Here is a 57,492-nt window from a genome sequence, read left to right on the forward strand (position 1 = left end):
AGATCCCGTTCTTCGCGATACTGTGCTCCCAGACACCGATCCGCGATGCATCGAGAGCGAGTTCGAGCCGGCGCAGAAGATCCTGAAACTCTTGTTCGGATCGTGTGGGTTTATTTTCTGGCAACGCGGTCTAGCCTTAGAAGCTTGCATAACTGCAATATGGTCTCAGGCCGGCATTAATGAAGCCTTGTCTTGATGATCGAACTCGTGACTAGGTGAACTGTTCGTTACGACTTTCCCCTTTTGGATCAAGGAACTTGCAGTCTACCGTATCTCGAGATCAATGGTTGTGCCGCGGCGGGTTTTTCGCGATCCGGCGGAATTCCGTCGCCCCCTCCAGCACCGCGCCGTCCGACAATTGCGTGACCGTTCGACGGTAGATCTGCTGCCACGGCGTCGCATCCGCCGGTACCGGCGGAATACCCTCACCCTTGCGCCGTTCGATCTCGGCGTCATCGACCAGCATGTCGCAGCGCCCCTCGTTGAAGTCGATGCGGATGATGTCGCCGCTACGAAGCCAGGCGAGGCCGCCGCCGGCCGCACTTTCCGGCGAGGCGTTGAGGATCGAGGGACTGTCCGCCGTGCCCGATTGGCGACCGTCGCCGATCGTCGGCAGGCTGCGGATACCACGCTTTAGGAGGTGATCCGGTGGCTGCATGTTGACGACCTCAGCCGAACCCGGCCAGCCGATCGGCCCGGCGCCGCGGATGACGAGGATGGTATTCTCGTCGATGCCGAGTTCGGGTTCATTGATGCGCTTGTGATAGTCCTCGGAACCGTCGAAGACCACCGCCCTGCCCTCAAAGACGCCTTCGTGCCCGGGTTCTTGAAGATAGCGCCGGCGGAAATCCTCTGAGACGACGCTCATCTTCATGATGGCGAAATCGAAGAGATTGCCCTTGAGAACGAGGAAGCCCGCCCGCTCCTTCAGCGGCTCGGCGAATGGCTTGATGACTTCGCGGTCGCGCGCTTGCCTGCCCTCCAGGTTCTCGGCCATCGTCCTGCCGGTCACCGTGCGACAGTTACCATCGAGTTTCCCCACTTGCAGCAGTTCCCACATGATCGCCGGCGTGCCGCCGGCGCGATGATAGCGCTCGCCAAGATAGACGCCGGCCGGCTGGACATTGGCCAGCAGCGGGATATCGAAGCCGTGCACCTGCCAGTCGTCCGGATGGAGTTCGACGCCGGCGTGCTTGGCCATCGCAGCCAGATGCGGCTGCGCGTTGGTCGAGCCGCCGATCGCCGAATTGGTGCGGATCGCATTGAGGAAAGCCTCGCGCGTCAGGATGTCCGATGGCTTCAGATCCTCGAACACGATCTCGACGGCGCGCCGCCCGGTGCGGTAGGCCATCTGGCCGCGCTCACGGTAGGCGGCCGGAATGGCGCCGCAGCCTGTCAGCGAAAGACCGAGCGCCTCGGCCAATGCATTCATCGTCGAAGCGGTGCCCATCGTATTGCAATGGCCGACGGAGGGAGCCGAATCGAGTGCGGCTTGCAGGAATTCTTCCCGGTCGATCTCGCCTGCCGCATATTTTCGCCGCATCCGCCAGATCACCGTGCCGGAGCCGGCCAGTTCCCCTTCATGCCAACCGTCGAGCATCGGGCCGCCGGAGAGCACGATCGCCGGAATATCGACCGTCGAAGCCGCCATGATCGCCGAAGGTGTGGTCTTGTCGCAGCCGGTGGTCAGCACAACGCCGTCGAGCGGATAGCCGTAGAGGATCTCGACGAGACCGAGATAGGCGAGGTTGCGGTCGAGTGCGGCCGTCGGGCGCTTGCAATTCTCGAAGATCGGATGCGTCGGAAACTCGATTGGAATGCCACCGGCATCGCGGATGCCGTCGCGCACGCGTTTGGCAAGTTCGACATGCACCCTGTTGCAAGGCGTGAGATCGCTGCCACTCTGGGCAATCCCGATGATCGGCTTGCCAGAGCGCAGCTCTTCCGGCGTGATGCCGTAATTCATGAAACGCTCGAGATAGAGCGCCGCCATGTCGATATGATCGGGATTGTCGAACCAATCCTGCGAGCGCAGGCGTCGCTGCGGCGAATGGCTGTCCGTCACTGCTTTCCTCCCGGCCAGCCATTCTTCTCTTCGAGATGGAGAAGCAGGCCGCTGTGATCCTTTTCGCCATTGCCGTTGGCGACGAATTCGCTGAATTCGGCATGCACCGCCGCCGTCAGCGGCAGCGTCAGCGACAGGGTCTTGGCCGTCTCCATGGCGGCGTTCAGGTCCTTCAGCTGGTTGCTGGACGAACCGCCTGGAGTAAACTGCCGCTCGACCATGCGCTTGCCATGGAGTTCCAGGATTCGGCTCTCGGCAAAGCCGCCGCGAATGGCGTCTCGGAAGGCCGCCGGCGAGCCGCCGCCCGCCTCGATCAGCAACATCGCTTCGGCGACGGCGCCGATCGTCACGGCAACGATCTGCTGGTTGGCGAGCTTGGCGAGCTGGCCCGCCCCGCTCGGACCGACGCGGGTTACCCGCCCCATCGGCGCAAAGACATCCGCAAGCCCATCGATCACATCCTTGTCGCCGCCCGCCATGATCGCGAGCGTACCGGCTTCCGCCCCGACGACACCGCCGGATACCGGCGCATCGACATGCTGGATGCCGCGTTCGGCAAGCCTCGCGGAATGATCGCGGGCGAAATGCGGGGCAATCGAACTCATGTCGATGACAGCGGTGCCCGGCGCCATCGCATCGGCCGCGCCCCGGTCGAACAACACGTCCTCCACCGCCCCGGCGTTGGTCAGCATGGTGATGACGACGCCGGCGCCGGAAACGGCTTCCGCCGGTGTTTTCACGCAAACCGCGCCGTCTTCCGCAAGCGCCTCGGCCTTGCTGGAATCGCGATTCCAGACGATGACGGCAAAGCCTCCGGCAAGCAGCCGGCGAGCCATGGGCGCCCCCATCAGGCCGGTGCCGAGAAAGGCGATCCGCCTGCCGTCATGACCTTTTCTCGAACTCGTCATTCAGTCCTCCCAAACCGTTGTCCACCTTTGATAGTCCCCTCGTTCCGCGATGCAAACCGTTTTGACGGACGTAGCGCATTTTTATCGAACGCCCCAAACGATACGGGCGAGAACCGAAGTTCCCGCCCGATTTACTCGACAAAGGAAGGTTGAATTCCGTTTATTCCGCCGCGAGCCGGATAACCTCCGCCTCTTCTTCCTTGTGTTCGTCCGGCTTGTGCTGGACGAGCGGACGGTTGCCCGTCAGCCGCCGCAGCAGCACGTAGAAAACCGGCGTCATGAAGATGCCGAAGAAGGTCACGCCGATCATACCCGAGAAGACCGCGACACCCATGGCGGCGCGCATTTCCGAGCCGGCGCCTGTGGAGACGACGAGCGGCACGACGCCCATGATGAAGGCGAGCGAGGTCATCAGGATCGGGCGAAGGCGAAGGCGGCTGGCCTCGATCGCGGCCTCCCGCGGTGTCCTTCCCTCGAACTCCAGTTCGCGGGCGAATTCCACGATGAGGATCGCGTTCTTCGCCGATAGGCCGACAAGGACGACAAGACCGATCTGAGTGAAGATGTTGTTGTCTCCACCCGTGAGCCAGACGCCCGTCAGTGCGGCCAGAACGCCCATCGGCACGATCATGATGATCGCAAGCGGCAGCGTCAGGCTTTCATACTGGGCGGCCAGCACGAGGAAAACGAGCAGCAGAGCCAGGGGGAAGACGACAATGCTCGAATTGCCGGCAAGGATCTGCTGATAGGTCAGATCCGTCCATTCGAAGTCGATGCCCGCCGGCAGGGTCTCGTGAAGGATCTTCTCGATTGCCGCCTGCGCCTGGCCGGACGAGAAGCCCGGTGCCGGACCGCCGTTGATATCGGCAGCGAGGAAGCCGTTGTAGCGGTTCGCACGCTCCGGACCAGTGCTTGGCTCCACCTTCAGCAGCGCCGAAAGCGGGATCATCTCGCCCGATGCCGAACGGACCTTCAACTGGCCGATGTCTTCCGGCTGGGCGCGGAATTTCGCATCGGCCTGCACACGGACGCTGTAAGTGCGGCCGAAGGCGTTGAAATCGTTCACATAAAGCGAACCGAGATAAATCTGCAGCGTCTGGAAGACGTCGGTGACGGAAACCCCGAGCTGCTCGGCCTTGGCGCGGTCGAGATCGGCATAGAGCTGCGGCACGTTGATCTGGAAGCTGGAGAACAGCCCCGCAAGCTCAGGCGTCTGGTAGGCCTTTGCAAGCACTGCCTTCGTGGCCTCGTCGAGCGCCTGGTTGCCGAGGCCGGCACGATCCTCGATCTGCAGCTTGAAGCCGCCTGTCGTGCCGAGACCATTGACCGGCGGCGGCGGGAACATGGCGATGAAGGCATCCTGGATGGCGCCGAATTTCTGGTTCAGCGCCATAGCGATTGCGCCGCCCGAGAGATCCGGCGTCTTGCGCTCTTCGAAGTCCTTCAGCGTCACGAAGACGATGCCGGCATTCGAGGAGTTGGTGAAGCCGTTGATCGACAGCCCCGGGAAGGCGATCGCATTGGCAACGCCCGGCTGCGCCAGCGCGATATCGGTCATGCGCTTGATGACGTCTTCCGTGCGGTCGAGGCTTGCAGCATCCGGCAACTGGGCGAAGCCGATCAGATACTGCTTGTCCTGAGACGGCACGAAGCCGCCGGGGACCGTGCTGAACATGCTGTAGGTCGCACCAACCAGCGCCAGATAGATCACCATGACGATGCTTTTGCGCGACAAGAGCCCACCCACGCCCTTGCCGTAGGCATTCGAACCCGCGCCGAAGACACGGTTGAAGCCGCGGAAGAACCAGCCGAAGATGGCGTCCATGAATCGCGTCAGCCAGTCCTTCGGCTGATCATGGCCCTTCAGGAGAAGAGCAGCCAGCGCCGGAGAGAGCGTCAGCGAGTTGAAGGCCGAGATGACGGTCGAGATTGCGATCGTCAGCGCGAACTGGCGATAGAACTGTCCCGACAGGCCGGAGATGAAGGCGAGCGGGACGAAGACGGCGACGAGGACCAGCGCGATCGCAACGATCGGACCGGAGACTTCCTTCATCGCCTTGTAGGTCGCAGCCCGTGGCGACAGGCCATGTTCGATATTGCGCTCGACGTTTTCCACCACCACGATCGCGTCGTCGACAACGATACCGATCGCAAGCACCAGCCCGAACAGACTGAGCGCGTTGATCGAGAAGCCGAAGACATACATGACCGCGAAGGTACCGATGATCGATACCGGAACCGCGATCAGCGGAATGATCGAGGCGCGCCACGTCTGCAGGAACAGGATGACGACGAGGACGACGAGCGCAATGGCTTCGAGCAGCGTGTCGATGACCTTCTCGATCGAGGCGCGTACGAACTTCGTCGTATCGTAGACAATCTCGTATTTGACGCCCTGGGGCATGGCGAGCTGCAGCTGGTCCATGGTGGCGCGCACATTGTCCGCGATCTCGATCGCGTTCGAACCAGGCGCCTGAAGGACGGCAACGGCAACGGCCGGCTTGCCGTCAAGCAGCGAACGCAACGTATAGTCCGCAGCACCGAGCTCGATGCGGGCGACATCGCGAAGGCGGGTGATCTCGCCATTGGCGCCCGTCTTGACGATGATGCTGCCGAACTCCTCGGGCGTGCGCAGACGGCCCTGGGCATTCACATTAAGCTGCAGGTCCACACCCGGCTGGCTCGGCGAAGCGCCGATGATGCCAGCGGCGGCCTGAACGTTCTGGGAGCTGATGGCGTTGCTGATGTCGCTGGCGGCGAGATCATGCTCGGCCGCCTTCTGCGGATCGATCCAGACACGCATGGAATAGTCGCCGGCGCCGAAGACCTGCACCTGACCGACGCCTGCGATGCGGGCGAGCCGATCCTTGATATTCAGCGTCGCGTAATTGCGAAGATAGGTAATGTCGTGATTGTCGCCGTCAGAGACGAGGTTGACGACCATGATGAAGTCGGGCGAGCTCTTGACCGTGGTGATGCCGAGGGCACGAACTTCCGACGGCAGCCGCGGTTCGGCTTGGCTGACGCGGTTCTGCACGAGCTGCTGCGCCTTGTCCGCGTCGGTGCCGAGCTTGAAGGTGACGGTCACGTTGAGCACACCGTCCGATGTCGCCTGGCTGGACATGTAGAGCATGCCCTCGACGCCGTTGATCTGCTCTTCGAGCGGCGTTGCCACTGTTTCCGCGATGACGGACGGATTGGCGCCGGGGTAGGTGGCGCGCACGACGATCGACGGCGGCACGACCTCCGGATATTCGGAAATCGGCAGCGCGCGCAGGCCGATCAGGCCGGCAACCAGGATGAGGACCGAAAGAACGCCGGCAAAGACCGGGCGGTCGACAAAGAATCTGGAGATGTTCATATCAAAGCCCTCTCCGGGGTGAACATGGATGCAACGTCCCTCTCCGGCGGTTTGGGAGCCGCCGGCGGGTCATATCATTTCGGGTGTTGGCCTTCCCCCGGAGGGGAAGGCAAAGTCTTTACTGCGCGGTCGCGACCTTCTCTTCCATCTGAGGCGCGACGACGGCGCCGGGACGGATGCGCTGCAGACCGTTGACGACGATCTTTTCGCCGACGTTCAGGCCGCTTTCGACGACCCGCTGGCCGTCAGCCAGCGTGCCGAGCTGGACCTGCCGATAGGCGACCTTGTTCTCGCCATCGACGACGAAGACGAACTTCTTGTCCTGGTCCGTGCCGACGGCACGGTCGCTGATGACGATCTTGTTCTCGGCCTTCGGCTGGCCCATGCGCACCCGCACGAACTGGCCGGGGATGAGGCGTCCGCCCGGATTGTCGAAGACGGCCCGCACGCCGATCGTGCCGCTTGATGCATCCACCTCGTTGTCGATCAGCTGCAGCTTGCCCTTGATCGGGGTACCGCTGTCGGTCAGCGTGCCGACCTCGACCGGGATCTCTTCGACGGCAGGCAGGGCGCTGTCCGTCTGCGGAAGCTGGGCAAGCGCGCGCGTCACCATCTCTTCGCTGGCATTGAAGCTCGCATAGATCGGATCGACGGAAACGAGCGTCGTCAACGCCGGCGAGGTCGAACCGGCCGCGACGAGGTTACCGGCGGTCACCTCGATCTTGCCGATGCGGCCGGAAACCGGAGCCCGCACCTCGGTGTAATCGAGATCGAGCTGGGCCGACTGCAGGGCGGCCTGCGCCGAACGCAGCCCCGCCTGGGCCTCGGCCAGTGAACTCTGGCGCTGATCGAGATCGCTCTGGGAGATGGTGCGATTGTCGGAAAGCCTGCGGCCGCGGTCGAGTTCGGTCTGTGCCAGGCTGACCTTGGCTTCGGCCGAAGCGACCTGACCTTGCGCCTGCGCCACGCTCGCCTGGTAGGGGGCCGGGTCGATGGTGAAGAGCAGGTCGCCCTGCTTGACCAGCGCCCCTTCACGGAAAGCCACCGACAGGATGGCTCCGGCAACACGGGAGCGCACCTGCACCCGGTCGACCGCTTCGAGACGGCCGGAGAAATTCTCCCAGGCCGTCACGTCGCGCGCCGCAACGACGGCAACCGTCACCGGCACAGCGGGAGCCTGCGCGGGGGCGGAAGCGGCCGTGGCGGTCGTGCTCATCGGCAGTTCGAAAAACAATGCGGCCCCGGAAACGGACGCAACAAGGCCTATGCCGGCGCCCAACAGGGCCCAGCGCTTACTTCTGGACGTCATGAGTACTCTCCTTGCGGCCCCAGGCCGCCGAAATATCAGGTCTTCTTCAATGCAATTGCGGTTGGACGCTTACGTCCCGAAGGAAGCTTCCGAAATGGCGGCTGACGTTTTCCTGCCAGTCGGGCGCTCCGTCGGATTTCCCACCATAAATCGAGGGCCAGCCCGTCCCGGCGGGAAGAACATGCTGGCGCACACCGACGCCGGCCTGTTTCAGGCGGGCACCGTAACCAATTGTTTCGTCGTGCAGAGGATCATCCTCCGCGGTGAATATCAGCGCCGGCGCGACGCCGGAAATACGCGAACAGAGGCACGGCGCCGCATAAGGATGGCAACCGCCGCCGCTCAGATAATGGCTCCAGCCTTCCGTCCAGCGCTGGCGCATGCCGATGGCCTCGGCCTTGCGGATCGACGACGTACCCATAAAGGGATCGAGCAGCGGCGAAATCAGCACCTGGCCGTCGAGCGCATCCGGCATCTGGTCGCGCGCCTTCAGCGCCACACCGGCAGCGACATTGCCGCCTGCCTCTTCGCCGGCAACGAAGAGCAGCGACTTGCGGTCGCCAAGACCGGCGCGTTTGTTGGCGAGATAAGTGAAAACCGAGAAAGAGACTTCCAGCGCCTGCGGAAACAGATTGCCGGACAGGCTGCTGTAGTCGGCGGCGACGACGATGGCGCCGGCCTTGGCCAGACTCATCGCCACCGGCCGGTCGACGTTCTTCTCGCTGTCGAGAAAGGCGCCGCCATGCAGGTAAAGCACGATCGGCGGCCCCTTGCCGTAATCGGCGCCCTGGTAGATGCGTGCGGAAACGGGGCCGATGGCCACCTTATCCAGCAACATATCTTTCCATTCCACCGTCATGCTTCCGGTCTCTTTGCGTCGGCCGCAGGCAGACAACAGCTGCCGCTTGCATTTTCCGTAAAAAAGATATTGTTATTCCAACCAAGGAATAAGAAGCTATATCGCGATAACACTGTTCCAGATCTCGAACAATGGTGCAACGCAAACTGCGGATTTGAAACCGATGGATCAACTCTCGGCAATGCGCGTCTTCATTCGCGTCGTGGAGACGGGCAATTTCACCCGCGCCGCCGACATGCTCGCCATGCCCAAGGCAACAGTGACCAATCTCATCCAGGGCCTTGAGGCGCATCTGCGCACCAAGCTTTTGAATCGTACGACGCGCCGGGTCATGGTAACCACGGACGGCGCGCTTTATTACGAACGCGCCGCCCAGATTATTTCGGAGTTGGAAGAACTCGACGGCAGCCTCTCCAATTCACAAAGCCTGCCGAGCGGGCGGCTGCGCGTCGAGATGGCTGGTGCTTTCGCCGATTGGATCGTCGTTCCCGCACTCTGCGATTTTTATCAGCGTTATCCCGATATCCGCATCGACCTCGGTGTCGGCGACCGCACGGTCGATTATCTCGCGGAAAATGTCGACTGCGCGCTGCGCGCCGGCACGCCGGCCGACCAGTCATTGATTGCGCGACGCGTCTCCGAAGTCGAGATGATCACCTGTGCTTCGCCGAGCTATATCCAGAAATTCGGCATGCCCGAGCGGCCGGAGGATCTGGAGTCTGACCACTACTCCGTCAACTATTTCCGCGCCCAAAACAACCGAACGCTGCCCTTCGAATTTCGCCGGCGCGAGGAGGTGATCGAGACCAGTCCGCGTTACATCGCCTCGGTCAACGATAGCCGCACCTATCTGACAGCTGCATTGACGGGTCTCGGCATCGCGCAGGTGCCGATCTTCATGGCGCGCGAGCCGATTGCGAAGGGCGAGCTCGTGCGCGTGCTGCCGGATTGGCGCCGCGATGCGCTGCCGCTCTACGTCGTCTATCCCCCGAACCGCCATCTCAGTAACAAGGTGCGCGTCTTCGTCGACTGGCTGGTGAAGCTTCTGGGAGAGGCGAGACTGAACGACGTCTAAGCGCCAATACAAATACGGCCCGGAAGGCAGGGGAAAACCTTCGACGGGCCGCAATTTACAACTTTGAACATCAAGCCTGTCGCACCGCAGATGGGCGCGGCAGGCTCCGGAGGTTCGGAAGAGAGCGGCAGGGAATTCCACTCTCTCGCGATAAAACAGATATACGCACTCTCCGCAGGATTGTAAGGAAAAATTCCGCAATCACGTTCACATAATTGCGATGACGGCGGTCTGGAAGCCGCCGCCGGTCTGTCGTCAGATCATCCCGCCATTGGCGCGCAGCGTCTGGCCGTTGATCCAGCCGCCGTCCGGGCCGGCGAGAAAGGCAACCGCAGATGCAATGTCTTCGGGTGTGCCGAGACGTTCCAGCGGGTTCATCTTCGCCATGCGGGCGATGAGTTCGTCCGACTTGCCGCTGAGGAAAAGATCCGTGGCCACAGGGCCGGGCGCGATGGCGTTGACGGTGATGTTGCGGCCGCGCATCTCCTTGGCCATGATCGCCGTCAGTGTTTCGACGGCGGCCTTGGTGGCGGCGTAGACACCGTAGGTTTCAAGCTTCAGACCGACGACCGAGGTCGAGAAGTTGATGACCCGGCCGCCGTTGCGCAGGCGCTTGGCCGCTTCCCTGAGCGTATTGAAGGTACCCTTGAGATTGACGGCGATCTGGCGGTCGAAATTGGCATCGTCAGCCTCGGCAAGCGACGCGAGCATCATGATGCCGGCATTGTTGACGAGCACGTCGACCCCGCCGAAGGCGGTTTCCGCAGCATCGAACATGCGGCGGACGGCCTGCGCCTCGCTGACATCGGCTTTCGCCGTCAGCGCTTTGCCGCCGGCCTGCTCGATCTCCCGGGCCAGTTCCTCGGCCGGAGCCGCATTGCCGGAATAATTGATGACGACGGTGAAACCGTCCCTGGCGAGGCGTTGAGCGACTGCTGCGCCGATGCCACGGGAAGCGCCGGTGACCAGTGCGACCTTGCCGTTTTCGTTGGAAGCCATTGTCCTTCTCCTTCGTCCTGCGCCGCAGCGCGTTTTCGATGAGGACAAGATGCGCCTTTTCCAACAGCGGATAATCGTACATTATTCGGCATCAATATCCGGGAATAACGAACAAAAAGATGGACAGATTCGATGCCATGCGCGTGTTTTGCCGTGTCGTGGAACGCCGCAGCTTCACGCTTGCCGCCGAAGATACTGGCTTGCCGCGCTCGACCGTCACCGATGCGGTAAAGCAGCTCGAAGCCCGCCTCGGCGTGCGCCTGCTCCAGCGCACGACACGTCATGTCAGTGCGACGCTCGATGGCGAAGCCTATTACCAGCGCTGCCTGTCGATTCTTGCCGATATCGAGGATGCCGAAGGCGCTTTTGCCGGCGCCAAACCGAAGGGCCTGCTGCGCGTCGATGTGCACGGCACGCTTGCCCGCCATTTCCTGCTGCCGAGCCTGCCGTCCTTTCTCGAGACTTATCCAGAGATCGAATTCTACATGAGCGAGGGCGACCGGCTGGTCGATCTGGTGCGCGAAGGCATCGATTGCGTGCTGCGCGTCGGCACGTTGGGCGATAGCGACATGGTCGCCCGGCGCGTCGCCATGCTGGATGAGATTACGCTCGCCTCTCCCCATTATATCGCCACCCATGGCCTGCCGCAGCATCCAGACCGGCTTGCCGGCCACCGCATGGTCGGCTTCCGGTCCAGCAGCGCCGGCAGCCTGTTGCCGCTCGAATTCATCGTCGACGGCACGGTGCGTGAGATCACCATTCCCGCCACCGTCGCCGTCAACGCCGCTGAAAGCTATATTTCAGCGGCGAGGATGGGCCTCGGCATGATCCAGATCCCGCGCTATCACGCCGAAACGGACCTTGCCGAGGGAGCGCTGATCCACGTGCTCAAGGATTTTCCACTGACCCCGACGCCGGTTTCCCTGCTCTACCCTCGCAACCGCCAGCTTTCACCGCGCGTGCGCGTCTTCATCGACTGGCTGGTGAAGGTCTTCGCTCGACAAAATTCCGAAAACGCGCTTCACTAAAATGCGCCCTGCTAATATGCGCGCCCTCGGAGAACGGCCATGGCACTCTACGATATCACCGTCTACCAGACGGAAGACGGTTTCGTCGTCGAATTCGGCGGCGAAGGCGAAGACAGCATTGCCGTGACGCTGCGGAGCACGCCTGAGCTGACCTCGGAAAACGCCGTCATGCGCGCCAAGACCCTGCTCGCAGCAGCCATCGAACCGGCCCATAGCGACGGCGCGCGCAGCAAGGATCCCGCCTTGCTCGAAGAAGAGCTGGAGGAGGGTCTGGAAGATTCCTTCCCGGCGAGCGACCCGGTCTCGGTTACATCGTCGTCGATCCCGATGCGCGATCCGAATGCCGGCCACTGATGCCTTTTGGGATGACGGCAGCCACACTGGATGTTATCTGCGTCTGATATGACGGATGGTGGAACGATATCAGGCGCGATCGGCGCCGGCACGCTCGCCGGCGAAAGCCTCAGGGCATTTTTCGAGCGCGATGCGATCGCCGTCTCCCGCGACCTGCTCGGCTGCCATCTGACCGTGAATGGCGTCGGCGGACGCATCACCGAGACCGAAGCCTATTTCCCCGATGACGAGGCCTCGCACAGCTTCCGCGGCCCGACCAAGCGCAACGGCGCCATGTACGGCAAGCCGGGCAATGTCTATATCTACCGCATCTACGGCATGTACTGGTGCCTGAACTTCGTCTGCCATCCGGGCTCGGCGGCCCTTATCCGCGCCCTGGAGCCGGAAACCGGAATCCCCGTGATGATGGAGCGACGCGGCACCGATGCGCTGACGTCGCTCTGCAGCGGCCCCGGCAAGCTCTGTCAGGCGCTCGGCATCGATATCGAGATCAATGACAGACTGCTCGACCGCCCGCCCTACGCACTCACGCCCTCCGCGCCGGTGCCTATAGTCTCGGGAAAACGCATCGGCATTACGAAGAATGCCGAAGTTCCGTGGCGCTTCGGCATTCAGGGATCGCGTTATCTCAGCAAGCCGTTTCGCTGACTATTCCATGACTGCGCTGTGGTCGACGGCGGGCGCCGCCTTCGGCTTGCGTAGCAAGAGCACCAGCGGGATGACCGCAAGCGACATCAGCATCAGTAGCTTGAAATCGTCCATATAGGCGATGATCGTCGACTGCAGCGTGATGATCTCGTTGAGCGAAGCACGCCCCGCCGCCGTTACCGGGCTGAGGCCCTGCGCCGCCACAGCGTTGAAGGCATGGTTGAACGGCGTCACATAGGCCGCGATCGATTCATGGTTGCTCTGCGTGTTCTCGACGATCAGGGCCGAGACGATCGAGATGCCGACCGCCGAACCAATGTTGCGCGACAGGTTGTAGAGGCCGGTGCCGTCGCCGCGCATATGGGCCGGCAGCGTCGCGAAAGCGATGGTCGTCAGCGGCACGAAGAGAAAGCCCAGGCCGGCGCCCTGGATGAAGCCGACCGAGACGATCGTCCATTGCGAAACATCGGGCGTCCAGCCGGTCATGTCGTACATCGCCCAGGCGGTTAGGCCGAGACCGAGCACCAGCAGCAAGCGCGTATCGACCTTGCCGATCAGCCGCCCGACAATGAACATGCACAGCATGGTGCCGAGCCCGCGCGGCCCCATGACGATGCCGGCGGTGATGACGGGATAACCCATCAGCGTCTGCAGATAGGGGGTCATCAGCGCCAGCGATGCGAGGTAGGTGACGCCAACCACGAAGATGAAGATCATGCTGACCGTGAAGTTCTGGTCGAGAAACAGCTTCGGATTGACGAAGGATTTTTCTGCCGTCAGCGTGTGCACCAGAAGCAGATAGAATGCGGCGGCGCAGACGATCGCTTCGAGCATGATCTCGCCCGAGGAGAACCAGTCGAGCTGCTCGCCGCGGTCGAGGAAGAGCTGCAGCGCGGCGATGAACAGGCTCATCATCCCGAAGCCGAACCAATCGAGTTTGGCGAGCGCATCCCTCTTCGTTTCCGAAACGAAGATGACGATACCGGCGAAAGCAAGCGCGCCGATCGGCACGTTGATGTAGAACACCCAGCGCCAGCTGATATTGTCGGTCAGCCAGCCGCCGATGACTGGGCCGAGGACCGGTCCGACCATGACCGAGACGCCGAAAAGCGCCATGGCCGAGCCGCGCTCCTCCACAGTATAGATATCGAGAAGGATGCCCTGGGAAAGCGGCACCAGCGATGCGCCGAACAGGCCCTGCAGCAGGCGGAAGGCAACGATCTGGTTCAGCGATTGCGCCAGGCCGCAGAGCACCGAAGCAACCACGAAGCCGGCGATGGCGACGAGCAGCACGCGCTTGCGGCCGAACTTGGCGGCGAGAAAGCCCGATGGCGGCGTCATGATCGCCGCCGCGACGATATAGGAGGTCAAGACCCAGTTGATCTGGTCGGCGGAGGCCGACACGCTGCCCTGGATATAGGGCAGTGCCACGTTGGCGATCGTCGTGTCCAGCGCCTGCATGATGACGGCGAGAATGACGCAGGCCGTGATCGCACCGCGATTGGCAACCGGCGTCGCCGCAGATGCAGAAGCGCTACTCATGATCCCCGCCCTGAGGCCGGCCCAGAAGCTTGTTGACGAAATCAGGCAGGCCGCGGACATGGCCGGTCTCGACATCGACCACCGTGCTCATGCCGACGCGGAGCGGCGGCTTGCCTTCGGTTTCCTGGATGCTGACGCGCATCGGAATGCGCTGCACGACCTTCACCCAGTTGCCCGTGGTATTCTGCGCCGGCAGCAGCGAAAAGCTGGAGCCGGAGGCCGGGCTGATGCTCTCGACCTTGCCCTTCCATCTCACGCCGGGATAGGTGTCGACGTAGATCTCGGCCGTCTGGCCGGGCTTGACGTAAGTGAGCTCGGTTTCCTTCGGGCTGGCGGCGATCCAAAGGTGATCGGTGGCAACAAGCGAGAAGGCCTGCTGCGACGCCTGCAGATAGGAACCGACCTGCAGCGCGTTGACATTGGTGACAATGCCGTCGAACGGCGCCTTGACGACGCTGTGGTCGAGTTCACGCTGGGCATTGTCGACATTCGACTTGGCTTGCAGGTAGAGCGGATTCTCCTCGACCGGCTGATCGGCGGAGCCGCCGAGCTGGGCGAGGGTCGTTGCGGCCTCCGCCTTGGCGACGGCAACCTTCTGCTCAGCGGCTTCCAGATTGTGCTTGGCTTCGTCATAGGCCGACTGGGTCGCGCTACCGTTGTTGACGAGGTTTTGCTGCCGATCGAACTGATCCCGATAGTAGGGCAGATCGGCTTGCGCCTGCGTGATCTCGGCAAGCGACTGCTGATAGCTGGCCTTGAGATTCATGATCTGGTTGCGCTGCGCGCCGAGCTGCGCCTTGGCGCCATCGAGCGCAATCTTGAAAGCATCCGACCGCAGGCTGAAGAGCACCTGCCCTGCCTTGACCGCCTCGTTCTCATGCACGTTTATCTGATCGACGATGCCCGAGACATCGGTGGTGAGTCCGACCATATCGGCCTGGATATAGGCGTTGTCGGTCGACATCACCTGGCCGCCATTGACATAATAATAGCCGCCGACGACGAGCGCCGCCGGCAGCAGGGCGAACAGGATCGGCCGCGTGAGACTGCGCCGGCGGCGGACCTTATTGCCGCCAGGCGCAGCCACGGCGGCAGCCGGCGCTGAATTGGATGAAGGCGCTTCGGCTACCGTTTCCTGCTGTTTCGCTTCCGTTTCTTCGACAGGAGTCTTGGCATTGGCGTCGGCAACGACGCGGAGGGGGGATTGATCAGCCATCGTTCGTCTCGTTCTCGTCAACCGGGCTCCGGCATGCCTGAACCAGGTTCGTCTTCATTACGGATAGGATGTGGAAAAGCTGCTCGCGCTGCTCGACTGAGACGCCTTCCAACGCTTCTGCGCGGGTGGTGTCGCCGAGCTCGCGCATTTCGGCGAGCAGCGGGTGCGCCTCGTCGCGCATGTAGAGCAGCCAGATGCGCCGGTCGGTCGGGTGCTGGCGGCGCTCGATCAGCCCGCGTTCGGCGAGCTTGTCGAGAATGCGCACCAGTGTGATCGGCTCGACTTCGAGGATTTCGGCAAGGCCACCTTGATGGATGCCTTCATTGTTCGAGAGATAGGCAAGCGTCTGCCATTGCGACCGGGTCAGCCCAAGGCACTTCGCGCGCTGCTCGAACCGCTTGCGCAGCAGCCGTGCGACGTCGTGGAGAAGGAAACCAAGGGTCGGAGTGGCGCTCATGAAAACCTGCGATCATTATTTATAAGCATACTTATGATATCGGTAGATATATTGAGCATGTACGCCACACAAGAGCTGGGATGCCAGATTCGGAAGCAGCGGCGAAAATGCCGCAGGCCGGCTCAGGCTTGTCCTGCAGTTCTTCCTTTCGCCGGTTGCAGACGCCAGACGGTAGCCGCGGCCCAGCTCCGCCCTAATTCTGCCTGTAGTCGTCGCCTCCGCCGGAGGCGCCGCATTGGGGAGCTCGATGGCGTTCTTCGAAAGCATGCTGACGCTGCTGCTGGTGGCGATCGTCTTTCTGCAATTCTCCAGGAAGTTCCGGATCCCTTATCCGACAATGCTGGCGATCGCCGGCGTCATCGTCGCCACCGTGCCTTGGGCGCCTGAGGTCGCAATCGATCCCGAGCTTGCATTGGCGCTGCTGGTCGCGCCCGTGCTTTTCGACGCCGCCTATGATCTGCCGCCGAGGACGTTGAGACACAACTGGCTGCCGCTCCTCTCGCTCGCCGCCATCGCCGTGATTTTGACGGCCGCCGCCGTCGCCACCGTCAGCGTGACGATCGCCGGCCTGCCGCTTGCCGCGGCCGTCGCACTCGGCGCCATCGTCGCGCCGCCGGATGCGGCGGCGGCGACCGCCATGCTCGACCGCTTCACCCTGCCGCGCCAGACCTATGTGATCCTGAAGGGCGAAAGCCTTCTGAACGACGCCGTCGCGCTCCTGATCTTCAGCGCCGCGGTGGCAGCCGCCGCGAGCCCCGCCTTCTTCGCCGATGCCCTGACGGAATTGGCGCTCGCCGTGCCGGGCGGCCTCATCCTCGGTTACCTCATGGGCCGTCTCTACATGGTCGTCGGCCTGAGGCTCGCCGGCACGCTCGGCGGCACCCTGCTTGAATTCGTCGCCACTTTTGGCACGTGGATCATCGCCGAGCGGCTACACTTTTCGGCAATACTGGCGATCGTCGTCTACGCGATGGTCATCGCCCGCTACATGCCCGAGCGGCAGACGGCCCGCCACCGCATCCATTCCTATTCGGTCTGGGAGGCCGCGGTCTTTCTGCTCAATGTGCTGGCCTTCCTGCTGATGGGCCTGCAGGCCCGTCAGATCGTCCTCGACCTCGATCCCGGCCGCCTGGATTTCGCGATCACCTTCGCCACCATGGTCTTCGTCACGGTCATTCTCGTCCGGCTGGCCTGGGTGCTGTTTTATAACCGTGTCATCAACTTTCTTGCCGCGCGCGGGCGCACGAAACAGGCCGTTCCCACCTTCGCGACGAGCCTGCTTGCCGGTTGGTGCGGCATGCGCGGCCTCGTCACACTGGCCACCGCGCTCGCCCTGCCGATCGACTTCCCCGATCGCGACATCATCCTGCTCAGCGCGCTCGCCGTCGTTCTCGGCACGCTCATCGTCCAGGGCCTGACGCTCGGGCCGCTGATCCGTTTCCTGAAATTCGAACCGGACACCTCCCTGGACAGCGACCTCGCCAGAGCCCGTGTCACGTTGATCGATGCAGCACTTGCCGAACTCGCCGGCGGCGAAGACAAATCCACCCGCATCCTGCGCGACGTGTACACCTCCGAGCGCGAGATCGCCGTGGACGGGAAACACCCGCGCGAGGTCAGCCGGCTCGACAAGCAGCGCCGCAATGTCATCGTTGCGAAGCGCCGCAGACTGGCGGCAATGCGGCGCGCCGGCGAGATCGACGACGATGTCTTTCACATGCTGGAACAGGAACTCGACTGGGCCGAACTCGGCGCCCTGCAGCCCGGCCGGGACGAGATTGTCGAGAGCTGACGCGCTCTGTGAAGTTTTGATGGATTCGAAAATCGTAACCAATTGGCATTTGCAATTTTTCGCCGCTGCCGTTTATAGTCCAATTCCATAGGGTTACGATTTTTCTGATCGACATTGCCTGCCGGCCTTCCTTTCCAAGGGATCGGACGCCGGAGAAATCCCGGGGGCAGAGGCCTTCGTTCAAAGCAGCAAGACCTGAACAGCATCACTTCATCTTGAGGTTGGCGGCTAGTTAATCGGCCGCCAAGATTGGAGGACTGGTATGACCTACGCGCTTCGACAGATGCTGGTGTTTGGCTCTATCGCCGCATTCATGCCTTTGGCCGCGCTGGCTCAGAGCGCGCCGCCGCCCCCGCCCGTCACCGTCGCCAAGCCTGTTGTGCGCGATGTCGTCGACAGCGACGAATTCATCGGCCGCTTCGAGCCGGTCGACGAAGTCTCGGTTCGCTCGCGTGTCGGTGGGTACCTGCAGGAAATTCATTTCCAGGACGGCGCCTTGGTCAAGCAGGGAGACCTGCTCTTCGTCATCGACCAGAGGCCGTTCGTCACCGCGCTCAATCAAGCAAAGGCCGCACTCGAATCGGCGCAATCCGCCTTAGTCTTTGCCGATGCGCAATATAAGCGCACGCAATCGCTTGCTTCGAGCGGCAGCCAGTCGGCGCAGACGCTGGATGATCGCCGCCGCGAATTCGATTCGGCCGAGGCCAATGTCCGCGGCGCGCAGGCCGCAGCCGATCGCGCTTCTCTCGACATGGAATATACCGAGATCAAGGCGCCGCTCAGCGGCCGCATCGATCGCCGGCTGATTTCGGCCGGCAATCTCGTGCAGACCGACCAGACCGTGCTGACAACAATCGTTTCGCTCGATCCGATCGATTTCTATTTCGACGTCGACGAGCGCCGCCTGCTGAATTTCGCCGACACGGCGCGCAAGCTCGGCAAGGATCTCCAACAGGGCGGCGGCGGTCTGGATGTCTCCGTCACGATCTCGGATCCCAATGCCAAACCATTCAAGGGAAAGCTCGATTTCGCCGAAAACCGGGTCGACAATGAGAGTGGCACCATTCGTCTGCGGGCCCGCTTCCCCAACCCCGATCTCGTCCTTCAGCCCGGCCTCTTCGGCCGCATACAGGTCGAAGCCTCCAACACCTACCAGGCCATTCTCGTTCCCGACGAGGCAATCGGCTCCGACCAGAATGAGCGCGTCGTCTATGTCGTCGCCGAGGACGGCACGGTTTCGACCAAGCCGGTGAGACCCGGACCCCGGCTCTATGGCTACCGCGTCATACGCGAAGGCCTTGACGGCACCGAGAGGATCATCGTCAACGGCCTGATCCGCGCCCGGCCGGGTACCAAGATCACGCCTCAGATGACCGAACTGCCCAAGGAGCGGCAGGACACTGCGCCCGAAACCGCCGGCGCGGAGAACGGACAATGAGATTTGCTCATTTTTTCGTGGACCGGCCGATCTTTGCGGCCGTCATCTCGATCGTTCTTCTGGTCGTCGGCGGCATTGCCTATACGCAATTGCCGGTATCCCAGTATCCGGAGATAGCGCCGCCGACCATCGTCGTGCGCACCTCCTATCCCGGCGCCGACCCGCAAACGATCGCCGATACCGTGTCGACCCCGCTCGAACAGCAGATCAACGGCGTCGAAGACATGCTTTACATGTCGTCCTATTCCAGCGCCGACGGCGCCATGTCGCTGACGATCACCTTTAAGCTCGGCACCGATCTCGACAAGGTGCAGGTGCTCGTTCAGAACCGCGTTTCCATCGCCCTGCCCCGTCTTCCCGAGGAAGTCCAGCGGCTTGGGGTGACCACTGACAAAAGCTCGCCTGATCTGATGATGGTGGTGCATCTGCTGTCGCCGTCGCACCGCTATGACCAGCTTTATGTCTCGAACTACGCCCGCAACCGCATCCGTGACGTTCTCGTTCGCCTTGATGGCGTCGGCGACGTGCAGCTCTTCGGCGAACGCCAGTATTCGATGCGAATCTGGCTGGATCCGGAAAAGCTTTCCGCTTACGGGATGACATCCGATGACGTCGTCGCCGCGCTGAGAGACCAGAACGTCCAGGTGTCCGGAGGCAAGATCGGTGCCCCGCCGGTAACCGGCAAGAATGCGTTCGAATATACGGTGCGAACGGATGGACGCTTCTCCGATGTGCGCGAGTTCCGATATGTCATCGTGAAATCGACGACATCGGGCCGGCTCGTGCAGTTGCAGGATGTCGCCCGTATCGAACTCGGCGCGCAGGATTACGTCACCAACAGCTATCTCAACAATGACCCGGCCGTTGCTCTCGGCATCTTCGCCCGGCCGGGAACCAATGCCCTGGACACCGCCCATCAGGTCCAGTCGATCATGAAGGACCTCTCGCAGAATTTCCCGCAGGGCCTGGAATATCGCATCGTCTACGACACGACAGAATTCATCTCGGATTCGATCACCGAGGTCTATAGAACTATCGCCGAGGCGGCCATCCTGGTGGCGATTGTCGTTCTCGTCTTCCTGCAATCCTGGCGAACGGCGATCATTCCGATCATTGCCATTCCTGTATCGCTGATCGGCACCTTCGCCGTCCTGCTGGCCTTCGGCTTCTCGCTCAACATGCTCACCCTGTTCGGCCTCGTGCTGGCGATCGGGATCGTCGTCGACGACGCGATCGTGGTGGTGGAAAATGTCGAGCGCAATCTCGCCCGCGGCATGACGCCGAAGCAGGCATCCCACGTCACGATGGACGAAGTCGGAACTGCCGTCGTCGCCATCTCGCTGGTGCTGATCGCCGTATTCGTGCCGACCGCCTTCATTCCCGGCATCTCAGGCCAGTTCTATCGGCAGTTCGCGGTGACGATCGCTGTCACCACGGCAATTTCCGCATTGAATTCATTGACCCTGTCGCCCGCCCTTGCAGGCATATTGCTGAAAACCCATGACCACGAAACCAGGCGCACGAACGTCGCCACGCGCCTGGGAAGAGGCCTTGCAAACGGCTTCAATCGTGGATTCGATCGGCTGAGTTCCGGCTATTCATGGACCGTTCGGCATCTTGTCAGCAGTTGGGTGGGATTGACAGCCGCGATGGCCGCCTTCGTCTGCCTGCTCGGGGCCACCTGGTACATGGGAACGAAAGTTCCCGCCGGCTTCATCCCGACCATGGACCAGGGTTACGCGATCATCGTCATCCAGCTTCCGGACGGCGCCTCGCTTGCGCGTACCGATGCCGTCGTCAGACAGGTGGGCGATATCGCTCGCACCGTCCCCGGCGTCGGCAACGCCGTGCAATTTGCCGGCTTCAGCGGGGCGACATTCACCAATGCTTCGAATGCCGGCGTCGTCTTCGTTCCGTTCAAATCCTTTGCCGAACGTGAAGAAGGCGGAGAGAACGCCAACAAGATCATCGGCGAGCTTTACGGCAAGCTGCAAAGCATCCAGGAAGCCTTCATCATTGCCATCCCGCCGCCATCCGTGCGTGGCGTCGGCAATTCCGGCGGCTTCAAGATGCAGATATCAGATCTCGAAAACGCCGACATGACGCGCGTGCTCGGCCTCGCCCGCCAGATGATGGGTGCGGCGGCGACGACCGAAGGGCTGACGGGCGTCTTTACGACATTCTCCGATGCAAGCCCGCAATACTTCCTGGCGCTCGACCGCGACAAGGCACGGTTCCTGAATGTGCCGATCCCCAATATCTTCAACGCGCTTTCCATCAATCTCGGCGTCGCCTACGTCAACGATTTCAATGCGTTCGGCCGCGTCTACCAGGTCCGCGCCCAGGCCGACCGGCAATATCGCATGGACAGGGAAGACATTCTCGCCCTGAAGGTTCGATCGGCGACCGGCGCGCTGGTTCCGCTTGGAACCTTGATGGACATTCAGGATGCCAGCGGCCCGGCGCTTGTCCAGCGCTACAACATGTACGTCTCGGTGCCGCTTCAGGGCAATCCGACGCCGGGCACGTCGACCGGCGATGCCATCGCCAAGATGGAAGCGCTGGCGGCGAAGATCCTGCCGCAGGGCACGACCTTCGAATGGACGGAACTCGCCTATCAGGAGACCCACACCGGCAACACCGCCATCTACATCTTCGCCCTCTCCGTCGTCTTCGTCTTCCTGGCGCTGGCGGCCCAATATGAAAGCTGGGTTCTGCCGCTCGCGATCATTCTCATCGTCCCGCTTGCGGTGCTCGCGGCGCTGATCGGGGTCTCGCTGCGGGGCATGGACAACAATGTCCTGACGCAGATCGGCCTGATCGTCCTGATCGGTCTTGCGGCCAAAAACGCCATTCTGATCGTCGAGTTCGCCAGGCAGGCGGAAGAGGAAGGCAAGTCGCCGGTGGAAGCGGCCATCGAGGCCAGCCATCTTCGCCTGCGCCCGATCCTGATGACGGCATTCGCCTTCATCTTCGGTGTTCTGCCGCTTGCCATCGCCACCGGCCCTGGCGCCGAAATGCGCCAGTCGCTCGGCACCGCCGTCTTCTCGGGCATGCTCGGTGTGACGATCTTCGGTCTGTTCCTGACGCCGGTCTTCTACGTCGTGCTGCGCGGCTGGCGCCGCAACCGGCCGGCTACGGTAGAACCGGCAAAGACGGAGCCGGTCGAGGAAGGGGTCGTCTGAGCGACCCACCCGGCTCTGAAGAAACACGCGCGCAAGTCAGGTCGAAAACAGATGCACCTGGCCCTGCCACAGGCGCGCGACGGTGAGTTTGCCGCTGCGATAGGCGCGCGTATCGATATTGAGCCGCCTCGGCCGTATATCGGGTTTGTCGTTCGGCGTATGGCCGTGAACGATGAGTTTCGGTAACGGCACCCGGCTTTCGAGAAATCGCTGGCGGATGAGGACCAGATCCTCGTCCGTCTGCCTGTCGAGCGGCAGTTTCGGATTGATGCCGGCGTGCACGAAAATCACGCTTGGGGTTTCCAGCAGGACAGGCATCGCCCGCATGAAATCGGTATGCGTACGCGGCAACGACTGGCGGATGAACGCATCGAGTTTTGCGCCGGTGGGGAAGACCAGGGGCAGGTGGTCCGGATCGAGCCCATAGGATTTGAGCAGCTCCGCCGACCCCATCTGCATCCAATCGTCATAGGAGATCCAGCCGTCGATATAGTCGAGCATGGCGATTTCGTGATTGCCGGCAAGGCAGATGCGGTCGAATCCATCAGGTGGTGGCTCCATGAGATGGCCGATAACCTGTGCCGATTCCGGGCCACGGTCGATATAGTCGCCGAGCGTGACGATCAGCTTGCGCCCGGGCAGCCGCGCGCCATCACGCAGGATCGCTTCCTCGGCTTTCACAAGCAGATCGTACCGGCCGTGAATGTCGCCGATCGCATAGGTTGGGATACCGGCAATATCCAGCGTCAGACGCGGTCTCGGCTGGCGCGCCATTTTCGAAACCTCGCTGTTGCGAGCACGAGAGTCGCTCATCATGTTTCTCAATCGAGGAAGCCCCACTTCACCGTAAGTAGCGTGGAGAACAGGGCAATCAAGCTGGTAAGAAAATTCAAACCATTCAGGTTTTGTAGAAAAACCGGTCTTATCATTCGAGGGCTAATCCCTCACTCCTGTATCCGTCGAGGAAAGAGTGACCGATGGGAACGGTATCGCAGTTTCATGAGAGCTTGAGGCCTCCCGCGCATCGCATCGAAAGCGAAGAGGAGGCGATATCCGCGGCCCGCGACCACGCTGCCGCATTCCGGCACCAGGCGAGCGAACGCGATATCAACCGCATCCTGCCCTTTGCCGAGCTCGATGCGCTGTCGGCATCGGGGCTGACGGCAATCGCCGTACCGCCTGACCATGAAGGGCTCGACGTGTCGAACGCCCTGCTCGCCGAAATCGTTGCGATCATCGCCGAGGGCGACGCCTCGATCGGCGAGGCGTTGGAAAATCATTTTTGCGCACTGGAAACGCTCCGTACCCAGGCCGGCGAGGATTTGAAGGCATCGCTGTTTGCCCGTGTGCTGCTCGGCGACCGCTTCGCCGGCGCCGCCTTTACTGACGAGGCCGAGCTTACGGCCGAAGGCCCGGGCTATCGCCTCAGCGGGCGCACGCGCCAAGTGCCCGGTATTCTGTTCGCCGACTGGATCGCCGCAGCCGCCACCGCTCCGCCCAGCCGCCCGGTGACGCTCTACCTCGCACGCGATGACGAAGGCGTGCAGGTGGTCGACGATTGGGACGGCTTCGGCCAACGCACCAATGGATCGGCGACGGCGATCGTCGGCACGCTTCATGTCAATGCCGATGCGGTTGCGCCTGCCCCCTCGTCCGGACATTCGACCGGCATCTCGCTCGGCCTGCTGCTCAAGGCCGGCGTCGGCCTCGGCATCGCGCGAGCCGCATGGAGCGACCTGATGACCGCGATCGGCGATCGCAGCACGACGGTTCTTCCCCGGATCGGCGAACGCGCCATCCGCATCGAAGCGACAGCGGCGGCCTTGGAACGGGCTGGCCGCAAGCTCGACATCGCCCAGGTCAATCCTGTCGAGGCAGCGATGGCGGACGCGCATTTCTCCGCCTCGGCGGCCGCGGTCCTTGCCGGGGAAACGGCGCTCGACACCGCAAACGCGCTGTTCGAACTTGCAGGGGGGACATCAGCAGGCATCGGGCTCAATCTCGACCGCCATTGGCGGAATGCCCGCATTCACGCGCTTTCGCTGCCGCGGGATAGATTGGTGCATACCGCAGGCGAATACATGTCGAAGGTCGGTGGCGCCTAATCAGCTGGCGGCGGAGATCGGGAACTGTTCCTTAGCGCCTTCGATGCGGCCGCCGTCGGCGACGAATTGCTCGAGGGTCATATTGTCGAGAATGGCGGCGATCGCGTCCCGAACATCGGTCATCGAGCGCCGCACCTGACAGGTCTCAGGATCGGCACAGTCGTCGCAGGCCTCGTACGCCGTCCGGCTGGCGCAGCGAATCGGTGCTAGGGGCCCGTCGAGCGTGCGGATGACATGGCCGATGCGGATTTCCGAGGCCGGCCGCGACAGCGAATAGCCGCCGCCCGGCCCCTTCTTCGAGCGCAGGATGCCGACATTGCGCAGTTCCAGCAGGATCGTATCGAGGAACTTCTTCGGGATATTGTTGCGGGCCGCGATATCGTTGATGAAGGCAGTCTCGCCCGGCGCCAGCCGCGCCAGATCGACCAGCGCCTTCAGCCCGTATTTTCCCTTTTTCGTCAGCATCGTCGTCGCCTTGTAGAATCGCAGTATTTATCCTGCCAATAGCAGGCAAATAGCGTCAAAAGCGTGAACATACAACAAAATAGCTATTATTTATAGCTTGTATCGGCAACGTCCACAGGCCGGCCCGGCAGTCGTGCGAAAGATCGACTTGCCGAGCCCTGCCGGTGACCGCCGTCAAATCGTCTTCAGCATGCCGCCATCGACGAAATAGGTCGAGCCGATGCAATAGCTCGCGCGCTCCGAACTCAGGAAGACGAAGACATTCGCCAGTTCCTCCGGCGTGCCGAAGCGTTTGGAGGCGGCGTGTTCGTTGGCGACGCTCTGCAGGTAGCCTTCCCAGTTGCCGCCGGTTTCGGCCGTCAACTGCTTGGCGGTCTTGATCCAGTCGGGCGTCAGGATAAGGCCGGCATTGACGCAGTTGACACGGATATTGTCCTTGATGAGCTCGGTCGACAGTGTCTTCGAAAACATCATCAGCGCCGACTTGCTGACATTGTAGATCGGTTCGTACCACAGCGGCTGAACGGCACAGATCGAGGCGTTGTGCAGGATCACACCACCGCCGCGTTCCTTCATCTGCGGCGCGATGCCGCGCGCCAGCCGCACGGCGGCCATCACATGCAGGTCCCAATAGGCTTGCCACTTCTCGTCCGGCGCCTCCATCACCGTCTCATTCGATCCGGTGCCGGCATTGTTGATGAGGATATCGGCCCCGCCTTTTTCGGCCGCCGCCGCAATGATCGCCTCGGTTCCCCCAGCCGTCGCCACGTCGGCGGCAACAGCGATGGCGTCGACACCGTACTTCTCGGCGATACGGGCGGCTTCCGCCTTGAGCCGATCGCCGCCGCGCGCCGCCAGCACGAGATTGGCGCCCTCAGCCGCCAGCCCCTCGGCGATCGCCAGTCCGATACCGACCGACGCGCCTGTTATGACGGCAGTCTTTCCCTTCAATCTGAGATCCATGTCTTCCTCCGCAACGGCCGGAGATCCCGGCCTGATATGCTGAGTGTTCCGCCAATGAACCCGGGCGTCAAGCGCCCGAACGCCTCTTGCGAGAGGCTGCGATCTGTCGCATGCCTACACCAACAGGATGGGAGGAGTTTTCATGCGACGTTATTCAGCCTGCATAGAGTGGCTGTTTGCCGAAGAGGGCGACCGCTTTCCCGACCGCATCCGCCGCGCCCATGCTGCCGGCCTGACGGCAATCGAATTCTGGCGCTGGAGCGACAAGGATCTGGACGCGATCGAGGCGACACTGAAGGAAACCGGCCTTGCCGTCACCAGCCTCGTCGCCGAACCGATGATCGCGTTGACCGACGCCGCCAACCGGCAGGCTTGGCTGAAAGGCCTTGCCGAATCCGTCACTGTCGCCAGGCGTCTCGGCGCGCCGGTGCTGATTGCCCAGGCGGGCGACGATCTCCCGGCCCTCAGCCGGCAAGAACAGCGCCGGGCGCTGACTGAAACACTGAAGGCCGGCGCCGATATTCTTGCAGGCAGCGGTGTGCGCCTCGGCGTCGAGCCGCTTAACATCCGCATCGACCATGTCGGCTATTTCCTCGATTCGACCCTCGAAGGCCTCGACATCATCGATGACGTCGCCCGCCCCGAGATCGGCATCGTCTACGACATCTACCACTCCGCCGTGATGGACGAGCGCACCGAGGATGTGCTCGAGGGCCGCCTCGATCGCATCATCCACGTCCATGTCGCCGATCATCCCGGCCGCAACGAACCGGGCTCTGGCGAAATCGACCTTGCCCATCGCCTCGACTGGATCTTCGCCAACGGCTACGACGGCGCCGTCGGTCTGGAATACCGGCCGACCAGACCCGGCGCGGACGCCGTCAGGGGCGCGATCGCCGCACTCGGTTAGGCGGAATTGGCGCCTTCGGCGAAAGCTTCAAGCTCGGGGTCGAAATCGACGTCAACGACATTGTTGAAGACGGCGGTCGCCAGCATGATGCCGGCGAAGGCGACGAGATCGACAAGCACCTTGATCTCGTAGCGCTGTTTCAGCTTCGCCCAGAGTTCGGCGGGTATGGCGTTGGAATCGGCAACGATCGCCTTGCCGAAAGCGTCGAGCAGCGCTTCCTCCACGGAAAGCTCCAGTGCGTCCGGATTGAAACCATTGTTGATCAGCGCCCGGCGAAAGAAGGTGATGGCGATTTTCGATTGCGCCGCCTTCGAGATTGCATGCGAGAAGATCCAGATCGCCCGGTCATTGACAGCAGGATCGAGTTCGGCCCGAAGCGTGAACCATTCGGCGTAGATGCGATGGGCGGCGGGCGAATGTAAGAGCGTCCGCTTCATATTGGTCATCCGTCCGCGCAGCCTGATTTCTTCGTCATGCGCCGCACGAATCTCTTCCGAAGCGGTATCGTAGTCGATCTGCGGGAGGTGGCTCATCGGGTCAGTTCTTTCCTATGTGCACAGAAGCTATCGGGGCGCCAAGATTTTGTGCGGGCAGATCCGCTTGGCTGCCGCCCGGCGCCGGCCTAGACTGACCAGATCGAAGCGGGAGGCAAGGTATGAGCGACGACCACGATCACCATCATGTCGACTGGCGCGAACATGGCGTCAAGGTCATCCCCGGCAATTCGCTCGATCCGAATACCGCGCAGACGCCGGGCATGAACCGCGCGACTGCGATCAACAATGCGCGTGCCGGCGCCGAAAAGATCTGGGCTGGCACGGTCACGATCCATGCCAACGCCAAGACCGGCGCCCATCACCACGGCGATCTCGAAAGCATCATCTACGTGGTCAAGGGCAAGGCCCGCATGCGCTGGGGCGAACATCTGGAATATACCGCCGAGGCCGGCCCCGGCGATTTCATCTATGTTCCGCCCTATGTGCCGCACCAGGAGATCAACGCCAGCCGCGACGAGACGCTGGAATGCGTGCTCGTCCGCTCAGGCCAGGATCCCGTCGTCGTCAATCTCGACATCGAGCCTGTCGAAAAACCGGAAGACGTCCCGTGGATCGGCCCGATCCATCGCTGATATCGGGCGCTCACACGGGACCGGAAACGCCTGCGGCGCGCTCAGGCGTGAACGACGCCGGCGCCGCTCATGGCAGTGTTCTCGATGATTCGGCCGGTATCGGCGGCATAGAGGTGGATCTGGTCGTAATCGATCGCGATGCCGATCGGATCTCCCGACTTCACCTTCACCGCCTCGGTCAGCGCCACGGCAAAGGGCAGCCCGTCGAAATCGGCGTGGACGACACGGCTTGCGCCAAGCTCTTCGATGAAATCGGCCGTTGCGGTGAGGGCACCCGGCGCATCCGGGGCCACCAGCCGGGCGGCTTCGGCGCGCATGCCGAGCACGACGCGTTTGCCTTTCAGCGGTGCGGCGCGCTCGCGCGGCAGCACGACCTTGCGGCTCTGGTCGTAGACGAAGACGCCCTCGTCATTGATCGTACCCTCGAGCAGGTTCATCGCCGGCGTGCCAACGAAACCGGCGACGAAGCGCGAGACCGGATGATGATAGACTTCTTCCGGCGTGCCGACCTGCTCCACCCTGCCGCCGTTCATCACCACCAGCCGGTCGGCCAGCGTCATCGCCTCCGTCTGGTCATGCGTGACGAAGATCGAGGTGGCCCCCAGGCGGCGGTGCAGGCGGCGGATTTCGGCGCGCATGGCGATGCGCAGCTTGGCGTCGAGATTCGATAGCGGCTCGTCGAAGAGAAACACCTTCGGCTCGCGGATCATCGCGCGGCCCATGGCGACGCGCTGCCGCTGGCCGCCGGAAAGGGCGGCCGGCCGACGGTCGAGGAAGGGTTCGAGGCTGAGCGCCTTGGCGACTTCGCCGATGCGCCGCGTACGCTCCGCCTTCGAAACGCCGGCCACCTTCAAGGCATAGCCGATATTCTCGGCGACGCTCATATGCGGGTAAAGCGCGTAGTTCTGGAACACCATGGCGCAGCCGCGCTCGCGCGGCTCCATCTGGTTGACGACACGGCCATCGATGGCGATTTCGCCGCCGCTGATTTCCTCGAGGCCGGCGATCATACGCAGCAGCGTGGACTTGCCGCAGCCGGACGGGCCGAGGATGACGATGAACTCACCCGACTGGATGTCGAGATCGACGCCGTGGACGACGGGGGTCTTGCCGTAGTTCTTCTTCACGCCACGAATGGAGATCGGTGCCAAGGGAGTACTCCTTCACTTCTCGGTGGAGATAAGGCCGCGCACGAACCAGCGCTGCATCAGGATAACGAGCACCAGCGGCGGCGACATGATGATCAGGGTTCCAGCCATGGCGACGTTCCAGTCGGGCAGGCCGAATTCGGACGGGATCAGGGTCTTCAACTGCGTCACCGCAATGCCGAAATTCGGATCGGTGGTGATCAGCAACGGCCAGAGATACTGGTTCCAGGCCCAGACGAACATGATGGTGAACAGCGCGATCATATTCGGCCGCGAAAGCGGCAGCAGAATATCCCAGAAGAACCGGACCGGGCCCGAACCGTCCATCTTCGAGGCTTCGGCCAGCTCGTCCGGAACCGTCAGGTAGAACTGCCGGTAAAGGAAGGTGCCGGTCGCCGTGGCGACCAGCGGCAGAACGAGACCGGGATAGGAATTCAGCAGACCCCATTCGAGCTTGATCTGAATGCCGGTGATCTGCGAGACGAGCCAGCTTATCCCGGTGACGTCGAGGATCGTCTGGAAAGGCTGCAGCGCGTTGGCCGCAATCGAATAGGTCGGCACGATGCGGACTTCCAGCGGCAGCATCAGCGTGATGAAGATGATCCAGAAAATCACATAGCGGCCACGGAAGCGGAAATAGACGATCGAGAAAGCCGCCATGGAAGAAAGCATGACTTTGCCGGCACCGACCGTCGTGGCGAAGATGATGCTGTGGAACAGCTTGTTGCCGAGGTCGGCGCGAACCCAGGCGGCCTCGGCGTTTTCCCAGAAATGCGAGCCCGGCGTGAGCGGCAGCGGCACGCGATTGACCGTTTCCAGATCCAGCGTCGACGCGATGATGACGATGGCGAAAGGCAGGAGCGCGATCACCATGCCGAGCGCAAGAAGCGTATAGCAGATGAAGTTGAATATCGGCGTGCGTTCGATCATGTCCGCGACCTCACTTGTAGTGCACGCGCCGCTCGATGAAGCGGAACTGGAAGATGGTGAGAAGGACGACGAGCACCATCAGGATGATCGACTGCGCCGCAGCGCCGGAATAATCGAGACCTCTGAAGCCGTCGAAATAGATCTTGTAGACCATGAGTTCGGTGGCGCGCGCCGGCCCGCCTTGGGTCATGACGTCGACGATACCGAAGGAATCCTGGAAGCTCTCTGTGATGTTGATGACGAGCAGGAAAAACAGCGTCGGCGTCAGCAAGGGCAGCTGGATATCCCAGATCCGGCGCATCGGCCCCGAACCGTCCATGGCCGCCGCCTCGATCAGCGAGCGCGGAATGCCTTGCAGCGCCGAGAGGAAGAAGATGAAGTTGTAGCCGATATATTTCCAGGAGAAGGCGACGATGACGGCGATCATCGCATCCTTGCCGTCGAGCGCCGGGTTCCAGAGACCGGGCCAGACGTGATTGATGACCGACAGCAGGCCAGCCTCCGGCGCCAGGATGAAGCGGAAGGCGAGCCCGAGAGCGGGAGCGGCAATTGCGTAAGGCCAGATGAACACCGACCGGTAGACCTTGTGGCCGCGCAGTTCACGATCGGTCAAAAGCGCCAGGATGAGCGCCAGTCCCATGGCAATCGCCGTCGAGCTGAAGCCGAAGATCATGCTACGGGTGATCGAGTCCCAATAGATCGGATCGGTGAGCAACTGTTTGAAATTGTCGAAACCGACCCAGGCATTGCCGCCGCCCCATGGCTGCTCAAGCGTGAACGCCCAATAGAGCGCCTGCGCGCTTGGCCAATAGAAGAAGACGAAGATCAGCAGCAGCATCGGAAATGCGAAGAGCAGTCCGATCGTCGTCGAGGAGAAAGTGACGCGCTTTTCCATGAGTGGTCGTTTTCGTCCTGGTTTGGTTTAAAGCATGTCGCGCAAAAGTGTGCAGCGGTTTTGCGGTAACGACATGCATCGACATAAAGATCTAAAGCGCGAGCGGCGCGCTTTAGACGCGGGCGGCGAGTACGCATCCGCGGCCGATAAGGGAACTTACAAAGACGCACCCGGCGCGCGACGCGGGCCGGGTGCGGCATATATCGGGCGATCAGGGGAGCTGAACGTTCTTATAGGTCTGCTGGAAGCGGCGCAGGAGCGTATTGCCGCGTTCGGCAGCGCCGTCGAGCGAAGCCTGGACATCGGCATTGTTGACGAAGATGGCCTGCAGACCATTGGCGATTTCGGTGCGGACCTGCAGCAGGCCACCGAGGCGGATGCCGTGCGGAGCCGCGTCACCGGCAGGCGATGCGGTCAGGCTCTGAATGGCGAGTTCGCGGCCGGCGTAAGGCGCCTTGTCGTAGAAGCCCTGCTTCTTGAGATATTCGAAGCCGGAGTTACGAACCGGGATGTAGCCGGTAACGGTCGACCAGGTTAGAGCTTCTTCCGGCTTTGCGATGAAGTTGAAGAAGGCAGCGGCAGCCTTGTATTCAGCGTCCGAATGGCCCTTCAGAACCCAAAGCGAAGCGCCGCCGACGTAAGAGCTGTGACGGGTTGCGTCGCCGTAGGTCGGGAGCATGGAAACGCCCCAGTTCATGCCTTGCTTGGCGGTGCGGCCAACATTGCCATGGTCGCCGACCGAGGTCAGGATGACCTGGCAATCGCCGGCGGCAAAGGCTTCGACGAAGGTCTGGCCGACGGCCTTGTTTTTGATCACGGCAAGCTTGTTGTCATACCAGGACTTGAGGTCCTTGATATAGCTGACCAGAAGCGGGTTCTTGTTGAACACCAGCTCGGCGTCGAGACCTTCAAAGCCGTTCTTCTTCGTGGCGATGGCTTCGCCGTTGACGGCTTCGAACTGCTCGATGTACTGCCAGACTTCGTTGTTGGAGATGTCGAAGCCGAGCGGACAAGCATAGCCTGCGTCCTTCAGAGCCTTGAGGTCTTCGCCTGCTTCCTTCCAGGTTGCCGGAGCATGATCCTTGCCGATCTTGGCGAAGGCGTCCTTGTTCCAGTAGAGCAGAGCGGTCGAGGAGTTGAAGGGGAAGGAGTACATCTCACCCTTCGAGGTCGCGTAATAGCCCGATATACCTGAGAAATAATCGTTCCAGTCGACGGTGTAACCCATGTCGGCCATCAGCTTGTTGGCCGGATAATAGGCGCCGGAGAGCATGATATCGAGCGTGCCGGCATCGGAGACCTGGGCGATGGTCGGCTGCTTGCCGGCGCGGAAGGCAGCGATGGTGTTCTGCAAGGACGCATCGTAGCTGCCCTGGCTGGTGCAGACGACTTCGTAATCGGCCTGCGACTGGTTGAAGCGATCGCACTGTTCCTGGACACGCTTGGCAATGTCACCGGAGTTGCCGAACCAGAAGTCGATCTTGGTCTTATCGGCGGCGGCAGCGGGACCAGCAAGAAACGCTGTAGCGAGAAGGGCGCCAACGGCGCCGAGAAGCTTGGCTTGCATGAGAACCTCGAACGTAAAAGGGATGCGCACTTTCAGCGCACGCCCTATTAGCGGGTTCAAATTGCCGCGACCAATGAATATTCTATGACATGAAATGATCGAAATCCAGTTGTCATAAAAAATTCACACAATTGTTATTCGCTGATATTGGAGAAATATTTATAGATATTTCGAAGAGTTCTTTATCATATTGCGAAGAAATTTCTATTATATTCAAAACAATGGAATTTTAGGGGGAGTTAAATATTTATTTATATTTCGGCCGGACGGATTTATTCGCCCGCACCCTCCTAACGAAACTTGCCAACAGCCGGCATTTTTTGCGTTGCACTGGTGTGCAACACTGGCTCCAGCCTCAGGATTGAAGGGAATCCTTCAGGATCGCGGCAAAACGTGGATCGAATGCACGGCTGATCGGCCCGGCGGCGGCACCCAGCGCCACCGACCAGGGATCGGCTATGCCCGGCTGCAGGCGCGGCAGTGTCCGGCCGCGTCGCTCGGCGATCGACGGCAGCAGCGGGCCGATCGCCGCAAACAGCCTGCTTACCAGCGCTTCCGGCGCACTGCCGCAGAGGATCACCGTCTGCGGATCGAACAGCGTCTCGAGGAGATGGATGCTCCAGCGCAGGTCCGCTGCGGCCGCCTCGATCCAGGCGTGGATGCTGTGATCGCCCCTTAAGGCAAGCTCGTTGATCCGCGCATAAAGGTCAGGATCGGCCGGATCGATCGACAGGTGCTGGTAGAGCGAGGCGAGCGAGGCGCGATGTTCGAGCGGCGTCGATTTGCCGTCGGCAAACAGCAATGCCATGCCGATCTCGCCGGCATTGCCGTTGGTGCCGCGGTAAAGCTCGCCGTTCAGAATGAGGCCGGCACCGATGCCATAGCCGACGAAGAGGCAGACGGCATGGTCGAGGCCATGGGCGGCTCCCACCATACGCTCGGCGGTCGCAGCCGCGGCCGCATCGTTCTGCAGGCCGACATCGAGCCCGGTGCCGGCGGCCAGCGTTTCTAGCAATGGAAACTTCTGCCAAGCCTCCATCATCCACGGATCGTCGCCGCTGCCGGCGACCCCGAAGGGTCCGGGCATGGCGGCGCCGAGGCCGACCAGCCGCTTTTCCGATTGCTGGACGATCCCGGCGAGCTTCGACCGCACGCTGGCGACGAGATCAAGGATGACCTTCGTCCCGTTAAACGGACCGCCTGGCGGCAGGCCGGCCTCGTCACGCACGAGAACGCTGCCGACCAGATCGACGGCGACCGCCCGCGTCACATGCCGGTCGATCTGCAGGCCGATCGCAAAGGCGCCCTCGGGCACCAGGCCGTACGGCGTCGAGGGCTGGCCCCTGCCCTTCCGCACCGCCTCCTGCGAACTGACGAGACCGTCGCGTTCGAGTTCCTCGATGATATTGGACACCGTCTGCTTGGTCAGCCGCGTCGCCCGCGCCAGATCGGCGCGTGAAAGCGCACCGTTGATCCTTAGGGCATCGATCATCACGCGCCGGTTATGGGCGCTGGTGCCTTCGTGATTGGTGCCGCTTTTGGCCCGGATCGGTCGACTGTCATTCATCTGCAATTGCCTCTTGACTCCATTAGAATGTTGAAGAAGTATTAAGTCAATACATTTGACTTAATGAGGGACCGGAGAGTCCCAGGGAACGCAGGAAGCCCAGCGAGGCCTCCGACGACGCTCCGAGATGATGGACTGGCACGTTTTCAACACGCGCCTTCTCGAACACCGAGGGCGGCGAAGTCCGCCCTCGGCAATGCGTAAATGTCAAAAACTGGAGGCTGCAATGCTGAAATCCCTTAACAAGACGCTTCTCGGTGCGGCCTTGATCGGCGCATCCTTTGCGCCGCACGCTTTCGCCGAAACGACGCTGAACGCGCTCTTCATGGCACAGGCCGCCTATAGCGAGGCCGATGTGCGCGCCATGACCGACGCCTTCGCCAAGGCGAACCCCGACATCAAGGTCAATCTTGAATTCGTTCCCTATGAAGGCCTGCACGACAAGACGGTGCTGGCGCAAGGGTCCGGCGGCGGTTACGACGTCGTCCTCTTCGACGTCATCTGGCCGGCCGAATACGCCACCAACAAGGTTCTGGTCGACGTCTCTTCTCGTGTCACCGACGAGATGAAGAAGGGCGTGCTGCCGGGCGCCTGGACCACCGTGCAGTACGACGGCAAATATTACGGCATGCCGTGGATCCTCGACACCAAATACCTGTTCTACAACAAGGAAATCCTTGAAAAGGCCGGCATCAAGGCGCCGCCGAAAACCTGGGACGAGTTGACCGAGCAGGCAAAGACGATCAAGGACAAGGGCCTGCTCGCCACGCCGATCGCCTGGAGCTGGTCGCAGGCCGAGGCCGCGATCTGCGACTACACCACGCTCGTCAGCGCCTACGGCGGCGATTTCCTCAAGGACGGCAAGCCGGCCTTCCAGACCGGCGGCGGCCTCGATGCGTTGAAATACATGGTCTCCAGCTATTCCTCGGGCCTGACCAATCCGAACTCCAAGGAATTCCTGGAAGAGGACGTCCGCAAGGTCTTCGAAAACGGCGATGCCGCCTTCGCTTTGAACTGGACCTACATGTACAACATGGCCAACAATCCGAAGGACAGCAAGGTCGCGGGCAAGGTCGGCGTCGTGCCGGCGCCGGGTGTTGCCGGCAAGAGCGAGGCTTCGGCCGTCAACGGCTCGATGGGCCTCGGCATCACCTCGGCCAGCCAGCATCCTGATGAGGCCTGGAAGTACATCACCTTCATGACATCGCAGGCGACGCAGAATGCCTATGCCAAGCTCAGCCTGCCGATCTGGGCGTCCTCGTATGAAGACCCTGCTGTCACCAAGGGCCAGGAGGAGCTGATCTCCGCCGCCAAGATCGGCCTTGCCGCCATGTATCCGCGTCCGACGACACCGAAATATCAGGAGCTTTCGACCGCGCTGCAGCAGGCGATCCAGGAATCGCTGCTCGGCCAGTCCTCGCCCGAAGACGCGCTGAAGTCGGCGGCCGACAATAGCGGCCTCTGAGCAAAGCATGAAACCCGGGCGGCGCCCGCCGTCGCCCGGTTCGCTTTCGATAACCTATGAATGAAGAAGGGTCGCCTCGATGTCGGGCACTTGGCTGACAACCCGCGCGTGGCTTTTGATGCTGCCGCTTCTCGTGGTGATGATATCAGTCATCGGCTGGCCTCTGATCGATACTATCGGCCTCTCCTTCACCGATGCCAAGCTCGTCGGCACGCAAGGAAACTTCGTCGGCATCGACAATTATGCCAAGATGATCTCCGGCTCGAATTTCCAGCGCACGCTGATCACCACCGCATGGTTCGCGATCATCTCGGTCGCCGCCGAGATGGTGATCGGGGTTCTGGCGGCGCTGTTGCTGAACCAGCAGTTTCGCGGCCGCACCGCGCTTCGCGCCCTGATGATCCTGCCCTGGGCACTGCCGACCGTCGTCAACGCCACGCTCTGGCGGCTGATCTACAATCCGGAGTACGGCGCGCTGAATGCCGCACTGACCCAACTCGGTCTGCTGGAGGCCTACCGCTCCTGGCTCGGCGAGCCGGGCACGGCGCTGGCAGCCCTCATCGTCGCCGACTGCTGGAAGAATTTCCCGCTGGTGGCGCTGATCGCACTGGCCGCACTTCAGGCCGTGCCGCGCGACATCACCGCCGCCTCGCTGGTCGACGGCGCCGGTGCTTTCGCCCGCTTCCGCTTCGTCATCCTCCCCTATCTCGCCGGCCCGCTGATGGTCGGCTTGGTGCTGCGCACGATCGAAGCCTTCAAGGTCTTCGACATCATCTGGGTCATGACCCGCGGCGGCCCGGCCAACAGCACGCGTACACTGTCGATCCTCGTCTATCAGGAAGCATTCTCCTTCCAGCGGGCAGGCTCCGGCGCCTCGCTGGCATTGATCGTCACGCTGCTGGTGACGCTGCTTGCCGCCGGCTACGCCGCCCTGGTGCGCAAGACCGCCGGGAGTGCCGCTTGATGGAACGCCAGAGCCCGCTCTTTTCCGCCTTCATCCATCTCTGCGCGCTGCTGCTCGCCGCCGTCATCCTGGCGCCGATCCTGTGGCTGTTCATCATGAGCATCTCGCCGGCCGCCGATCTTGCCGCAAAACCCCTGCGCTGGTGGCCGCAGACGGCGGATTTCTCGCGCTACGCCGTGCTGCTTTCGACGCTCGAAAACAGCGCCGGCGCCGCCTTCACCTCATCGCTGCGCAACAGCATCGAGGTGGCGGGCATGGCGACGATCGCCGCCATCGCGCTTGCGATTCCGGCCGGCTGGGCGGTGTCGCGCACGCCTTCCGTCGGCTGGTCGCTGTCGATGGTGATCGCCACCTACATGTTGCCGCCGGTGGCGCTCGCCGTGCCGCTCTATATGAGCCTCTCCCATCTCGGCATGCTGAACAACGTCTTCGGCCTCGCCCTCGTCTATCTGACAATTCTCGCGCCCTTCACCACCTGGCTGATGAAATCGGGCTTCGATTCCATCCCGCGTGAGATTGAATCCGCCGCGATGATCGACGGCGCCGGCCTGTTCCAGACATTGCGGATCATCACGCTGCCGCTCGCCGCCCCCGTGGTCGCGACGTCCAGCCTCTTTGCATTCCTGCTTGCCTGGGATGAATTCTTCTATGCGCTGCTCTTCACCTCGGACCAGCGCGCCAAGACGCTGACCGTCGCCATCGCCGATCTCGCCGGCGGCCGCGTTTCCGATTACGGACTGATCGCGACGGCAGGCGTGCTCGCCGCCCTGCCTCCCGTGCTGATCGGCCTCGTCATGCAACGCGCCCTGATTTCCGGGCTTACCAGCGGCGGCGTCAAGGGATGAACATGACAGAAGAAACAATCCGGCCGGCCGGACTTGCCGCGATCGATCGCGAAATGGCGCGCCAGCATGTCGATGCGATCGCCTCCTACGAAGCTGCCCGGCCGATGGCGGCCAGGGCCGCCGCCTCGCTGAAGAAAACCGGCCGGCTGCTGCTGATCGGCATGGGCGGCTCGCACGCCGTCAACCGTGCCGTCGAGCCGCTCTACCGCGCGCTCGGCATCGATGCCCTCGCCTTGCCGCTGTCCGAGCAGCTCGGCCAGCCGCTGCCGATCAGCGGCAGGACGATCTTCGTCACCTCGCAATCCGGCGAAAGTGCCGAGGTCGTGCGCTGGTTCGACGAGACCGGCGGCACGGCGGAGACCTTCGGCCTGACGCTCGAAGGCAGTTCCTTCCTTGCAAGAACGACCCCGTCGCTGGTGGGTAGCGGCGGCACCGAGCTTGCCTTCGCCGCCACCCGCAGCCTGACGGTAACCTTCGCCCTGCATCTGGCAATCCTTGCCGCCCTCGGAGAAGATCCGGGCGCCGCGCTTGCCGTCCTCAGGGCGCCTGAAGACCAGGACATCGCCGACGCCCTCGCCGCCCTCGAAAACGTCGCGACCGTCGTCACCTCAGGCCGGCGGCTGCAGGGTGTCGCCGAGGCGCTGGCGCTCGGATTGACGGAACTGTCGCGTCGTCCCTGCTTCTCGCTGGAGGGTGGCCAGTTGCGTCACGGACCGATGGAGATGCTGGGGCCGGAGATCGGCGTCGTGCTCTTCCGCGGCTCGGACGAGACGGCCGGCCTGGTCACCGCAATGGCGGCGTCCGCCGTCGAGACCGGCGCCCCCGTCATCCTGTTCGACGCATCCGGGCAAGCGCCGGTCGCCGGCGCAGTGACGATCCGCTTTGCCCCTGCAACCGGCCTTGTCGCGATCTTCGCCATGCTGCCGGTTGCCCAGCGACTGATGATCGCCTTTGCCGATACCCGCGTGGAGAATGCCGGAACGCCTGTTCGATCCACCAAAATCACCCGGAGCGAATGAATGCGGCCACTTGCAGTCATCGGCAACGTCAATGTCGACCTGATCCTTGGACCGGCCGCCCCCTGGCCGAAGGCCGGGACGGAAATCATCGTCGACCATGACGAATTGCGGGTCGGCGGAGCAGCCGGCAACAGCGCGCTCGCCTGGCAGGCGCTTGGCGTCGAATTCGAGATCGCAGCCAATATCGGCAGTGACCAGTTCGGCCGCTGGCTGAGCGAAGCCTTCGGTCATCGTTCAGAGAAATGGCCGGTACGTCCTGAGAAAACGACACTCTCCGTCGGCATCACCCATCCGGACGGCGAACGCACCTTCTTCACCACGAGGGGCCATCTGCCGCGCTTCAGCATGGCAGACGTCTTCGCGGTCATCGAGGGCGAGAGGCTTCAGGGCGGTTATGCCCTTCTCTGTGGCTCGTTCCTGACCGACGATCTGACGAGAGAATATGACGCCGTGTTCGACTGGGCCGACAGCCATGGCATCACCATCGCCCTCGATACCGGCTGGCCGCTCGACGGCTGGACAGACGAGAATTGCGCGGCGACACGCGCCTGGCTCTCCCGCAGCGGCATCGCGCTGCTGAACGAGGTTGAATCGACGACGCTTGCCGGCATCGCCGATCCGATCGAGGCCGCCCGTCACATCAGATCGCATATGCCGGAGGGTGCGATCGTCGTCGTCAAACGCGGCCCGGATGGCGCCATCGCAATCGGGCCGGACGGCCTCTTGGTTTCGGTGGCCGCACCCGTCGTTGAGGTCGTCGATACGATCGGCGCCGGCGATGTCTTCAACGCCGCCTTCCTCGCCGCGCTCGCAAGCGATGCGCCGCTGGTTTCCTGCCTCATGGCGGGAACCGAGGTTGCCTCGCGCGCCATTTCCACCCTTCCCCGCAACTATGGCGGCCCGATACACCTGCAGGAGCCAGTGCGATGAGCGCACTCGAAATTCAGAACATCCGCAAGACCTATGGCGACGTCGAAACGCTGAAAGGTATCGACATCTCACTGGAAAGCGGCGAATTCCTGGTGCTGCTCGGTTCCTCCGGCTGCGGCAAATCCACCCTGCTGAACATCATTGCCGGCCTTGCCGAGGCGACGAGCGGCGATGTCAGGATTGGCGACCGCTCGGTGCTCGGCGTGCATCCCAAGGACCGCGATATCGCCATGGTCTTTCAATCCTACGCGCTCTATCCCAACCTGACGGTGCACCGGAACATCGGTTTCGGCCTGGAAATGCGCAAGGTGCCGGCGCCGGAACGCGACAAGGCCGTGCGTGATGCTGCAAAGCTGCTGCAGATCGAAAACCTGCTCGACCGCAAGCCGAGCCAGCTTTCCGGCGGCCAGCGCCAGCGCGTCGCGATCGGCCGCGCGCTGGTGCGCAAGCCTGAGGTATTCCTCTTCGACGAACCGCTCTCCAACCTCGACGCCAAGCTGCGCATGGAGATGCGCACCGAGATCAAGCGGCTGCATCAGATGCTGAAGACGACGGTCGTCTATGTCACCCATGACCAGATCGAGGCGATGACGCTGGCCAGCCGCATTGCCGTCATGCGCGACGGCCGCATCGAGCAACTCGGCACGCCGGAGGAGATCTACAACCACCCGGCGACACTCTATGTCGCGACCTTCGTCGGCGCGCCGCCGATGAACCTGCTGAAGGCAACAGTGCGTGACGATCGCCTGGCGCTTTCAGGCTCCGATGCCAGCCTGCCCCTGCCCGCCCGTTTCCGCGAGACGGCCGGCAATGGCCGCGACCTCATCCTCGGCATCCGTCCCGAGGCGCTTCGCACAGGCGGCACCGGCCCGTCGATCAAGGCAAACCTGGAGGTCGCAGAGCTGACCGGCCCGGAACTCGTCGTTACCGTCCTTGCCGGAAATCAGCGCCTGATGGCCTGCCTGCCGCCGCGCACGCCGATCCGCGACAACGAAAAGCTCACCCTCTTTTTCGACGAGGAGGCAATGCATCTCTTCGATCCGGAAACCGGCCTCAGCTGCGGCCGTTAGCGACGGAACGACTATCCCCGTCCCCTGCTCAATTCGCCGCGTCGGTGGGCTTCCGCTGGTAGACGTGGATATAGTCGACGAGCAGGATGGAAGGATTCGGCGTTTCATCGATCGGCCAACCTGAGCCGAGTGCCAGGTTCACCAGCGGATAGAACGGCATATGGAACTCCTTCGGCGTATCGAAGCTCCAGATGAACTGGCGGTCGAGGTAGAAGCTCGTCTTGTCAGCTTGGATATCGACGCCGTAAGTGTGATATTCGCTGTTCAAAATTCCATCCTGGACGGTTTGCCAATGACCACCGGTGGTGTTCTGGCCACCCTGGCTCTGACGCCAGATATGAAAGCCCATGCTGAATTCGTAGGGCGCGCGTCCATAATATTCCAAGACGTCGATCTCTGCGGTGTATTTCGACCGGTCGAGCCCGATGAGCCAGAAGGCCGGCCAGACGCCCTTGCCCGGCGGCAGCTTCATCCGTGCTTCGAAATAGCCGAACTGCTGCGAGAATCCTTGGCCTTTCGGGTTCACCGACGACAACAGGCCCGAACGCCAGGTTCCATCGGCCTCCTTGCGCGCTTCGATCTTCAGAATTCCCTGATCGGTGGTAAACGGAAAGCCGGGGGCCGGATCGGTGAAACGGGCGTCACCGAAATCGCCGTTCCAGGGCGTATGGGCGATCCAGCGAGAGCTTTTCTCTCCCCAGGCCGAAACGTCGAGGCTGTCGAAACTCTCCTCGAACGTCAGTTGGTAGGCATTGATATTGAGCGGCTCCTGGGCGACGCTCGGTTGGCCGGGTAACGCCCCCAGTCCGAGGATGATGAGCAAACCAAAAGCCTTAGAAGATACCTTGTAACGCATTCTGCTCCTCCGAAAACGCCAAACCAATCGTTGGACTGCACTTGTTTCGATCATGAAGTGAGAACCCCGCTTCGTCGCGGCATGAGCCTTTGGACGACGATGGTCTCGATGCCGTCGGGTCTACCGACAACCTGCCACACGAGCAGCGCGAAGGCCCAGAAGATCGCTACTGCCGCCCCGCCGCAAAGCGCCAGGCTGACGACAAGGTTGAGGCCGACAGGCATGGCGGAGAGCATCGGCTCGATCCACAGCAGGAAAGCGATCATCGGCAAGCTCGCGGCCAGAGGCCGTAAAAAGGCATACAACTGAGCGGCAAACGTCGCTCCGATCAGCCGCCGCGTGATGATGAGCGATGCGGCATAGGCGACAAGCACCGCCACGATCCGCGCGCCCAATGCTCCTGCTACCTGAAAATAGACAACGCCCAGGATGGTGACCGGAACCCTGACGGCGAACTCGGCAAACATCCGGAGAGCGAGATAGCGGGTTTTGTTCAGGACCATAGCCAATGGCGGCATCATGTTCGTGGGAAGACCGAGCAGACTGACGATGCACAGCCATTGTAGAATCGGCGCCGCGGATGCCCATTTCTCGCCGACGATAATGCGCACGGACGGCTCGGCAAGAAAAGCGAGCGCGAGGAGGATGGGCGCGGCAACGAAGGTGATCGCGTTCGTCGCCTTCAGATAGGCCGCGATCAGATTCCGACGGTCATCGACGGTCGAGAATGCCGCCATCAGCGGACGCAGTAATGGCCCGACGAAGGTCTGGTATGGAATACCGGCGATGTTGTCGGCGACGCTGAAGGCGCCGAACGTCGACAAGCCGGTAAAGCGCGGCAAAAGCAGCCGGTCCAGTTGCCAGTTGATCGAACTCAGCACCTGCGAGACGGTGTTCCAGCTGATCATGTCCTGAAAGTGCTTCCACTCGGAAAGGCTGAACCTCGGCCGCATCGGCGCAAAGACATAGGAGGTGATCGCCGCGGCGGTCGGGCCTGCAACCGCGCCGATCGCCAGTCCCCAATAGCTGCCGGTCGCGACCGCCACCCCGACACCGAATAGTAGTGTCGACCCCTTGGTGATGAGATCGAGTGCGAACTCGCGTTTGAAATCGAACCGCTGCATGAACAACACCATGCGCGGGCTGATCACACTGCGCATGGCAGGCGCGATGGAGAGCACGGCGACAAGAGAGAAAATCCGGGAATCGTCATAGATCAGCGCCATCGGCCAGGAGATGATCATCATCAGCGTGCTAATGGCCACGCCTCGAAGCAGGCTGAGGGTAAGGGCCGTGGCAAACATATCGTCCGAAGGCGACGGCTGACGCATCAGGGCCTGCGTCAGCGGCAGGTCCAAAATTGTCTCGACGATGACCAGCACCGAGGTCGCGATGGCGACCAGGCCGAAATCCGCGGGGCTCAAAAGCCTTGCCAGGACAAGGAGGCTAACGAAATCGAGCATCCGCGCCAGGAATTTTCCGCTGATGGTCCAGATGCTCGCCGTCGCCGTCCTCTGAGATACGCTTGACATGGTCTGTTTATCTATTCCTCGTCGAGGGTTTGAGAGACGGTTTCGGTCGCGGCGGCAACGCAGGCGGCTCCGCTTCTTCCCGTCAGCCCGGCCGTCTTCTGAAGACGTCGGCGGGTCGGTCGCCATGGATGGATAGTTGTTGCTCGATCAGGCCGGACAGACGGTCGCGGAACACGGCGGAAGAGAATTTCAGCGAGTGCGCGCGGATCGCATGCGGATCGATATCGTCCTCCACCTCTTCGAACGCCGCCATCGTTTCCAGCAGAGCTTCCGTGGTCTGCTCCGCGAAGCGAAAGCCGACCTGCGGCGAGGAAACGGTTTCCCTGGCGCCGCCGGCGTCGAACGCCAGGACCGGCCGCCCCGATGCCATGGCTTCCACCGGCAGGATGCCGAAATCTTCGGTACCCGGAAACAACAGGGCGCGGCATCGCGACAGGTGATCGCGCAGAACGTTGAAGGGCTGATGGCCGAGAAACTCGACGGTCGGTCCGGCAATCGACTTCAGATAAGCCAATTGTTCGCCCTCGCCGATCACCACCAGTTTTCGGCCGGCCTCGGTGCAGGCGCGAACGGCGATATCCGGCCGCTTGTAGGTGGTCAGCTGTCCCGCATAGAGATAGAACTCGCCTTTCCCCTTCCCCACCGCAAAATCATCGGTCGCAACGGGAGGATGGATGACGATGGATTCCCGGTCGTAGAAGCGGCGGATGCGGCTTGCGACATAATCGGAGTTGGCGACGAACAGATCGACCCGCGAGGACGTCGTCACATCCCAGGCGCGCAGCATGGGCGCGGTGATCGACATCAACGCGCGGCCCACCCAGGGAAGGCCATGGCGATAGACATGGAACTGATCCCAGATATAGCGCATCGGCGAATGGCAGTAGCAGACATGGAGGGCATCGGCGCGTGTGATGATGCCCTTGGCGGGTCCGGATTCGCTCGACAGCACGAGATCGTAATCCTGCAGGTCGAACTGCTCGAGCGCGAAGGGCATCAGCGGCAGCATCTTGGTATAATGACGCTGCGCGCCGGGGATCTTCTGCAGGAAGGACGTGCGGATGTTCCGCGTCTTCAGAAAATCGCTGATGCGATCCCGGTTGCAGACGAGGGTGAAGATGTCGGCCTGCGGAAACATGCGGCACAGTTCTTCGACGACCTTCTCGCCGCCGCGCATCGAAACGAGCCAGTAATGCACGATGGCAACCCGCAGCTGCTTGGTTTCGCTTGCGCTTCCGGCCTCCGCGACGCGTCTTTTCGCCATCACAGGCGCATCACCAAGAAATGCTCTCGCGTCAGGAAGAGAGGTTGTTGCTTTAAGGGTCAACTGAATACTCCTTGTATCGCCACACCGTCTGTCAGTTCGGGAACCACATTCGTTGAAATCAGGCTGTGATATTCGGCAAGAAGCGCGTCGCGCCATTCTTCGTGTGTCGAGGCGAGATCCGGCGACAGCCGGAAAGCCCGCTCGCTCATGGCGCGGACCTCATGCCTCGGCATCTGGCTAAATCGCGCCAAACTCTCGGCAAAGGCGCTTTCGTCAGCCGTATCACAGGCAAGCGCCATGCCGGCTCTTTCCATTTCCTCGGCGAGAAAGGCGCTGCGCGACATGATGACCGGCAGACCGCTCCTGGCTGCTTCGATAGCGACGAGGCCGAACGGCTCGGGATAGCGCGAAGGCATCAACAGGGCACGCGCCTTGCGGATGGTCGGGCCAATCTCCGCATGCGACTGCCAGCCCAAGGCCCTGACGTGATTTCCTGACGCTGCGACCAACGGCATCAGCGGCCCGTCCCCGATCACGCAGAGCCTGACGCCGGCTCTGCGCGTGGCGGCCACAGCATCTTCTATGCCCTTCTCCTCGTCCAGCCGCCCGATGAAGACGAACTCGTCGTTGGCCTCCGCCTCGATGCGTATGATGGAGAGAGGAGCGACGGGATTGCGGATCGTCGTCAGCCGCTCCGGTCGATAGCCGGCGCCGACGAGAAAGCTCGCCATCTTCTCGTGCAGCAGAATTATCCGGCCGAAATCGGCCTGATCCTTCAGGCGCCGGAGGATATTGGAGCCGCGGGCGACCCGCCACAATTTATGCGAATAACTTCTCTTGTCGCAGGCCGTTGCGATGCAGCTTCCCCCGAGCGGACGTCGAAGGCAGATTTCCTGCGCCTGATAGTCGAAGAACGCGCCGTTGGGGCAGGCCGTGAAGAAATCGTGTGCGTGAACCACGCATCGCCTGGCGACCGGCATCAGCGCCCTGAAAATTGCCGGAGACAGGATCTGGTGCCAGCCATGCACATGATAGACGGTGTTGGCGGTGTCCTGTGCGGCAATCCAGTTGGCGACCATACGGACGGCGGCGCCATTGTGAATGCCGGTCACGAAAGCCTTGGCACGTTCGGCGCTGAGCAGGTCGCGGCTGTTCAGCCCGACCATCGAGACCCCAAGTGCGGCAAGCTCCGCATTGGCTGCGTCATCCCCGCAAATATAGGTTACAGGGATGCTGAGCCCCCGAAAAAGCTTGGCAGACAACACCGCAAGCGCTGTTGCACCGCCTCTGGCCACCGAGTAGTCGTCGATGATGACGACGCGATCGATTTTTATGGTGCCGGGGCGGGGAAAGCGGCCGAAGCTAGCAGCGGATCGAGGGGCCTCGGGGAGCGATGAGCCCATCACTTCACCGAAACCGCGTTGGCACAGGCCTCCAGCGCCTTGCGGTTGAGAATGCGGATCTTGCCCTGCCCGCCGTCGATGATCTTGCTTTCCCGCAGGCGCCTCAGGCATTGATTGACCTTCTCGCGGGACGCCGGCAGCGTCGCCGCCAGGTCATTTTGCGAGATGATCAGCTCGTCCCCGCTGTTTGCCGCATCTTTTCCATATACGGCGGAGAGCCGCAGCAGCGTACTGGCCAGCCTCGACTGCAGGCTCGACGCCGCATTTGCAATGATCCGGAGTTCAAGCTCTGAAATACGCGCCAGCGCCCTGGAGAAGACCTTTTCGCGAAAGCTGGGGTCGCTGGCGTACATGTCGCGCAGCAGCCGGCCTTCGAAGAAATGCAGTTCGCAGTTGGAACCGGCTCGGTATTCGAGGCTCAAGGCCTGCCTGCGCAGAACCTCGAGCTCGCCGATAAGGCCCGATTTCGGAATGATCTCGACGATGAATTCCCTGCCGTCGGGTAGCATCGTGCTTGCGCTGACCACCCCCGACTGTACGCGCGCAAACGTATCGACGAGAACGCCGGCCCCGGCGATGACCTCGCCGCGCCGGAAACGTCGGACGCTCGATCGGCAGGAAAGAAATTCGTCGTCAATGACGATGCGACTGTTGAGATGAATGCCGCCGTTAGCCGGTACCGCCGCCTTGCCGATGCCGGCTCTGCGATCTGATGCGTGTGTCAACCCGTCCATGCGCACAACTCCCAGTACTCGAATAACCATAGGCAATGCTGCACTGCATCATTTATATTGTCTTAATATGAGAGTCAAATAACATCGGCAAGAGATAACGCAAAGATAAAGTCTACATTTGGTTGAGAAGCAAAAGATACATTATCAATTGCAATCAAAATTTCGGAGAAACCACAAAACCATCGTTCAATCAATGACACATGCTTATTAAACAGTCTTGGTGAATTAAAAATCAGCAATAGCCGAAATGATCACATCAAAACTGTAAATGAATCTGCGACCATTAATCACCGTGAAGTAGGTTAGATTGTCATTAGATATAAAAATAAGCCTATCGGGTGTAGTTGGAATTCACTAATGCCGGTTAGTAGCATAAAGAATTTGTTAAGGATTATGACCTTGGTAACAGACAACCAGGGTGCGGCGCAGCAAACTTTCAACGGTTCTTAATCGGAATGTTTGGAGACCACCGATGACATGGGAAGCACATAGTTTCGAGGCTTGGTCGCGCGTCGAACGACCGCCCGCGAAAGGCGGCGATCTCCATTCGTCCCGGCCTCGTGCAGCGGGCAGATCATCGAAGCGCGCGATAGACCTTTTCATCGCCGTTATCGCCTTGATCCTGCTTTCCCCACTTCTGTTGCTCGTCGCACTGATCGTGAAGATGAGCGACCGCGGCCCGGTCTTCTATTCCCATACGCGCATCGGGGTCGGCGGCGCGCCATTCGGATGCCTCAAATTTCGGACGATGAAGACCGACGCGAGTGCTCAGCTTGCCGAATTGCTGGAAAACAACCCGGCTGCGCGAAGCGAATGGGAAGCGACGCGCAAGCTGAAGGACGATCCGAGAATCACGGCCGTCGGCGAGATTCTGAGGCGGTCGAGCATCGACGAGCTTCCGCAACTGATCAATATCATGCGCGGCGAAATGAGCCTTGTCGGCCCCCGGCCGATCACCGCCGAGGAACTGCCGCGCTACGGCGAGCATATATGGGCCTACATGGCCGTCCGCCCGGGCCTGACCGGTCACTGGCAGACCAGCGGGCGCAATGATGTCAGCTACGAGTACCGGGTTTCCCTCGACGTCCAGTATCTCAACAACTGGTCGCTCGGCCGGGACTTCGTCATCATTGCCAAGACAATTCCCGCCCTGTTTTCGCAGCGTGGCTCGTACTGAGCCTTCAGGGGGAGGGCTGCCGATCATGCCTGAAATCGGAAGACACGCTACTCCCCCCGTCCCCTCCAAGCTGCCAGCACCCGGTCACCCGGTGCCTGGTGACTCCGTGATATCGCCATTTTGGAATAGGACGACATGACCTCGAGCACGATCTTCAGCGGTGTTTCTCCGATATCTCTGCCTCCCGCAGCCACTGGCGGGAATTCGCCGCTGACCTTGCGGGATATGCTGTTCTTTCTCAGAATGCGCTGGCTGTGGATTGTGACGACGACGATCGCCTTCCTCGCAATCGCAGGGAGCTACCTGCTGACCGTCGAGCCGACTTTCGTTGCCAACACGCAGCTTGTGATCTTCCCCCAGGTGAGCGGCTCCGAAGCCCAGAGGGCTTTCGCGGAAGACGCATTTATAGAGGGTCAACTGGAGATTGCCAAATCCAGCGATGTCGTCAGCGGAACGGTAAGAGTCCTTGGTCTCGACACCGATCCTGACTTTGTCGATCAGACGCCTTCGCTGCAGGACAGGGCAAAGAACTGGTTGATGGGAATCTCTTCAGAACCGGACGCATCTCAGGAAACGGCAGACGCAGCCACGAGTGAGAGACGACCGCAGACGGAAGAGGAGCGGACCCACGATCGGGCGATCGCCACGCTGCAGAGTATGATGGGAGTACGCCGGATCGGCAGTTCGACGATCATCGAGATATCGGCGGCAGCGTCCACCCCTCAGAAGGCAGTCGACATCGCCGACACGCTCGCCAGGCAGTATATCCAGAAGAATATCGCGATGAAGGCCAATGCTTCCCGGCAATATAGCGACTGGCTGGCAAAATTCGTAATCGAGCAGCAGCGGGGACTGGCCGAAGCTGCCAGCGCCCTGGCCAGCTTCACCAGCAATCCGCGCGATCAATTCAAGCTTGCGGAACTGCAGAGCGCGACGGACGCTCGCCGCACCCTCTATGAAAATACCTTGAACCAGCTGACCGAAGCCAAGCAGCGCATCACCTACCCGGTGTCCGATGCGACGATCGTCTCACGAGCCACGCTGCCTCTTTCGAAGGAGAGACCACGCAGCACGCTCATCATCGCCTTTGCGGCGGCGGTTGGTCTTGGCGCCGGCCTGGCACTTGCCATGATCAGGCATGCCGGCGATCGCCGGATCGTCCGCCCCCATCAGATCGCGGAAGCCGGTGGGTTGCCCTTCGTCACTTTGCTGTCGACATCGAGGAAGAGCCGGAATGGAGACCCCGCACGTTTCCTCGCCGCCGACACCGGCAGTAGCGACACAGCCGCCTATCCTGTTATTCCGGGCATGGCGGAATTGAGCGCGACGGTCGTCGGTCTTCGGCGCAAACGCCGGGTCGTCATCGGTATAGTCGCCGTCAATCCCGGCAGTGGCGCATCGACCATAGCATGCGAACTTGCGGTGCTGTCGTCGATATCAGGGGCGCACACGCTGCTGATCGATGCGGCCGCGCAGAAATCCTCGCTCAGCAAATCTATCGCGCCCGATAGTTCCACAGGCCTAGTCGATGTTCTCGACAATGGTGAGCTGATTCAGACGGCGGCATTACCGCTCACCCCGACGCTGAAATTCCTTCCCCTCGGCAAGGTCGAAGCGGTGACGCCGGCCATTCGCCTGAGTTCCCGCCGCACGCAGTTGAGCTTTGCCGACCTGAAAAAGGAATTCGACGCCATATTCGTCGATATCTCCTCATTCTCCGCGTCGCCGGATGCCAATGCGATCGCGTCGGAGCTGGACGGTGTCCTCGTGGTGACCTCGCACGGGCACACTTCGATCGACGATACCATGCGCGTCATCGACACGCTGCGGAATGTCGGCGCGGAGATCCTCGGGGCGATCATCAACCATGCGCCGAAGAGAATGCAGTCATGACCTCCCCCTCGGCAGAAGCAACCAGGCAGGACGGGTCGATCGGGCCGGCGCCTGTCCCTTGCGGACCTGAAGCCATGGCGGAGCGCGCAAGCCATCCACTGCGAATGGCCGTGGGGATCGCCTCGGCGGGCCGCCCCTCGATACTGCGGGAGACGGTCGACTATCTGACCACCCTGCCGAACCAGGCTGAGCGGCTGATCGTCTGCGTGCCCGCGATCGACGATGCCGCCGGGCTCGCCGACCGCTGCGATGTGGAAGTCATCGTCGGCAGCCGCGGCCTGACCTCCCAGCGCAACCGGATCATCCAGGCTGCCGCCTTCGATATCGATGTTCTGATCTTCCTGGACGATGACTTCGTTCCCGCCGCGACCTTCCTGCCCCGGATGGCGGCCGTCTTTGCGGCTAACCCCAACGTGGCGATCGCCACCGGCGAAGTCCTGGCCGACGGTGTCCTCGATGGTGGCCTCAGCATGTCAAAGGCCCTGCAGGTCCTTGATACTGCGGGCGAAGCAACCGAGCAGGTGACGGAGGTCTACAACGCCTACGGATGCAACATGGCTGTTCGCCTTTCACCCGTTCTCGAGCACGCGCTGGCCTTTGACGAACAGCTGCCGCTCTATGGCTGGCTCGAGGATGTCGATTTCAGCCGGTCCATCGCCCGCTATGGCAGGTCCGTGCATGTCGAAGGCGCCCGCGGGGTGCATCTCGGTGTCAGATCCGGGCGCCAGCCCGGGCGAAGGCTCGGCTATTCGCAGGTTGCCAATCCCGTCTATCTGATCCGGAAGGGCACGATGTCGAGGGGTCGTGCCGTCGTCCAGATCGGCCGCAACATCCTGGCGAATACGCGGGGCCTCTTGTTCAATGACCGCTTGATCGACCGCTGGGGACGTCTGAACGGAAATTTTCTGGCGCTGTCCGATCTTGTTGTCGGCCGTACCTCTCCGTCCCGCATTCTCGAGTTCGGCAATCCTTCGCCGCGCGAGATGCCGTCGCCATCGATCGCAACGAAACGGAGATAGCAGACAATGCAGCACACATCCTTGTCCGATCGCCTCGTCTCCGTCGCCCTTGCCTTGCTGGTATTCTCCTGCATGACCGGCTGGAGCGTCGCCCATGCGGAAAACTACACTCTTGTGCCGGAAGACCAGGTGAGACTGCGTGTCGTTGAATGGCGATCGTCGGATTCCCGATATGCCAGCTGGGAGGCGCTCGACGGGACCTATGCCGTCGACGATGCCGGCAATCTGTCGATCCCGATCGCCGGCCAGGTGCAGGCGATCGGGAAAACAACGCAGCAGGTCGCCGATGCGATCGCCGGCGCACTGTCCGAAAAGGCCGAACTGCCGGGAAAACCGTTCATCGCCCTGGAGATCGCCCAGCATGCGCCGATCTTCTTAACCGGAACCGTGCAGACCCCCGGGCGCTATGCTTTTGAGGCAGATATGACGGTCATGAAGGCCGTCAGCATTGCCGGCGGCTTCCTTCGGGATCGCGAGGAAAATACCGTCTTCGAGCGCGACCGGATCCAGGCTGCAGGCGCCTATCGAACGGCCATTCTCAACAGGCGCGATCTTCTGATGCGCCAGGCGCGGCTGCGTGCCGAAATTGCCGGCGAACAGAGTTTCGAGATCCCTGCCGAGCTCGTCGGAACGCCCGATGTGGACAAGCTGAAGGCGCAGGAATTGAACCTGATGCGGCTGCGCCGCGTCGATATCCAGAGCCAGATCGACGCGGCGAGCGACCTCGCGCGTCTTTACGGCCAGCAGGTCGAGTCGCTCGAAGCCAAGATCAATTCGCAGAAGCGGCAGATCGATCTTGCGCAGAAGGAACTGGATAATGTCAACAGTCTGGTGAGCAAGGGCCTGGTCAGCAATTCCCGTCAGGTCTCGGTCGACCGCTGGGCGGCGGATGCACAAGGTACGCTGATCGATCTCGAGGTCGCCCTGACCACGGCTCGCCAGGGGCTCAGCGAAGCCGATCGCTCGAAGATCAACATCGCCAACAGGCAGAACAGCGAAAACCAGGAACTGCTGAATCAGGTCAATCTCGCGATCGGCAGGGCGGCAATCGACATCCAGGTGGCGCAGCTCCTCGGCGAACAGGCCGGATACAGCGCTCAACTCGCCCAGATGAATACCGACATGCCGGGTCTTGGCAGAGCACAGAAAAACTACCGGATCGTGCGTCGCAACGACGATGGGACTTATCGCAACATAGAGGCGGACGAGACGACCACCTTGCGGCCACATGATGTCGTCGAAATCGGCATCGACACGGACCTTCAGACGCCACCGCCTCCACTGCAACTGCAGTCCGCGCCGCAGCAGCAAAGCTCGGCAGTCCCGCTGTCTGATGTCGCCGGAGACAATCAGGCGGCTCCCGGCTGGATATCCCAGACGGGATCGAATTAGGGGGCGGCTGTGATCATCGATGACAACAGGCGGCTTTCGCCTCAAGCATCGCGCCGAAAGCCGGATACCGGTTTTCGGCAAACCCGATGCCTTGGCCGTTCGTCCTCCGGATCGGGATCTGAAGCATGTCGATAGAACCGATCGGCTTCCTCGTTCTGCTGCTTGGCCTGCTCACCATGGTCAACGGTGCGCGTTTTTCTATAGCGACCCTCTGCCTGTCGACGCTCTTGGGCGCCGCAGCGGCGCTCCAATTGCCGGCGCTCGGCGGCAGCAGCATCCAGCCGAGCCATCTTCTGGTGCTCTTTCTCGTTGCGGCCGCCCTGCTGCGCCCGGCTCAAACGCAGGCCATACTGACCAGCCTCGCCTATCCAGGCCCCGGCTTCTGGTTTGCCACCTACATCCTGTTTTCCGTGGCATCGTCTTTCTTCTTGCCCCGCATTTTTGCCGGCGCAACCCTCGTCTATTCCTCGGCACGAGACGCATCGGGCATGATGTCGACGGTAGCCGCGCCGCTGGCGCCGGGTTCGTCCAATCTCAGCCAGTCTGTCTATCTGCTCGGCGACCTCGCCTGCTTTGCCGCCGTTTCGGGGCTTGCGAGACTTGGATATGCCCGTTTCATCGCACAGCAGTTGATCGTGGCGTCAATCGTCTGTTTTGCCCTGGCGTTGATTGATATCGGAACCTTCCTGACCGGCCAGTCCTACCTGCTCGATGTCATCAGGAACGCAAATTATACGATGCATACGGCCGAGACGATCAGCGGCTTCAAGCGCATTGTCGGCCCCTTTCCCGAAGCAAGCATGTATGGCGCGGTCGCACTGGCCTATTTTTCCTTCACGCTCATGCTCTGGCTGGAGCGTGTTCAAAGCCGAATGGCGGGACTTGCAACGCTTTTCATCGGCCCGACGATCGTCCTCTGCACGTCGACGACCGCCTATATCGCGGGCATCTTCGTCGTCTGCATGTTCGTGCTGTTCTGCCTGAAACGGCTGATCGGGGGCCCGGCTACGACTGCGCATGTCACACTCCTGGTGATCACGCTGTTCTTGATCCCCTGCGCCATCGTCGCACTCAGCCTTGTCCCCGACGCGTGGGATTCCATCGCCGGCCTTGTGAACACCACCTTATCGGACAAGCTCCAATCGCAATCCGGCGAAGAGCGGACCGCCTGGAATACGCTGGCATTGATCGCATTCGTCGACACCGCTACCTTCGGCGCCGGGCTCGGCACGGTTCGAGCTTCGAGTTTTATCGCAGCCCTGCTCTCTAATGTCGGTTTGACCGGCACTCTGCTCTTCGCCACCTTCCTGTACAGCCTTGTGAGGGCGTCCGGCCGGCACATATCAGGCGATCGGGAAACGCACGCGATCGGAAACGCCGCAATTATGGCATCGATAGCCCAGGTCGCCTCGGCATCGATATCAGGAAGCGGTACCGATCTCGGCTTGCTGTTCAGCACCACGGCGGGCCTGGCGGCCGGCTGCCTGGCGACAACCAATATCTCGCCACGACAGGCGACCCGATCGCTTGCCAACCGGACCCCACTGGAGACATCGACATCTCAGATGAGAGCGCCGATGTTTTCAACGCGATGACGCCCGCCTTGCAGTTTCGCCATGGCGCGAGATGGTCTCGTCGAGCCATCGGCATGCCCGCGCCGGTTCGGAATCGGCCGGCCGCGCCGCATCTTTCAAACATTGCCGGTAATAGCAATTCGTCGGCCGAACGCGATCGCGCAAAACCGTCCCCAGAAGGCTATTCTGCGGATTCTATGTCAAAATCAGCTCTGCTGGCGCTCTCTGGTGGCCGCGACGTTATCTGCGACGGAATTGTTTTGCCGCTGCCTGGCACTACGCCGCACAAACCCCGAAACGAACACGCCTGCCAAGTAGCCGACTTCCATGAGTGCGAGGATGGCAATAGCGGAGAGGATGGCGGCGATCATGGAGGAGCCGTCGGTGAAAACCACGCTGCCGAAGCCGATTGCCACGAGGAAGGCGAAAATTGCGAAAGCCCAGGCACGGATGGAAGCTCCGGCAGCTATCGATATCACCGCTGCCACGACTGCGGTGATCAGCATGACAATTCCCCTTCCCTCTGCTTTCCGACAACGGTCCCGGTACCGACCGTCGTACCGCGAAACACGATGTCGAAACACAGCCTTTTTACAGGCAAGGCACTCTTCATGGCGAATATCTCAACAATGAAACACATAAAAACCGCCGGCGGCCAGACACCCGTTCAGCTCCGCGGCGCTGAACACCGGCTATATATACCGAACAGGGCCTTCATATGACAGACCCGTCGGCTCAATTCTCAATCGTTCCCTCGACGGGCAACTCAATGCCGATTCATTCGTATTGCGCACAATCGGAAGGGTGATGACATGAACAATCAGTGCGTCGTCTACGTCACGGATGTCGAGTATTCATTTCCAACCATTCTCTCCGCACTTCAGGCTCGCAAATTTGCAAGCCCCGCGACAGATGTCTGCGTCCTCATGTCGGAACATCTCAATAATTTCGAGGAGCTGAAAGCCCTGCTGGCAACGAGCCGGGTCGACTTGATCGATGCGACCGACGCGCTGCGGGATTCGCTCGGCAGGCTCGACAGTTCGCATTTCCAGGGACGCATCAGCGTCAGCACCATGGCCAAGCTGGTCCTTTGCGAGATCCTGCCTACCAACTATACCCAGATCATCTATCTCGATGGAGATACCCAGATCGTCAGCGATCTCAGTCGGCTCGAAAATGCCACTGTGCCCGAGGGCAGGTTTTTCGCGGCGCGCGACTATACCGCGATCCATGACTTCCTCGACACTGGAAAGAGCAGCTACTATTTCAATGCAGGGGTGCTGAAATTCCACCGCAACGGTTGGATCGGGCAGGAGGCGCTTGAGCTTTTTGCTAAAAACCCCGAGGCCTGCGAGGGTAAACATGATCAAGGCGCATTGAATTATGTCTGCGGTTCATCGCTTATCCTCGTATCGAACCGCTGGAACTTCCCCAAACAGTTCCTTCATCTGGTAAACATGTCCTCCCTGTCGATCGTCCATTACATGGCGCATCCGAAGCCGTGGCATGGCACCTTCTTTCCATGGACCGACAAGGAAAGCCAAGTCTACGTCGACCTGCGCAAAGCACATCCGATTTACAACGCGCTGTATCGCGGAATAAGCTTCGACCGTAAGATGCTGTATAAATACCGGTCGATACGAGCGCGCATCGAACACGCAATCGAGAAAAACGGACCCCATCCGCGCGTCCAGAGCCTGCTGGTCGGCGGCGACTACGCCGTATGATGATGTGTTGTTGGTCAGACCTGAGGATTGTCCGCGTGACGGATGTCGGGATTGCCGGTCGAGCCGTGGATTGCAGGCGGATGCGCAAGTATTCATCCATTCACCCAGAATGGATAGTGTTCAGGACAGAATATGAGTTATAGGGCTTCCGCCGCCAGTATCTCGCATTACCTAAAAGCTCGCCTGCGCCGGACGCTCAAGGCTCGGCAGGTTCGTTACGACCTGCTGCGCGACGGGCTCAAGCAGGCGCGTCATGTCGTCATCTGCGTCATCCGCGACGAGGGACACCGGCTGGCATTCTTCCTGCAGTATTATCGCGATCTCGGCTTCGAGCACTTCATCTGCATCGACAACGGCTCGTCCGACGGTACGGCCGAGTTGCTGTCCAGCTTCGACGATGTGTCCCTTCTTTCGGCTCATGGCTCCTACAAGGCGGCGAGATTCGGAAACGACTGGATCAACGAAGTAATCAACCGCCACTGCCGGGAGAAATGGGTCCTCTATGTCGATGCGGACGAGTTTCTGGTCTATCCGCATTGCGACACACGACCGATCGATCAATTGACCACCTATATCGAATCCATGGGCGGCCACTCGCTCCGCTCGGTCATGATCGACATGTACAGCCCGCATCCCGTTCTCGAAAACATATGCGAACCCGGTCGCAATCCGCTCGAGGTCTGCAATCTCTTCGACCGATCCGGCTATGTCGCACATTTCGACAAACGCAACGGGACGATATGGATCAAGGGCGGCGTCCGCGGGCGCGTCTATTTCCACGACCGGCTCTGGGACGGCCCCGCGCTCAATAAGATACCACTCGTCTATATCAAGGGTGAACGTCTGTTTCTGAAATCATCGCACCAGGTCTGGCCGCTCTCCCTAAATCTGGGCGACATGCGCGGAGCGCTCGGCGTGTCCGGCGCTCTTCTGCATTTCAAGTTCCTGTCGACCTTCGTGCACAAGGTTGCCGATGCGGCGCACCTGTCCCAACATACGGAAGAATATACCGTATACTCTTCGAGCAAGGACATGGATGACTTCGTCTGTGAGGATACGGGCACCTACAGAAGCTGGAAGGACCTGTCCGATCACGGGCTGATCCAGGGTGAAGGCTGGCAATACTGGAGACATGCTTGCGAGAGCGAAGTCTAGAGCAATTCCAGCAAAAGTGCGTAGCGGTTTTGCGTCCGGAATTGCGTGAAAACAAAGAGATAGAGCATTTCCGTGATTCGGAGAAAAACGGAAATGCTCTAAAGCAGGCCGCGCAAAATCCGCAGTGGTTTGCGACGATGTGCATGAAGGCAAACCGCCAGGCCGATCTTTCGGCCCTGCTTGCTCCGATTTATCAACGCCCACCGCATCAAACACAGAACCCGCCGGTGGCGGGTTCTGTCGAGGCTTTCTGCTGCTCCGTTTTTTGTTTATCGCGGCGGTGCCTCAAGCGAGAGACACTGCCCCCTCGGCATAAGCCTCAAGCGCCTTCCGATTGAGAATGCGGATTTTGCCCTGTGTCCCGTCAACCACCTTGCTCTCGCGCAAACGGCGCAGACATTGGTTGACCTTCTCACGCGACGCCGGCAGCGTCGCGGCCAGGTCGTGTTGGGAGATAATGAGCTCATTGCCGCTATTCTGCGTATCGACGTTGTACAAGGCAGAAAGACGCAGCAGCGTCCGGGCCAGTCTCTGCCTTAAACTCGACCCGGCGTTGGAAATAATCCGCAGTTCGAGTTCTGAAACACGCGCCAGTGCCTTCGACAGGATCTTCACCTGAAATTGCGGATCATTCGCACACCAGTCCCGCAGCAAGCGGCCGTCGAAGTAATGCAGTTCGCAGTCCGCCGTGGCCCGATATTCCAGGCTGAGAGACTGTTTGCGCAACACCTCCAATTCGCCGATCAAGCCGCCTTTCGGAATGATTTCCACGATGAACTCGCGTCCATCGGCAAGCGGGGTGCTTGCACTCACCATTCCGCGCTGCACGCGGGCAAACATGTCGATGACGACACCGGCGCCGGCAATAACCTCACCGCGACGAAATTTTCGAACACTCGAGCGGCAAAACGGAAACTCGTGATCCAAATCCGGCCGGCCGCCGTAAACAATACCTACAGGACCGCAAGTAACCGTTTCGCTTATTCGCGCCGCGCCTCCTTCAATCCTGCTGTCTTTGATGCTAATCGCACCGTCCATACGCGCAACTCCAAGCAGACTAATTGATTTATTGTCGTCAACGACATTCGTAATGCGTTAAGTTATAAAGTCAAATAATAATAATATAAAATTTACGTTCTGAAATTATACATAATTCTGACGAATCCTCACATTTATATATCATAAAATCCATATTTAATTCTGTCAAAAGCACACTTTTGAAGCTGTTGGATAATTTTTATACAATTCGAAACAATTGCGCGCCGTTAGAATAGGCCAACAATATAATAATAATATTTTTACCTGGAATAAATATTTACAACATCACAGATGTATATTTTTCCAAAAAAATACTTCTTTAACTATTCACAAGAAATTCTTCACATGATAAAGAATTTATCCACGGTTATGACTTCGGTCACAGACACCAAACTTGCACTCAAACAAGCTTTTGACTGTGATTTCTGGGATTCGCCTAACGGAGACGCGGATGGCGGGGAAAAATCATGGGCGCAACCCAACCGAACCTTGGCGGGATTTCGCCAGGGCGCGGCAG

49 protein-coding genes and 1 pseudogene (2 of these 50 only partly in view) are annotated in these 57,492 nt (G+C 61.2%); 24 read left to right on the top strand and 26 right to left on the bottom strand.

The genetic code is table 11. From position 1 onward, the window contains the following. From FHT79_RS09660 to FHT79_RS09685, 6 genes and pseudogenes are all read right to left on the bottom strand, one after another. A pseudogene (locus FHT79_RS09660) lies at positions 1–150 on the bottom strand (EAL domain-containing protein); it reaches 1,667 nt to the left of the window's first position. 130 nt (positions 151–280) lie between these two features. Further along, positions 281–2,065: an IlvD/Edd family dehydratase gene (locus FHT79_RS09665; protein ID WP_047618635.1), complete on the bottom strand. Its 1,785-nt coding sequence runs from the start codon at positions 2,063–2,065 to the stop codon at positions 281–283. Further along, positions 2,062–2,973, bottom strand: coding sequence for an NAD(P)-dependent oxidoreductase (locus FHT79_RS09670; RefSeq protein ID WP_047618633.1), 912 nt, complete (start codon positions 2,971–2,973; stop codon positions 2,062–2,064). The genes FHT79_RS09665 and FHT79_RS09670 overlap by 4 nt, the downstream gene beginning before the upstream one ends. Before the next feature lie 160 nt (positions 2,974–3,133). Then, positions 3,134–6,334: an efflux RND transporter permease subunit gene (locus FHT79_RS09675; RefSeq protein WP_063474381.1), complete on the bottom strand. Its 3,201-nt coding sequence runs from the start codon at positions 6,332–6,334 to the stop codon at positions 3,134–3,136. A 118-nt stretch (positions 6,335–6,452) separates the two neighbouring features. Continuing rightward, positions 6,453–7,643 (bottom strand): efflux RND transporter periplasmic adaptor subunit, encoded by a 1,191-nt coding sequence (locus FHT79_RS09680; RefSeq protein WP_047618627.1) that lies wholly within the window; start codon positions 7,641–7,643, stop codon positions 6,453–6,455. A 46-nt stretch (positions 7,644–7,689) separates the two neighbouring features. Next, the gene (locus FHT79_RS09685) at positions 7,690–8,502 is read right to left on the bottom strand and encodes an alpha/beta hydrolase (RefSeq protein ID WP_063474684.1); all 813 of its coding nucleotides are present in this window, start codon (positions 8,500–8,502) and stop codon (positions 7,690–7,692) included. A gap of 163 nt (positions 8,503–8,665) precedes the next feature. Between FHT79_RS09685 and FHT79_RS09690 the strand changes: the two genes are divergently transcribed. Beyond that, positions 8,666–9,577, top strand: a complete 912-nt coding sequence (locus FHT79_RS09690) for a LysR family transcriptional regulator (protein WP_047618625.1) — start codon at positions 8,666–8,668, stop codon at positions 9,575–9,577. 255 nt (positions 9,578–9,832) lie between these two features. On the opposite strand, the gene FHT79_RS09695 is transcribed toward FHT79_RS09690, so the two are convergent. Beyond that, the gene (locus FHT79_RS09695) at positions 9,833–10,576 is read right to left on the bottom strand and encodes an SDR family oxidoreductase (protein WP_183903299.1); all 744 of its coding nucleotides are present in this window, start codon (positions 10,574–10,576) and stop codon (positions 9,833–9,835) included. 119 nt (positions 10,577–10,695) lie between these two features. On the opposite strand from FHT79_RS09695, the gene FHT79_RS09700 reads away from it, so the two are divergent. The 3 genes from FHT79_RS09700 to FHT79_RS09710 are packed head-to-tail and all read left to right on the top strand — an operon-like array spanning position 10,696 to position 12,606. Further along, entirely contained in the window at positions 10,696–11,604 is a 909-nt protein-coding gene (locus FHT79_RS09700) for a LysR family transcriptional regulator (protein ID WP_183903300.1), read from the top strand. 39 nt (positions 11,605–11,643) lie between these two features. After that, positions 11,644–11,958, top strand: coding sequence for a hypothetical protein (locus tag FHT79_RS09705; protein WP_047618619.1), 315 nt, complete (start codon positions 11,644–11,646; stop codon positions 11,956–11,958). 48 nt (positions 11,959–12,006) lie between these two features. Continuing rightward, positions 12,007–12,606, top strand: a complete 600-nt coding sequence (locus tag FHT79_RS09710; protein ID WP_246713944.1) for a DNA-3-methyladenine glycosylase — start codon at positions 12,007–12,009, stop codon at positions 12,604–12,606. On the opposite strand, the gene FHT79_RS09715 is transcribed toward FHT79_RS09710, so the two are convergent. Genes FHT79_RS09715 through FHT79_RS09725 form a run of 3 tightly spaced genes read right to left on the bottom strand, consistent with a single transcriptional unit; the run spans position 12,607 to position 15,821 of the window. Beyond that, positions 12,607–14,148, bottom strand: a complete 1,542-nt coding sequence (locus FHT79_RS09715) for a DHA2 family efflux MFS transporter permease subunit (protein WP_047618614.1) — start codon at positions 14,146–14,148, stop codon at positions 12,607–12,609. It lies immediately after the preceding gene. Continuing rightward, a complete protein-coding gene (locus tag FHT79_RS09720; protein WP_097544919.1) occupies positions 14,141–15,364 on the bottom strand; it encodes an HlyD family secretion protein in 1,224 nt (407 codons plus the stop codon). Before FHT79_RS09720 ends, FHT79_RS09715 begins: the two co-directional genes overlap by 8 nt. Beyond that, the gene (locus tag FHT79_RS09725; RefSeq protein ID WP_047618608.1) at positions 15,357–15,821 is read right to left on the bottom strand and encodes a MarR family transcriptional regulator; all 465 of its coding nucleotides are present in this window, start codon (positions 15,819–15,821) and stop codon (positions 15,357–15,359) included. The genes FHT79_RS09720 and FHT79_RS09725 overlap by 8 nt, the downstream gene beginning before the upstream one ends. Before the next feature lie 247 nt (positions 15,822–16,068). Between FHT79_RS09725 and FHT79_RS09730 the strand changes: the two genes are divergently transcribed. From FHT79_RS09730 to FHT79_RS09740, 3 genes are all read left to right on the top strand, one after another. Next, positions 16,069–17,613 (top strand): cation:proton antiporter, encoded by a 1,545-nt coding sequence (locus FHT79_RS09730; RefSeq protein WP_183903302.1) that lies wholly within the window; start codon positions 16,069–16,071, stop codon positions 17,611–17,613. Between the two features lie 262 nt (positions 17,614–17,875). Next, positions 17,876–19,051 (top strand): efflux RND transporter periplasmic adaptor subunit, encoded by a 1,176-nt coding sequence (locus FHT79_RS09735; RefSeq protein WP_183903303.1) that lies wholly within the window; start codon positions 17,876–17,878, stop codon positions 19,049–19,051. Next, positions 19,048–22,236: a multidrug efflux RND transporter permease subunit gene (locus FHT79_RS09740; protein WP_047618604.1), complete on the top strand. Its 3,189-nt coding sequence runs from the start codon at positions 19,048–19,050 to the stop codon at positions 22,234–22,236. The genes FHT79_RS09735 and FHT79_RS09740 overlap by 4 nt, the downstream gene beginning before the upstream one ends. 36 nt (positions 22,237–22,272) lie before the next feature. Here FHT79_RS09740 and FHT79_RS09745 read toward each other — a convergent pair whose 3' ends face one another. Continuing rightward, a complete protein-coding gene (locus FHT79_RS09745) occupies positions 22,273–23,049 on the bottom strand; it encodes a metallophosphoesterase family protein (protein WP_183903304.1) in 777 nt (258 codons plus the stop codon). Between the two features lie 164 nt (positions 23,050–23,213). Between FHT79_RS09745 and FHT79_RS09750 the strand changes: the two genes are divergently transcribed. Then, positions 23,214–24,341 (top strand): monooxygenase, encoded by a 1,128-nt coding sequence (locus FHT79_RS09750; RefSeq protein WP_183903305.1) that lies wholly within the window; start codon positions 23,214–23,216, stop codon positions 24,339–24,341. Here the strand turns inward: FHT79_RS09750 and FHT79_RS09755 are convergent, their stop codons facing one another. Together FHT79_RS09755 and FHT79_RS09760 are read right to left on the bottom strand one after the other, a co-directional pair. Next, a complete protein-coding gene (locus tag FHT79_RS09755) occupies positions 24,342–24,806 on the bottom strand; it encodes an Rrf2 family transcriptional regulator (protein ID WP_026188508.1) in 465 nt (154 codons plus the stop codon). A 174-nt stretch (positions 24,807–24,980) separates the two neighbouring features. After that, a complete protein-coding gene (locus tag FHT79_RS09760) occupies positions 24,981–25,769 on the bottom strand; it encodes an SDR family oxidoreductase (RefSeq protein WP_183903306.1) in 789 nt (262 codons plus the stop codon). A gap of 142 nt (positions 25,770–25,911) precedes the next feature. Between FHT79_RS09760 and FHT79_RS09765 the strand changes: the two genes are divergently transcribed. Continuing rightward, positions 25,912–26,679: a TIM barrel protein gene (locus tag FHT79_RS09765; RefSeq protein ID WP_183903307.1), complete on the top strand. Its 768-nt coding sequence runs from the start codon at positions 25,912–25,914 to the stop codon at positions 26,677–26,679. Here the strand turns inward: FHT79_RS09765 and FHT79_RS09770 are convergent. After that, a complete protein-coding gene (locus tag FHT79_RS09770) occupies positions 26,676–27,212 on the bottom strand; it encodes a hypothetical protein (RefSeq protein WP_183903308.1) in 537 nt (178 codons plus the stop codon). The genes FHT79_RS09765 and FHT79_RS09770 overlap by 4 nt on opposite strands. Positions 27,213–27,334: 122 nt before the next feature. Between FHT79_RS09770 and FHT79_RS09775 the strand changes: the two genes are divergently transcribed. Further along, a complete protein-coding gene (locus tag FHT79_RS09775; RefSeq protein WP_183903309.1) occupies positions 27,335–27,808 on the top strand; it encodes a cupin domain-containing protein in 474 nt (157 codons plus the stop codon). A 41-nt stretch (positions 27,809–27,849) separates the two neighbouring features. Here FHT79_RS09775 and FHT79_RS09780 read toward each other — a convergent pair whose 3' ends face one another. The 5 genes from FHT79_RS09780 to FHT79_RS09800 all read right to left on the bottom strand — a co-directional run bounded on the left by FHT79_RS09780 (position 27,850) and on the right by FHT79_RS09800 (position 33,915). After that, on the bottom strand, positions 27,850–28,959 hold the full coding sequence (locus tag FHT79_RS09780; protein ID WP_025570016.1) for a sn-glycerol-3-phosphate import ATP-binding protein UgpC: 1,110 nt from the start codon (positions 28,957–28,959) through the stop codon (positions 27,850–27,852). Between the two features lie 12 nt (positions 28,960–28,971). Then, complete coding sequence (locus tag FHT79_RS09785) at positions 28,972–29,886, bottom strand: ABC transporter permease subunit (RefSeq protein ID WP_025570018.1); 915 nt, start codon at positions 29,884–29,886, stop codon at positions 28,972–28,974. Between the two features lie 10 nt (positions 29,887–29,896). Next, a complete protein-coding gene (locus tag FHT79_RS09790) occupies positions 29,897–30,781 on the bottom strand; it encodes a sugar ABC transporter permease (protein ID WP_017965892.1) in 885 nt (294 codons plus the stop codon). Between the two features lie 211 nt (positions 30,782–30,992). Further along, positions 30,993–32,348 (bottom strand): extracellular solute-binding protein, encoded by a 1,356-nt coding sequence (locus tag FHT79_RS09795; RefSeq protein WP_025570020.1) that lies wholly within the window; start codon positions 32,346–32,348, stop codon positions 30,993–30,995. Between the two features lie 355 nt (positions 32,349–32,703). Then, positions 32,704–33,915, bottom strand: a complete 1,212-nt coding sequence (locus tag FHT79_RS09800; protein ID WP_025570021.1) for an ROK family transcriptional regulator — start codon at positions 33,913–33,915, stop codon at positions 32,704–32,706. Positions 33,916–34,141: 226 nt separating this feature from the next. On the opposite strand from FHT79_RS09800, the gene FHT79_RS09805 reads away from it, so the two are divergent. The 6 genes from FHT79_RS09805 to ugpC all read left to right on the top strand — a co-directional run bounded on the left by FHT79_RS09805 (position 34,142) and on the right by ugpC (position 40,208). After that, positions 34,142–35,380 carry an extracellular solute-binding protein gene (locus tag FHT79_RS09805; RefSeq protein ID WP_025570022.1) on the top strand — a complete coding sequence of 413 codons (1,239 nt, stop codon included), beginning with the start codon at positions 34,142–34,144 and terminating at the stop codon, positions 35,378–35,380. A gap of 79 nt (positions 35,381–35,459) precedes the next feature. After that, complete coding sequence (locus FHT79_RS09810) at positions 35,460–36,344, top strand: sugar ABC transporter permease (RefSeq protein ID WP_025570023.1); 885 nt, start codon at positions 35,460–35,462, stop codon at positions 36,342–36,344. Beyond that, positions 36,344–37,189 carry a carbohydrate ABC transporter permease gene (locus FHT79_RS09815; protein WP_025570024.1) on the top strand — a complete coding sequence of 282 codons (846 nt, stop codon included), beginning with the start codon at positions 36,344–36,346 and terminating at the stop codon, positions 37,187–37,189. Before FHT79_RS09810 ends, FHT79_RS09815 begins: the two co-directional genes overlap by 1 nt. Beyond that, positions 37,186–38,208, top strand: coding sequence for an SIS domain-containing protein (locus FHT79_RS09820; protein ID WP_025570025.1), 1,023 nt, complete (start codon positions 37,186–37,188; stop codon positions 38,206–38,208). Before FHT79_RS09815 ends, FHT79_RS09820 begins: the two co-directional genes overlap by 4 nt. Continuing rightward, entirely contained in the window at positions 38,209–39,138 is a 930-nt protein-coding gene (locus tag FHT79_RS09825; RefSeq protein ID WP_025570027.1) for a PfkB family carbohydrate kinase, read from the top strand. After that, on the top strand, positions 39,135–40,208 hold the full coding sequence (ugpC, locus tag FHT79_RS09830; RefSeq protein ID WP_025570029.1) for a sn-glycerol-3-phosphate ABC transporter ATP-binding protein UgpC: 1,074 nt from the start codon (positions 39,135–39,137) through the stop codon (positions 40,206–40,208). Before FHT79_RS09825 ends, ugpC begins: the two co-directional genes overlap by 4 nt. Before the next feature lie 28 nt (positions 40,209–40,236). Here ugpC and FHT79_RS09835 read toward each other — a convergent pair whose 3' ends face one another. The 5 genes from FHT79_RS09835 to FHT79_RS09855 all read right to left on the bottom strand — a co-directional run bounded on the left by FHT79_RS09835 (position 40,237) and on the right by FHT79_RS09855 (position 46,000). Then, on the bottom strand, positions 40,237–41,064 hold the full coding sequence (locus FHT79_RS09835) for a glycoside hydrolase family 16 protein (protein ID WP_025570030.1): 828 nt from the start codon (positions 41,062–41,064) through the stop codon (positions 40,237–40,239). A 50-nt stretch (positions 41,065–41,114) separates the two neighbouring features. Beyond that, positions 41,115–42,596, bottom strand: a complete 1,482-nt coding sequence (locus FHT79_RS09840) for a lipopolysaccharide biosynthesis protein (protein WP_025570032.1) — start codon at positions 42,594–42,596, stop codon at positions 41,115–41,117. Positions 42,597–42,678: 82 nt separating this feature from the next. After that, positions 42,679–43,923 carry a glycosyltransferase family 4 protein gene (locus FHT79_RS09845; RefSeq protein WP_025570034.1) on the bottom strand — a complete coding sequence of 415 codons (1,245 nt, stop codon included), beginning with the start codon at positions 43,921–43,923 and terminating at the stop codon, positions 42,679–42,681. Next, positions 43,920–45,269, bottom strand: coding sequence for a glycosyltransferase family 4 protein (locus tag FHT79_RS09850; RefSeq protein WP_025570035.1), 1,350 nt, complete (start codon positions 45,267–45,269; stop codon positions 43,920–43,922). Before FHT79_RS09850 ends, FHT79_RS09845 begins: the two co-directional genes overlap by 4 nt. Then, a complete protein-coding gene (locus FHT79_RS09855; RefSeq protein WP_025570037.1) occupies positions 45,266–46,000 on the bottom strand; it encodes a Crp/Fnr family transcriptional regulator in 735 nt (244 codons plus the stop codon). Before FHT79_RS09855 ends, FHT79_RS09850 begins: the two co-directional genes overlap by 4 nt. Before the next feature lie 472 nt (positions 46,001–46,472). On the opposite strand from FHT79_RS09855, the gene FHT79_RS09860 reads away from it, so the two are divergent. The 5 genes from FHT79_RS09860 to FHT79_RS09880 all read left to right on the top strand — a co-directional run bounded on the left by FHT79_RS09860 (position 46,473) and on the right by FHT79_RS09880 (position 53,076). Continuing rightward, on the top strand, positions 46,473–47,177 hold the full coding sequence (locus tag FHT79_RS09860; RefSeq protein ID WP_025570039.1) for a sugar transferase: 705 nt from the start codon (positions 46,473–46,475) through the stop codon (positions 47,175–47,177). A 135-nt stretch (positions 47,178–47,312) separates the two neighbouring features. Beyond that, on the top strand, positions 47,313–49,070 hold the full coding sequence (locus FHT79_RS09865) for a tyrosine-protein kinase domain-containing protein (RefSeq protein ID WP_028756173.1): 1,758 nt from the start codon (positions 47,313–47,315) through the stop codon (positions 49,068–49,070). Beyond that, entirely contained in the window at positions 49,067–50,089 is a 1,023-nt protein-coding gene (locus tag FHT79_RS09870; RefSeq protein ID WP_025570043.1) for a glycosyltransferase, read from the top strand. The genes FHT79_RS09865 and FHT79_RS09870 overlap by 4 nt, the downstream gene beginning before the upstream one ends. 6 nt (positions 50,090–50,095) lie before the next feature. Further along, positions 50,096–51,481 (top strand): polysaccharide biosynthesis/export family protein, encoded by a 1,386-nt coding sequence (locus FHT79_RS09875; RefSeq protein ID WP_025570044.1) that lies wholly within the window; start codon positions 50,096–50,098, stop codon positions 51,479–51,481. Between the two features lie 125 nt (positions 51,482–51,606). Further along, on the top strand, positions 51,607–53,076 hold the full coding sequence (locus FHT79_RS09880; protein WP_025570046.1) for a hypothetical protein: 1,470 nt from the start codon (positions 51,607–51,609) through the stop codon (positions 53,074–53,076). 185 nt (positions 53,077–53,261) lie between these two features. Here the strand turns inward: FHT79_RS09880 and FHT79_RS09885 are convergent, their stop codons facing one another. Further along, a complete protein-coding gene (locus tag FHT79_RS09885) occupies positions 53,262–53,561 on the bottom strand; it encodes a hypothetical protein (protein ID WP_025570048.1) in 300 nt (99 codons plus the stop codon). 306 nt (positions 53,562–53,867) lie between these two features. On the opposite strand from FHT79_RS09885, the gene FHT79_RS09890 reads away from it, so the two are divergent. Both FHT79_RS09890 and FHT79_RS09895 read left to right on the top strand, forming a co-directional pair. Further along, a complete protein-coding gene (locus FHT79_RS09890; protein ID WP_025570050.1) occupies positions 53,868–54,782 on the top strand; it encodes a glycosyltransferase in 915 nt (304 codons plus the stop codon). Between the two features lie 132 nt (positions 54,783–54,914). Next, a complete protein-coding gene (locus tag FHT79_RS09895) occupies positions 54,915–55,937 on the top strand; it encodes a glycosyltransferase family 2 protein (protein WP_025570051.1) in 1,023 nt (340 codons plus the stop codon). Between the two features lie 285 nt (positions 55,938–56,222). Here the strand turns inward: FHT79_RS09895 and FHT79_RS09900 are convergent, their stop codons facing one another. Beyond that, complete coding sequence (locus tag FHT79_RS09900) at positions 56,223–56,975, bottom strand: Crp/Fnr family transcriptional regulator (RefSeq protein WP_025570053.1); 753 nt, start codon at positions 56,973–56,975, stop codon at positions 56,223–56,225. A gap of 451 nt (positions 56,976–57,426) precedes the next feature. On the opposite strand from FHT79_RS09900, the gene FHT79_RS09905 reads away from it, so the two are divergent. Then, positions 57,427–57,492, top strand: the 5' end (the start) of a protein-coding gene (locus tag FHT79_RS09905; protein WP_183903310.1) for a sugar transferase. 591 nt of this gene lie beyond the right edge of the window; 66 of the gene's 657 nt are visible here — the first part of the coding sequence; it begins with the start codon at positions 57,427–57,429; the stop codon falls past the right edge of the window.

The organism is Rhizobium sp. BK212 (genome assembly GCF_014197475.1).
Taxonomy (GTDB): domain Bacteria; phylum Pseudomonadota; class Alphaproteobacteria; order Rhizobiales; family Rhizobiaceae; genus Rhizobium; species Rhizobium anhuiense.

Bases quoted from the DNA above. Each gene is read 5' to 3' on its own strand.
- FHT79_RS09750 (WP_183903305.1), top strand. From the start codon at position 23,214: ATGGGAACGGTATCGCAGTTTCATGAGAGCTTGAGGCCTCCCGCGCAT.
- FHT79_RS09680 (WP_047618627.1), bottom strand. From the start codon at position 7,643: ATGACGTCCAGAAGTAAGCGCTGGGCCCTGTTGGGCGCCGGCATAGGC.
- FHT79_RS09805 (WP_025570022.1), top strand. From the start codon at position 34,142: ATGCTGAAATCCCTTAACAAGACGCTTCTCGGTGCGGCCTTGATCGGC.
- FHT79_RS09735 (WP_183903303.1), top strand. From the start codon at position 17,876: ATGACCTACGCGCTTCGACAGATGCTGGTGTTTGGCTCTATCGCCGCA.
- FHT79_RS09745 (WP_183903304.1), bottom strand. From the start codon at position 23,049: ATGAGCGACTCTCGTGCTCGCAACAGCGAGGTTTCGAAAATGGCGCGC.
- FHT79_RS09860 (WP_025570039.1), top strand. From the start codon at position 46,473: ATGACATGGGAAGCACATAGTTTCGAGGCTTGGTCGCGCGTCGAACGA.
- FHT79_RS09890 (WP_025570050.1), top strand. From the start codon at position 53,868: ATGAACAATCAGTGCGTCGTCTACGTCACGGATGTCGAGTATTCATTT.
- FHT79_RS09755 (WP_026188508.1), bottom strand. From the start codon at position 24,806: ATGCTGACGAAAAAGGGAAAATACGGGCTGAAGGCGCTGGTCGATCTG.
- FHT79_RS09900 (WP_025570053.1), bottom strand. From the start codon at position 56,975: ATGGACGGTGCGATTAGCATCAAAGACAGCAGGATTGAAGGAGGCGCG.
- FHT79_RS09775 (WP_183903309.1), top strand. From the start codon at position 27,335: ATGAGCGACGACCACGATCACCATCATGTCGACTGGCGCGAACATGGC.
- FHT79_RS09820 (WP_025570025.1), top strand. From the start codon at position 37,186: ATGAACATGACAGAAGAAACAATCCGGCCGGCCGGACTTGCCGCGATC.
- FHT79_RS09715 (WP_047618614.1), bottom strand. From the start codon at position 14,148: ATGAGTAGCGCTTCTGCATCTGCGGCGACGCCGGTTGCCAATCGCGGT.
- FHT79_RS09800 (WP_025570021.1), bottom strand. From the start codon at position 33,915: ATGAATGACAGTCGACCGATCCGGGCCAAAAGCGGCACCAATCACGAA.
- FHT79_RS09785 (WP_025570018.1), bottom strand. From the start codon at position 29,886: ATGATCGAACGCACGCCGATATTCAACTTCATCTGCTATACGCTTCTT.
- FHT79_RS09760 (WP_183903306.1), bottom strand. From the start codon at position 25,769: ATGGATCTCAGATTGAAGGGAAAGACTGCCGTCATAACAGGCGCGTCG.
- FHT79_RS09740 (WP_047618604.1), top strand. From the start codon at position 19,048: ATGAGATTTGCTCATTTTTTCGTGGACCGGCCGATCTTTGCGGCCGTC.
- FHT79_RS09855 (WP_025570037.1), bottom strand. From the start codon at position 46,000: ATGGACGGGTTGACACACGCATCAGATCGCAGAGCCGGCATCGGCAAG.
- FHT79_RS09720 (WP_097544919.1), bottom strand. From the start codon at position 15,364: ATGGCTGATCAATCCCCCCTCCGCGTCGTTGCCGACGCCAATGCCAAG.
- FHT79_RS09675 (WP_063474381.1), bottom strand. From the start codon at position 6,334: ATGAACATCTCCAGATTCTTTGTCGACCGCCCGGTCTTTGCCGGCGTT.
- FHT79_RS09825 (WP_025570027.1), top strand. From the start codon at position 38,209: ATGCGGCCACTTGCAGTCATCGGCAACGTCAATGTCGACCTGATCCTT.
- FHT79_RS09835 (WP_025570030.1), bottom strand. From the start codon at position 41,064: ATGCGTTACAAGGTATCTTCTAAGGCTTTTGGTTTGCTCATCATCCTC.
- FHT79_RS09725 (WP_047618608.1), bottom strand. From the start codon at position 15,821: ATGAGCGCCACTCCGACCCTTGGTTTCCTTCTCCACGACGTCGCACGG.
- FHT79_RS09705 (WP_047618619.1), top strand. From the start codon at position 11,644: ATGGCACTCTACGATATCACCGTCTACCAGACGGAAGACGGTTTCGTC.
- FHT79_RS09880 (WP_025570046.1), top strand. From the start codon at position 51,607: ATGTCGATAGAACCGATCGGCTTCCTCGTTCTGCTGCTTGGCCTGCTC.
- FHT79_RS09770 (WP_183903308.1), bottom strand. From the start codon at position 27,212: ATGAGCCACCTCCCGCAGATCGACTACGATACCGCTTCGGAAGAGATT.
- FHT79_RS09810 (WP_025570023.1), top strand. From the start codon at position 35,460: ATGTCGGGCACTTGGCTGACAACCCGCGCGTGGCTTTTGATGCTGCCG.
- FHT79_RS09730 (WP_183903302.1), top strand. From the start codon at position 16,069: ATGGCGTTCTTCGAAAGCATGCTGACGCTGCTGCTGGTGGCGATCGTC.
- ugpC (WP_025570029.1), top strand. From the start codon at position 39,135: ATGAGCGCACTCGAAATTCAGAACATCCGCAAGACCTATGGCGACGTC.
- FHT79_RS09790 (WP_017965892.1), bottom strand. From the start codon at position 30,781: ATGGAAAAGCGCGTCACTTTCTCCTCGACGACGATCGGACTGCTCTTC.
- FHT79_RS09795 (WP_025570020.1), bottom strand. From the start codon at position 32,348: ATGCAAGCCAAGCTTCTCGGCGCCGTTGGCGCCCTTCTCGCTACAGCG.
- FHT79_RS09875 (WP_025570044.1), top strand. From the start codon at position 50,096: ATGCAGCACACATCCTTGTCCGATCGCCTCGTCTCCGTCGCCCTTGCC.
- FHT79_RS09695 (WP_183903299.1), bottom strand. From the start codon at position 10,576: ATGGCTTCCAACGAAAACGGCAAGGTCGCACTGGTCACCGGCGCTTCC.
- FHT79_RS09885 (WP_025570048.1), bottom strand. From the start codon at position 53,561: ATGCTGATCACCGCAGTCGTGGCAGCGGTGATATCGATAGCTGCCGGA.
- FHT79_RS09870 (WP_025570043.1), top strand. From the start codon at position 49,067: ATGACCTCCCCCTCGGCAGAAGCAACCAGGCAGGACGGGTCGATCGGG.
- FHT79_RS09895 (WP_025570051.1), top strand. From the start codon at position 54,915: ATGAGTTATAGGGCTTCCGCCGCCAGTATCTCGCATTACCTAAAAGCT.
- FHT79_RS09840 (WP_025570032.1), bottom strand. From the start codon at position 42,596: ATGTCAAGCGTATCTCAGAGGACGGCGACGGCGAGCATCTGGACCATC.
- FHT79_RS09765 (WP_183903307.1), top strand. From the start codon at position 25,912: ATGCGACGTTATTCAGCCTGCATAGAGTGGCTGTTTGCCGAAGAGGGC.
- FHT79_RS09710 (WP_246713944.1), top strand. From the start codon at position 12,007: ATGACGGATGGTGGAACGATATCAGGCGCGATCGGCGCCGGCACGCTC.
- FHT79_RS09685 (WP_063474684.1), bottom strand. From the start codon at position 8,502: ATGACGGTGGAATGGAAAGATATGTTGCTGGATAAGGTGGCCATCGGC.
- FHT79_RS09865 (WP_028756173.1), top strand. From the start codon at position 47,313: ATGACCTCGAGCACGATCTTCAGCGGTGTTTCTCCGATATCTCTGCCT.
- FHT79_RS09690 (WP_047618625.1), top strand. From the start codon at position 8,666: ATGGATCAACTCTCGGCAATGCGCGTCTTCATTCGCGTCGTGGAGACG.
- FHT79_RS09670 (WP_047618633.1), bottom strand. From the start codon at position 2,973: ATGACGAGTTCGAGAAAAGGTCATGACGGCAGGCGGATCGCCTTTCTC.
- FHT79_RS09815 (WP_025570024.1), top strand. From the start codon at position 36,344: ATGGAACGCCAGAGCCCGCTCTTTTCCGCCTTCATCCATCTCTGCGCG.
- FHT79_RS09700 (WP_183903300.1), top strand. From the start codon at position 10,696: ATGGACAGATTCGATGCCATGCGCGTGTTTTGCCGTGTCGTGGAACGC.